The organism is Microbacterium tumbae (genome assembly GCF_054780175.1).
Map to the genome: position 1 here is coordinate 506,565 of NZ_BAAGWV010000004.1, position 57,671 is coordinate 564,235.

A 57,671-nucleotide genomic window follows, 5' to 3' on the forward strand; every position below is an offset into this window, starting at 1 on the left:
CATCGAAGCGTCAGCGGCTGCGGCATCCTCGTTGAGCTTCTCGCCGAGGGTGGGGATGAGATCGCGCAGCGTGGGCTCCCATCCTGCGTACTCCTCCGGGAAGCACGTCTTGAGGAGTCCGAGCATGATCGGGACCGCCGTCGACGCGCCGGGCGATGCGCCGAGAAGTCCAGCGATCGAGCCGTCCGCCGAGGAGACGACCTCGGTGCCGAACTGCAGGACACCGCCCTTCTTCTCGTCCTTCTTCATCACCTGGGCGCGCTGACCGGCCTGGATGAGCGTCCAGTCGTCGTCCTCAGCCGTGGGCATGAAGACGCGCAGGCTGTCGACCTTCTTGCGGTGGTTCTTGACCAGCTCGCCGAGCAGATAGGTGATGAGGTCGGGATTGGCGAGCGCCACCCGCAGCATCGGCCAGAGATTGTGCGTGCGGACCTGGCCGACGATGTCGAACCAGGAACCGGTCTTCAGGAACTTCGGGCTGAACGTGGCGAACGGGCCGAACAGCAGGGACGCCTCCCCGTCGACGACGCGTGTGTCGAGGTGCGGCACCGACATCGGGGGAGCTCCGACGGATGCCTGCGAGTAGACCTTGGCCTTGTGCTGGGCGACGATCGCGGGGTTCGTGGTCTTGAGGAACTGCCCGCCGATCGGGAAGACGCCGTAGCCCTTGATCTCCGGGATGCCGGAGCGCTGCAGCAGCTTGAGCGCCCAGCCGCCGGCGCCGACGAACACGAAGCGCGCCTTCACCTCGTTCGGCGTGCGGCCGAGCTGGGTGCGGTACTTGACGAGCCAGGTGCCGTCCTTCTGCTTCTTGAGGCCGGTGACCTCGTGGTTGGTGCGCAGCTGCACCCCGTCGGCGGTCAGGTGGTCGAAGAGCTGATGGGTGAGGGCGCCGAAGTCGACGTCGGTGCCGGCCGGCACGCGCGTGGCGGCGAACGGCTCGCCCTTGCGGCGCTTCTGCATGAGGAGAGGCGCCCACTGATTGATGACGCGGGAGTCCTCGCTGTACTCGATGCCCTCGAACAGCGGCTGCTCCTTGAGCACCTCGTAGCGCTCCTTGAGGTACTTCACGTCCTTCTCACCGCGGACGAATGTCATGTGCGGGGTCGCGTTGATGAACGTCGACGGCGCGTCGAGCACGCCCTTCGCCACGAGCGACGACCAGAACTGGCGGCTCTGCTGGAACTGCTCGTTGATCGACACCGCCTTCGCGGGGTCCAGCGGGCCGTTCGGGTTCTGCGGCATGTAGTTGAGCTCGCACAGGGCGGCGTGCCCCGTCCCCGCGTTGTTCCACGGGTTGGAGCTCTCCTGCGCCACATCGTTCAGCCGCTCGAAGGCGACGACCTTCCAGTCCGGCTGCAGCTCGTGCAGCAGCGTACCGAGGGTGGCGCTCATGATGCCGCCACCGATGAGGACGACGTCGACGGTTTCAGTCACCCGACCAGTCTAGTTCGCCCGCACCCTTCCCTTCGTGCCGTCCCCAAACTGCGACACCACGCCGAGACGTCGGCGAGTCGCCGACGTCTCGGCGTGGTGTCGCAGTCTCGCGCGCGGGATCCGCAGTCTCGCGCGCGTCTCGCGGGCGGGATCCGCAGTCTCGCGCGCGGGATCAGGCGGAGAGGCGCTCGGCGACGATCTCGGCGATCTGCACGGCGTTCAGCGCGGCGCCTTTGCGGAGGTTGTCGTTGCTGATGAAGAGCACGAGACCCTTGCCCTCCGGCGCCGACTGGTCGGCACGGATGCGGCCGACATAGCTCGGATCCTTGCCCGCGGCGTACAGCGGAGTCGGGACCTCTTCGAGCGCGACTCCCGGCGCGCCGGAGAGGACCTCGGTCGCACGGGCAGGGGTGATGTCCCTGGCGAACTCGACGTTGATCGAGAGCGAGTGCCCCGTGAACACCGGCACGCGCACGCAGGTGCCGGCGACGCGCAGGCCGGGGAGCTCGAGGATCTTGCGGCTCTCGTTGCGGAGCTTCTTCTCCTCGTCCGTCTCGTTCAGGCCGTCGTCGACGAGGTTCCCGGCGAACGGGATGACGTCGAAGGCGATCGGCGCGACGTACTTCTCGGGCTGCGGGAAGTCGACGGCGGATCCGTCGTGCACGAGACGCAGCGTGTCGCCCTGGGCGAGGACGCCCTCGACCTGCCCGAGCAGCTCCTGGGCGCCGGCGAGCCCGGAGCCGGAGACGGCCTGATAGGTGGAGACGATGAGGCGCTCGAGGCCGGCCTCGGCATCCAGCGCCTTCAGCACCGGCATCGCGGCCATCGTCGTGCAGTTCGGGTTCGCGATGATGCCCTTCGGGCGATCGTCGATCGCATGCGGGTTCACCTCGCTGACCACCAGCGGGACCTCGGGGTCGTTGCGCCAGGCGCTGGAGTTGTCGATGACCACTGCTCCGGCCTCGGCGAAGCGCGGGGCGTACGCACGGCTGGCGGTGGCCCCGGCGGAGAAGAGCGCGATCTCGATGCCGGCGGCATCCGCCGTCTCGACGTCCTCGGCGATGACCGTGACGCCGCCGAACTCGATCGCCGTGCCTGCGGAGCGCGCCGAGGAGAACAGGCGCAGTTCGCGGATCGGGAAGGCGCGCTCGGCGAGAATCTCCCGCATCACGGTGCCCACCTGGCCGGTGGCGCCGACGACGGCGACGGAGAATCCTGAGTCGGAGATGCGGGTCATGAGCTTTCCTTGATGCGTGTGCAGAGAGGCGCGCGGCGCGGCGCCGGTGTGGGCCACGCCCGGCGCCGATGTCAGGGTTTGGGTGATTCTACCGTGCCCGCGTCCCCCTCATGACATGGCGGCCACGGGTGTGACGGCTCCGCGAGACGTCCTTCGCAGGGCGAGACGTGGCCTGTGGACGCACGTCTCCCGCGGCAGAGGACGTCTCGAGGGCGAGAGGACTCGAGGACGAAGACGCGAGGAGCGGACCCTCAGCGACCGGTGCCGGCGTGGACCGTCGCCTCGATCTCGTTGTCGAGACCGTAGGCGGTGTGCACCGCCCTGGCGGCCGTGGCGAGGTCGTCGCCGCGCAGCACGACCGAGATGCGGATCTCCGAGGTGGAGATCATCTCGATGTTCACGCCCGTCGTCGACAGTGCCTCGAAGAGCTTCGCCGAGACGCCGGAGTGCGTGCGCATGCCTGCGCCGACCACGGAGAGCTTGCCGATCTGGTCGTCGTGCACGAGGCTCTCGAACTCGATGTCGCCCTGCTCGGCGGCGAGCGCCTTGAGCGCGGCCGCCGCATCCGCCTTGGGCAGCGTGAAGGAGATGTCGGTACGACCCGTCGACGCCGCGGACACGTTCTGCACGATCATGTCGACGTTGGCTCCGGACTTCGCGACGATCGTGAAGATCTCCGCAGCCTTGCCCGGCACGTCGGGGACGCCGATGATCGTGATCTTCGCCTGGGTGAGATCGGTCGCGACGCCGGCGACGATCGGTTCTTCCATGGCTTCTCCCTCGGATTCGCGGGGGTTGGTCATCCCCCGACCAAGAACATAGGTCCCCTCCGCCGATGAGAACGACGAGCGGGCGTGGATCAGGACACCGTGACGGCGCGCGTACTCGACGGCGCGGATGTAGAGCACCTTCGCGCCGTTCGCCGCCATCTCCAGCATCTCCTCGCTGGAGATGTGGTCGAGCTTGCGGGCCAGCGGCACGACGCGAGGATCGGAGGTGAAGATGCCGTCGACATCGCTGTAGATCTCGCAGACGTCCGCTCTCAGGGCCGCGGCCAGGGCCACGGCGGTCGTGTCCGAGCCGCCGCGTCCGAGGGTCGTGATGTCCTGGGTGTCGTCGTTGAGCCCCTGGAAGCCGGCGACGATGACGATCGCGCCCTCGTCCAGCGCCTCGCGGACCCGCGTCGGGTTGACCTCGACGATGCGGGCCGCACCGTACTTGTCGTCGGTGCGCATGCCCGCCTGCGGGCCGGTGTAGGAGCGCGCCTCGAAGCCCATCGAGTGGATCGCCATCGCCAGCAGCGCCATCGAGATGCGCTCCCCGCTCGACAGGAGCATGTCCATCTCACGCGGCGCGGGGATCGGTGCGACCTCCGCGGCGAGATCGAGCAGTTCATCGGTCGTGTCGCCCATCGCGCTGACGGCGACGACGACATCATGACCGGCACGGCGGGTGTCGACGATGCGCTTGGCGACGCGCTTGATGCTCTCTGCGTCGGCGACAGACGAGCCGCCGTACTTCTGCACGATGAGGGCCACGGAACACTCCCAGGTATTTCGGGCGGATCCGCCCACCGCACATTCTACTTTCGCGCCATATGCCCCGAAGCGCATGTGACGCTGGCCGGCACGCCCTCCTCGGCCACGAGAATCCGCGGCGATGACGCCGGGTCTCACGAGGGGAAGGCTTCGATCCACGAGCGGGGTCAGGGACTCGGCGCGGGCGGCGGGTCGGAGGATGCCTGCACCGCAGGGCGGAGCCGACCGCCGGTCGCGGCGAACCAGCATCCGACGATCACGAGCGGGAAGCCGATCGCGAGGCCAGGGGTGATCGGCTCCGAGAGCACGACGGCGCCCAGGAGGATCGCGACGACGGGGTTCACATAGGTGAACAGCGGCGCGCGCACAGGGCCGATCTCCCTGATCAGCGCGAAGAAGGCGAGGAACGCGATCGCGGTGCACAGGACGGAGAGCACGATCAGCGCCGCCGTGGCGTTCCACGTCGGCACCTCATGCTGGGTGGCCAGGCCGATCGGGAGGTAGATGACGCCGATCGCGAACAGCGCGAGGGTGATGCTGCCGAGCGAGGGAACGTCTCCGAGCTTGCGGGCGACGATGAAGGGCGCGATGGCGTACATGACGGCGACCAGCAGCACCTCGCCCGCGGCGAGGAGATCACCGGCGGCGAGGCCGGGACCGGCGACGACGATCGCGACGCCGAGGAATCCGACGACGAGCCCGCCGAGGCGCAGCGGCTTCAGCACGGTGCGGTCGCCTCCCCCGAGCGCGATGAGGGCGGCGAACAGCGGCACGGTCGCGACGAGCAGCCCGGTAGGACCCGAATGCAGCGTCTGCTCGGCGTGGCCGAGGAGCAGGAACGGGCCGCCCATCTCGATCAGCCCGAACGCCAGCACCCACGGCCACTTCCTGAGGGCCGGGCGAAGGGCCCCGCTGCGGATCGCGAAGGGCAGGAGCAGGAGCGCCGCGATGAGGGTGCGGCCCGCGACGACGGCGGGCGGCGAGTAGGACTCGACGGCGATCCGGATGAAGAGGTACGGCACGCCCCAGATGAGCGCCATGGCTCCGAACAGGAGCCAACCGCGGCGGCTGACCGCGTTCATCAGCGCCGGCGCCGGAAGCCGTCGGCGCGGAGGGGCGTCACGTCGCTGAGGGGCGTCACAACGTGCGCCGGCCTTCGAAGGCCCGCCCGAGGGTGACCTCGTCGGCGTACTCCAGGTCTCCGCCCACGGGAAGACCCGACGCCAGGCGCGAGACGGTGATCTGCATAGTGGTGAGGAGCCGGCTCAGATAGCTGGCGGTCGCTTCGCCCTCGAGATTCGGGTTCGTGGCGAGGATCACCTCCTGCACGGCGCCGTCGGCGAGCCTGGTCATGAGCTGCGCGATGCGCAGATCGTCCGGGCCGACGCCCGCGATCGGGCTGATCGCCCCGCCGAGCACGTGATAGAGCCCGCGGAACTCGCGCGTGCGCTCGATCGCCGCGACGTCCTTCGCATCCTCCACGACGCAGATGAGCGTCTGGTTGCGACGCGGATCACGGCAGATGGTGCAGCGGTCCTGCTCGGATACGTTGCCGCAGATCTCGCAGAACCGCACGCGCTCGCGCACCTCGGTGAGCAGCTCGGAGAGCCGGGCGACGTCGAACGACGGCGTCTGGAGGATGTGGAAGGCGATGCGCTGCGCGGACTTCGGGCCGATGCCGGGAAGCCGGCCGAACTCGTCGATGAGCTCCTGGACGATGCCGTCGTACATCAGCCGAACCTCGTCGCCGTCGGCGGTTCGAACGGCTCCTCGCGGACGAACCGCGCACCGAGCACCTGCCGGATCACGGCCTCGCCGTAGCGCTGCACCCCGTCGGGAGCCGCGGATCGCGCGGTGACGACCGGAGCAGGAGCCTGACGGACCGGCACCGCAGGCGTCTGCTGCGCCGCTGCGGAAGCCTGCGGTGCCGGCGCCACGGGGTGCTGCCGGACCGGAGGCTCGTACGTCGGCGGCTCGTAGGGGGGCTCATCCTCGTCGGGGGCCTCATCGTCGCCGGGAAGCGGCGGTTCGTCGTCGGAGACGCCTCCGTCGACGGGCGGCAGCGGAGCGGATGCCGCCGACTCCGCCTCGGCCGGCTCGTCGTCGACGGGCAGAGGCGTCTGCGGAGCCTCGGTCGCCTTCGGGATCGGCGCGACGGCCCACTCCGTCACCGGAGCGGACGACAGCGCACTGGTGCGCGGGGGCTCGGATGCCGGGCGCTCCGGCGCGACGGGCGGCGCCGCTGCGCCGCCGGCGGGCAGCGGGGCCGGCTTGTACTTCACCTTCACGCCCAGTTCCTGCTCGATCGCCGTGCGCAGGTGATCGGAGGTGCCGGTGCCGGGGGTCGCCCCCCTGAAGCGGGAGACATCCTGCTGGCTGGTGAAGCCGAGCGTCAGGACCTCGGAGTCGACGTCGAAGGCGAGCGGCTGGATCGCGGTCACCATGAGCCAGGCAGAGCGGCTGATGCCCTCGAGGCGGGTCAGAACGGCGGGCCAGGATGCTTTGATGCGATCGAAGTCCACCGGGACCGCCGGAGCTGCGGCCGATTCGGCAGGCGATTCCGGGGCGGAACCCCGTTTCGACTCGCCTTCGGCTCGCTCAACGAGCGGGGAAGAAGAAGACGGCTCACCCGCAACCGGGGAGGGGGATGTCCCGCCGTCGGCCGGAGGCGACGACTCGGCGACCGGCGGGGACGACACGGATCCCGCCCGCTCGTTGAGCGACGACGGCGAAGCCGACGGAGTCGAAACGGAGTCCGCCCCCGGGAGAGCCGCCGACGCGGCCGGGGAGACCGTCGCCTCCGGCACGGCAGCAGGTCGAGCGGGTGCGCCGGAGGCGACGGCGACCGAAGCATCCGAACCCGCCAGCACGCGGGCCACCATCAGCTCGAGGTGAAGGCGCGGCGAGGTCGCGCCGCTCATGTCGTCGAGTGCCGCGCTGACGATGTCGGCGGTGTGCGAGAGACGCGACGAGCCGAAGGCGGCCGCCTGCACCTGCATCCGCTGCATCTCGTCGGAGGCGATGCCCCGGAGCACGGCGGAGGCGCCATCGCCCACCGCGGCGATCACGATGAGGTCGCGAAGACGCTCGAGGAGGTCGTCCACGAAGCGCCGAGGATCCTGGCCGGTCTGCACGACCCTGTCGATCGCCGGGAACGCGGCCGCGGCATCCCCCGCGGCGAGCGCATCGACGATCTCGTCGAGCAGCGCGGCGTGCGTATAGCCGAGGAGCGCGACCGCCCGCTCATAGGCCACCAGGTCGCCATCGGACCCGGCGATGAGCTGATCCAGCAGCGAGAGCGTGTCGCGCGGCGAGCCTCCACCCGCGCGCACGACGAGCGGCAGCACCCCCTGCTCGACCTGGACGCCCTCTTCCGCGCACAGCTTCTCGACGTACTCGAGCATGGCGGCCGGGGGTACCAGCCGGAACGGATAGTGATGCGTGCGCGAGCGGATCGTGCCGAGCACCTTCTCGGGCTCGGTGGTCGCGAAGATGAACTTGACGTGCTCCGGCGGCTCCTCGACGAGCTTCAGCAGGGCGTTGAACCCCTGCGGCGTGACCATGTGGGCCTCGTCGAGGATGAAGATCTTGAACCGGTCGCGGCTCGGGGCGAAGGTCGCGCGCTCGCGCAGATCGCGGGCGTCGTCGACGCCGTTGTGACTGGCCGCGTCGATCTCGACGACGTCGAGGGAGCCCCCTCCGGCACGGGACAGCTCCACGCAGCTCGGGCAGGTGCCGCACGGGGTGTCCGTCGGCCCCTCCGCGCAGTTCAGGCAGCGCGCCAGGATTCGCGCCGACGTGGTCTTCCCGCAGCCGCGCGGACCGGAGAACAGATACGCGTGCCCGACCCGATCACCGCGCAGCGCCGTCATGAGCGGCTCGGTCACCTGCGACTGCCCGATCATCTCCGCGAAGTTCTCGGGCCGATAGCGGCGGTACAGGGCTGTGGTCACCCGTCCAGCCTACGGCGTGGGACGGACATCGAGGCATCCCGGTCTCCGCCCTCCGACCGCGCCTCCCCGAGACCCCGCCCCGCCCCGACGCCCCGTCGTGCGCAGGCAGCCCGAAGAGCGGAAGGGGCCGCGGCGAAACGCGAGCGGCACCCGGCCGGGACGCGCGCCCCGCAGCGCATCTTCACAAAACCGGCTCGTCCCCGTAACATCTTCGAAACCATCCAAAGTTTCACTATGTTGTGAAATCACATTTCGACACGCAGCCGGTCACCCGTCCGATGCGTGCCGACCGCAGGCATCCCTCACGATGGTGCGCCGCGATCGGGTTCTTCTTCATTTCCCCTTGCAACCGCGGCACAGCCGCTCCTCGGAGGATCACCATGAAGCACCACCGCCTTGCCCTCCCCGCCCTCGTGGCGACAGCAGCACTCGCCCTCACCGCCTGCAGCGGCGACGTCGACGCGTCCGGCGACGACGACGCGATCGCGGCGATCAGCGTCGGAGTCACCGATCCCGCGCAGATCACCCCCGGCCGCCAGACCGTCGCCTACGACATCAACATGGCGGTCTGGGCGCCCCTGACCTTCGTCGACGCCGCGGGCGAGATCTCCTACATCGCCGCGGAGTCGATCGAGACGGAGGACTCCCAGACGTACACGATCACGCTCCGCGACGGATGGACCTTCCAGGACGGCACCCCCGTGACCGCCCAGGACTACGTGGACTCCTGGAACGCCGTCGCCTACGGCCCGAACGCCTTCGAGAACTCCGGCCAGCTGGCGAAGATCGAGGGATACGCCGACGTCACCGCCGAGGATCCGGCCACCGAGATGTCCGGCCTCGCCGTCGTGGACGATCTGACCTTCACGGTGACCCTCGTCGGGCCCGACAGCCAGTTCCCGATGCAGGTCTCCCAGGCCCAGACCGCGATGTACCCCATGCCCGCGTCCGCACTCGAGGACTTCGACGCCTACAACAGGCATCCGATCGGCAACGGCGCCTTCGCCTTCACGGAGGACTACGAGGAGGGCGAGCCGATCGTCGTCACCGCCTACGAGGACTACCAGGGCGAGAAGCCGACCGTCGACCAGATCACCTTCGTGCCGTACGCCGACACCGCCACCGCGTACAACGACGTCCTGGCCGGCAACCTGGACGTCGCCAGCCTCCCGGCCTCCAAGATGACCCAGGCCGCGGACGACTTCGGCGACGACCACGTCTACGCCTTCGAGGCTCCGGGCATCTCGTACCTCGGCATCCCGCTGAGCGACGAGCGGTACCAGGACATCCGCGTCCGTCAGGCGATCTCGATGGCCATCGACCGGGAGACGATCAACGACGTCATCTACGGCGGGCTCTACGCGCCGGCCACCGCCTTCACCCCGGACATCGAGCCTGGTACCCCGACCGGCCTCTGCGGCGAGTACTGCGAGTACGACCCCGACGCCGCGAAGGCCCTGCTCGACGAGGCAGGCGGCTTCGAGGGCACGATCGAGATCTACTACCCGGGAGGGGTCGGACTCGACGACTTCTACACGGCGATCGGGAACTCGATCCGGCAGGCCCTGGACATCGAGACGGTCGCGACGCCGAGCGCCGACTGGGCCGAGTTCTACGAGACGAGGCTGAACGGCGACACCCCCGGACCGTACTTCTCCCGCTGGGGCGCGCTGTACCCGAGCCAGCAGGCCACCCTGCGCGCCATGTTCATCGAGAACGGCGGCTGCGCGGGCTGCGTCGGCGAGTACGACGCAGAGGTCGCGAGCCTCATGGATGCCGCGGACGCCGCCGTGACCGATGAGGACGTGGCCGCCGCCTACACCGCGGTCCAGGAGCGCCTCCTCGAGACGTTCCCCGTCCCGCCGCTGTTCAACGAGTCTTACGCCTACGTGACGTCCGACCGCGTCGCGGAGCTGGAGACCTCGGCCGCCGGCAACCCGAACTACTCGATGACGGTGCTGGCCGAGTGATGACGCCGCACCGCACCCCCGGATCGCTCGAGGACATCCTCGAGCGATCCGGGGGGATCCCTCCGATCGCCGACTTCCCCGGCGTCGACGACCTCCTGGCCTCCTTCGAGGAGCTCGCCCGGCGGCATCCCCGTCTCGTCGCCGGCCGGCGCATCGGGACCTCCCGCCTCGGCGAGCCGATCCCGATGTTCTCCCTCGGCTCCGGTCGGCTCTCCTACCTGCTCTTCGCAGGAGTCCATCCCAACGAGCCGATCGGCTTCCGGATGCTTCAGCACCTCGCGGCGACCCTCGTCGAGGACGACGCCCTCCGCGACTCCTTCGACGCCACGTGGCACATCATCCCCTGCATCGATCCGGACGGCACCCGGCTGAACGAGCAGTGGTACGCCGCCCCGGCGGATCGCAGCTTCTACGCGCGTCACTTCTACCGCCCCTCCCCCGACGAACAGGTCGAGTGGACGTTCCCCTTCGCCTACAAGGACGCCTGGTTCGACCGGGTGCTGCCCGAGACGCAGGCGCTCATGCGGGTGATCGACGACGTGCGTCCCGACTTCATGGTCTCGCTGCACAACGCGGAGCTCGGCGGCGTCTACTTCTACCTGAACAGGGACATCCCGGGAGCCGTCGACGCGCTGCACGCGGTGCCCGCGGCCCTCGGCCTGCCCCTGGACACCGGGGAGCCGGAGACGCCGACCGTGCGCCCCTACGGCACGGCGGTGTACAGCATGATCTCGATGCGCGAGGAGTACGACTTCCTCGCCGAGCTCGGCGCCGACCCCGCCGCGCTCATCACGAGCGGAGAGTCCTCCTCCTCGTACGCGGCGAAGCACGGCACGGTCTCGCTGGTCGCCGAGCTCCCCTACTGGTCCCACCCCGACGCCGACGACGACTCCCCCTCCGGCGAGACGTACGCGGCGGTGCTGCATCGCAAGGCCGACGCCCTCCTCGAGACGGGTGCGGCGCTGCAGACGATCCTCGCGGCGGCCGACCTCACCCTCGACACCCCGTTCCGGCGCGCGACCGAGGCCTTCGTGCCCTATCTCGGCGTCAACGGCGAGAACGAGCACCGCAGAGCCGACCGCGAGGACGCGGCGCGCATCGCCACCAGGGCCGAGGCGTTCAGCAACGCGGACGTCGTGCGCTGCTTCCGGCTGCGCTACGGCGGCATGACGCTGCGGATGCTGGACGCCGAGGTGACCGCGGGCATCGCCACGGCGCGCACCCGCCGCGCGCACGAGGAGATGTCCGCCCTGTTCGCCGGCTGGTGCGCCGAGTCCGAGGCGCAGGCCGGGCTCTCCGCCCTGCCGATCGCCGCGCTCGTCGGCGTGCAGTTCGGCGCGACGCTCGCCGTGGCGCGGACGCTGATCGAGGCGGAGCGCGCCGGATGAAGGCGACCTGGTACGTCCTGCGCCGCCTCGGCGAGCTCGCGATCGTCTTCTTCGGGGTGACGTTCATCATCTACGCCATGGTGTTCGCCCTGCCAGGCGACCCGATCGCGAGCCTGGGCGGCGATCGCCCTCTCCCCGAGTCCGTCGTCGCCCAGCTGCGCGCCGAGTACCACCTCGACCAGCCGCTCTGGCAGCAGTACCTCACCTACATCGCGAATCTGTTCCAAGGCGATCTCGGCACGAACTTCTCCGGCCAGGCCGTCTCCGGCAAGCTCGCCGACCGCTGGCCGGTGACGATCACCCTCGCCCTCACCGCCTGGGGGATCGAGGTCGTCGTCGGCGTCGCGCTCGGCCTGTGGGCGGGCGTCCGCAACGGCCGCTGGGACGACAAGCTCGTCCTCACCGGCACGATCCTCGCCAGCTCCATCCCGGTCTTCGTCCTCGCCGTCTCGGCGCAGCTGGTCTTCGGCGTGCAGCTGGGCTGGTTCCCCGTGGCGGGCGACTCGGCCGGCTGGCCGATGTCCTTCCTGCTGCCCGCCCTGTGCGTCGCGGTGTTCGGCCTGGCATCCGTCGCCAGGCTCATGCGCGGGTCGGTCGTCGACGCGCTGAACGCCGACTACGTCCGCACGCTCTGGGCGAAGGGGATGCGTCCGCGCGACGTCATCGGCGTGCACGTGATGCGCAACGCCGCGCTCCCCGTCCTCACGTTCCTCGCGATCGACCTCGGCTACCTGCTCGGGGGGACGGTCGTCATCGAGGGCGTCTTCAACCTCCCCGGCGTCGGGCAGCTGCTGTTCCAGTCGATCAGGGCGCACGAGGGGCCGACCATCATCGGCATCTCGGTCGCGCTCATCCTGGTCTTCCTGGTCGCGAACCTGATCGTCGATCTGCTGCACACCGTGCTCGACCCGAGGATCCGCCATGAGTGAGGTCACCGCGACCATGGAGTCGCACTTCAGCCGGATGCCCCGTCGGGGCGTGTGGCGGACGCTCCGGCGTCGCGCGCTGTTCTGGGTGTGCAGCGCCGTCCTGGCCGTCCTGACGCTCGTCGCCCTCTTCCCGCAGCTCTTCGCCCAGCTCAGCCCCACCTCGGACCCGAGGGCGTGCGTGCTCGCGGACTCCGCGCAGGCGCCGGGCGGGATGCACCCGTTCGGCACCGATCTGCAGGGCTGCGACATCCTCGCCAACGTCGTCTACGGCACCCGCGCATCGCTCAGCGTCGGCGTGCTGTGCACCCTGCTCTCGCTCGTCGTCGCGCTCGTGCTCGGCGTCGTCGCCGGGTATTGGGGTGGCTGGGCGGATCGGCTGATCTCCCGCCTGACGGACGTCTTCCTCGGCTTCCCGTTCCTGCTCGGCGCCGTGGTCGTGCTCACGACCCTCCAGGAGCGCACCGTGCTCACGGTCGCCCTCGTGCTCGCGCTGTTCTCCTGGCCGACGATGGCCAGGCTGGTCCGAGGATCCGTGCGCGCCATCCGCGGGGCGGACTACGTGGACGCCGCCAGGGCCATGGGCCTGTCCACTCCGCGGATCCTCGGCCGATACGTCCTGCCGAACGCGATCGGTCCGGTGCTCGCCATCGCGACGATCATGGTCGGCTCGGTCATCGTCGCGGAGGCCACGCTGACCTTCCTCGGCCTCGGCCTGCGCGCGCCGTCGATCTCCTGGGGCCTGCAGCTCGCCAGCGCCCAGGAGCGCTTCCAGACCGCCCCGCACATGCTCCTGTTCCCCTCCCTCGTCCTCACCGTCACGGTGCTCGCCATCATCACGCTCGGCGACGTCCTCCGCGACATCCTCGACCCCAAGAGCCGCTGACCGCCCTCGCCGTGAAGGAAACCGACATGACCGATCTCGCATCCGCCGCCGCCTATCTGCCGTCCCTCGTGGAGGCGCAGGTGCGCCACTATCGCGCGGTCGGCGCGCAGGTCGCCGTGCGCACCGAGGACGGGCTGATCGCCTCGTTCGCCGTCGGCGCGGCGGATGCCTCCACCGGGGAGCCGCTGCGCACCGACCACCTGTTCCGCATCGCCTCGCACTCCAAGACCTTCACCGGCACGGCGATCCTGCAGCTCGTGGAGGCGAGCCGGATCCGGCTCGACGACGCCATCGGCCTGCACGTCCCCGAGCTCGACGGCACCGGCATCGGCGCGGCGACGATCCGCGAGCTGCTGGAGCATCAGTCCGGCATCCAGCGCGACGGCGCCTCGGCGGACTTCTGGCAGCTCGAGTACCCGTTCCCCGATCGGGGCGCCCTCGTCGCCGAGATCCTCGCGCACGGCACGATCGCGGCGCGCAACGAGCACTTCCGGTACTCGAACGTCGGCTATTCGCTGCTGGGACTGGCGATCGAGAACGCCAGCGGCCAGACCTACGCCGAGTACTGCCGCACGCACATCATCGAGCCGCTCGGACTCGCCCGCACGGGCGCCGAGTACGACCCGGCCCGCGCCGCAGAGTACGCGGCCGGCCACACCGGGCTCCTGCTCGGCGAGGACGAGCGTCTGGTCATCGAGCACGTCGACACCCGCGCCATGTCCGCGGCGACCGGCTTCTACTCCACCGCGGAGGACCTCACCGTGTACGGCGCCGCGCACTGGTCCGACTCCGACGCGCTGCTCTCCGAGGACTCCAAGCGGATCATGCAGCGCACGGCATCCGTCGTCGCGCGCTACGGCGCCGAGATCGGACGCTACGGGGTGGGGATCGAGGTGTCGAAGATCCGCGACCGCGCGGTCATCGGCCACTCCGGCGGCTATCCCGGCCACATCACGCGCACGTACATCGATCCGGTCGGCAAGCTCGTCGTCAGCGTCCTGACGAACTCGCTGGACGGCATCGCCGAGCAGATCGCCCAGGCGGTCTTCGCCGTCATCGATGCGACGGAACGTCCGCTGACCGGCGCGAAGAAGAGGGAGCCTGCTGCGGACGGGCCGTCGGCGTCCTCCTTCACGGGCCGCTACGCCTCCCTGTGGGGACTGACAGACGTCGTGGAGCTCGGCGGAAGGCTCATGCTCGTCTCCCCCAGCGCCCGCGACGTCTACGCCACGATGGAGGAGCTGGAGATCGTGGACGCGGACACCCTGCGCACCTTCCTGCAGCCGAGCTTCGCCGCCTCCGGCGAGCCGGTATCGTTCACTCGCAAGGGTGATGGCGCGGTCTCGTCCATACGCGTCGGCGGCATGACCCAGTGGCCGCTCGACGACTTCCTGGCCCGCCGGGAGTCGATGACCCGCATCCTCAAGGAGCCCGTGACGTGACCGAACTGGAACTGAGCCAGGGGCAGCGTGCCTTCGTCGAGCAGTTCGCCCTGGCCTGGCAGGCCACGACGAGCAACCGGATGGAGGCGCGGATCATCGCGCTGCTGATGATCGTCGACCGCCCGCAGCTCTCCAGCAGCGAGATCGCGGCGCTGCTCACGGCGAGCGCCGGCGCCGTGTCCACGGCGACCAGGCATCTCACCGAGGTCGGGTTCATCCATCGCGTCGCCCTCCCCGGCGACCGCAGCTACTACTTCGCCGTGGAAGAAGACGTCTGGGGCGGGTTCCTCGGCTCCGAGAGGCACTATCTGCGGATGCTGTCGGCCGCGATCGAGCGGGGCATGGACGAGATCGACGCGGGAGGACTCCCGCAGCGACGCCTCCGCAACGCCCGGAACTACATGACCTGGCTCAGCGGGTACCACACCAAGATGCTGGCCGACTGGCAGGCCTACCGCGACGAGCAGGAGGCCCTGGATGAGAGACGCGCACTGGAGGATGCCGATGACCGCTGACACCCCCGTCCTGAGCGTCCGAGACCTCAGCGTCCGCTTCGAGGTCGACGGCGGGCGGCAGCCGGACGTCGAGGCCGTGACCGACCTCGGCTACGAGGTGGGTCCCGGGGAGATCCTCGCGATCGTCGGCGAGTCCGGCTCGGGCAAGTCGGTGAGCTCGATGGCGATCATGGGGCTGCTCCCCGAGAACGCCACGATCACCGGCAGCGCGAGCCTGGGCGGGACGGAGCTGCTCGGCCTCACTCGCGCAGCGCTCTCGGAACTCCGCGGCAAGCGCGTCTCCATGGTGTTCCAGGACGCCATCGGCGCGCTGGACCCGGTGTTCACGATCGGCTACCAGCTGCGAGAGGTGCTGGCGAGGCACCGACCGGACCTGGACCGCGCCGCTCGTCAGGAGCGCGCGATCGAGCTGCTGCGCATGGTGGATCTCCCCGATCCCGAGACGCGGATGCGGTTCTACCCGCACCAGTTCTCCGGCGGCCAGTGCCAGCGCATCATGATCGCGATGGCCTTGGCCTGCGATCCCGAGCTGCTCATCGCCGACGAGCCGACCACGGCCCTGGACGTCACGGTCCAGGCCGAGGTCCTCGACGTGCTGCGGCGGCTGCGCGAGCGGACGTCGGCCGCGATCATCCTGATCACCCACGATATGGGCGTCGTCGCCGACCTCGCCGATCGCGTCGTCGTGATGCGGCACGGCAGGTCGGTGGAGAGCGCCGAGGTGCACCGGCTCTTCGCCGCGCCCGAGGCGCCGTACACGCAGCAGCTGCTGTCGGCCGTTCCGCGCATCGGCGCTCCGGAGCGCCCCTCGTCGGCCCAGCCCGGTGCGGTGATGGAGGTCGACGACCTCGTCGTCGAGTACTCCTCGCGCCGACGCAGGGTGCGCGCCGTCGACGGGGTGACCCTGCGGATCGCGCCCGGCGAGCTGCTCGCCCTCGTCGGCGAGTCCGGATCGGGCAAGTCCACGCTCGGGCGCGCAGCACTCGGACTCGCGCCGATCACGTCCGGAGCGGTCCGCATCGACGGCGTCGACGTGGCCTCCGGATCCCATGCGGCGCAGCGCAGGGTCCGCGCCCGCGTCGGCGTCGTCTTCCAGAACCCGCTCGGATCGATGAACCCGCGATACACGGTGGCGCAGTCGGTCGGCGAGCCGCTGTCCGTGCACGCGGGGCTGCGCGGGGAGGCTCTGCACGCCCGCGTCACCGAGCTGCTCGAATCCGTCGAGCTGCCGGGGGCGTGGTCCGAGCGCTATCCGCACGAGCTGTCCGGCGGGCAGCGCCAGCGGGTCGCGATCGCGAGGGCCATCGCCCTGCAGCCCGACCTGCTGATCGCCGACGAGCCCACCTCGGCGCTCGACGTCTCGGTGCAGGCGACGGTGCTGGAGCTGTTCCGCCGGCTCCAGCAGGAGTTCCGCTTCGCCTGCCTGTTCGTGAGCCACGATCTCGCCGTGGTCGACGAGCTCGCCGATCGCGTCGCCGTCATGCACCGGGGGCGGATCGCCGAGATCGGCGAGCGGATCCAGGTGCTCCAGCGGCCTCAGGATCCGTACACGCGCACCCTGCTCGCCGCCGCGCCCCTTCCCGACCCCGAGCTGCAGCGCGCCCGCCGCGCATCCTGACCCGCCCGATCCGGGCCCCGGCATCCCGGCCGCGCTCCGGACGGGCCTCGGCGACGGGATGGGTCCCGGCGACGGGACGGGTCCCGGCGTCCCGGAGACAGACCGGGTCGACTCAGTCCTGCTGAGGGAAGATCACCGGGATCGCGTTCGTCACGACCGGGACGGACGCCGACATGAGCGTGCCGTCGTCGCGACGCGCGTGGGCGAAGCTCTGCAGCGTCGGGCGCCCGGGGAGGATCGGCCCCTGATCGGCGAGCGGCGCCACGGCATCCGCCCCTTCGGCGGCCGTGTACTCAACGCCGCGCACGGTGAAGGAGACGGGCTCGCCCACCCGCACGGTCGCGCGCAGCTCGTCCGCCGTGACGGTGACCTGCAGCGCCGTGCCCTGCCACTGCAAGGGGAAGGACAGGCTCGGCCAGGCGGAGGGAAGGCGCGGGTCGAAGCTCAGCTCGCCCGCGTGGTCGCGCATGCCGCCGAAGCCCGAGACGAGCGCCGTCCACACGCCGCCGGCCGAGGCGACGTGCACACCGTCCGAGACGTTGTGGTGCAGGTCGCCGAGGTCGACGAAGAGCGACTGGCGGAAGTACTCCATGGCGAGGTCCTGATAGCCGACCTCCGCGGCGAGGATCGACTGCACGACGGCGGACAGGGTCGAATCGCCGGTGGTCAGGGGATCGTAGTACTGGAAGTCGGCGAGCTTCTCCTCGGCGCTGAAGTGATTGCCCTGCAGGAAGAGGGCGAGCACGACGTCCGCCTGCTTGAGCACCTGGAAGCGGTAGATCACGAGCGGATGGAAGTGCAGCAGCAGCGGCCGCTGATCGTCCGGCGTGTTCTCGAGGTCCCAGACCTCTCGCTCCAGGAACAGCGAGTCCTGCGGGTGGATGCCGAGGCTCTCGCTGAACGGGATGAACATCGCGGAGGCGGCGAGCTCCCATCCCTCCGCCTCGCCGGCCTCGAGCCCTGTACGCGCCACGAGGGCGTCATAGGCGCGCGGATCGCTCTCGGCGAGCTCGCGCACGACCCTGGCCGCGTAGCGCAGGTTGTACCGGGCCATCACGTTCGTGAACAGGTTGTCGTTGACGACCGTGGTGTACTCGTCCGGACCGGTGACGCCGTGGATGTGGAAGGTCGCGTCGCCGTTCGTGCCGCGCCAGAACCCGAGGGTGTCCCACAGGCGGGCGGTCTCCACCGCGATGTCCACGCCCTCCCGGTGGAGGAACTCGACGTCCCCGGTCGCCCGGACGTACTTGCCCAGCGCGAAGCTGACATCGGCGTTGATGTGGTACTGCGCGGTGCCCGCCGCATAGTATGCGGACGCCTCCTCGCCGTTGATCGTGCGCCAGGGGAACAGCGCGCCCGCCTCGTTGAGCTGTGCGGCGCGCCGCCGCGCCGCCGGCAGCATGAGCACCCGCGCCCGCAGGGCGTTGCGCGCCCACTGCGGCGAGGTGTACGTAAGGAACGGAAGCACGTAGATCTCGGTGTCCCAGAAGTAGTGCCCGCTGTACCCCGAGCCCGACACGCCCTTGGCCGGGACGCCGGCGCCGTCGGCCCTGGCGGATGCCTGCGCGAGCTGGAACAGGCACCAGCGGGTGGCCTGCTGCAGGTCGTCGTGCCCCTCGATCACCACGTCGCTGCGCTCCCAGAACGCGGCCAGCCAGTCGGCCTGATTCCGGAACTGCGTCTCGACGCCCTCCACGGCGACCCGGTCGAGGGAGCGGCGGCAGCGATCGACGAGCTCCCGCGCCGGCACGCCGCGCGAGGTGTGATAGCTGACGAGCTTGGTGATCCGGATCGGGACGCCTGCCTTGGCCTGCACCCGGAACACGTTCTTGGCGATGTCCGGCTCGATGAGCTGGCGCGCGTTGTACTCGTTCTCGGTGTCGATGATGTGGTCTGCGACGACGGCGACCGTCATCCCCGACTCCGTGACCCGGTACGACAGCGCCGAGCGCAGCCCGTCCTGCCAGAACTCCGCGGGCTGCAGCACGCGCTCCGCGATCTTCTCCGCCTTGCGGGGGTCGAACCCGGCCTTCTGCGCGGCGACCGGCGTTCCGGTGTAGACCGTGCCGCCGTCCTGACGGTTCAGGATCTGGCAGCTGATGGTCACGGGGGCGTCTGCGTTCTCGACGGTGACCTCAAGCCGCAGGATCGCGAGGTGACGCTCCTCGAAGCTGACCAGCCGCTCGTCCTTCATGCGCACGCGCTTGCCCGAGGGCGTCTCCCACACCAGCTCACGGGTGAGCACGCCGGTGCGCATGTCGAGGGTCCTGGTGTACGCGCGCACATCGGCCTCGTCGAAGGAGATCGGCTCGTCGTCGACGTAGACGCGCATGACCTTGGCGTCGGGGGCGTTGACGATGGTCTGCCCGACCTCGGCGAAGCCGTAGGCCTGCTCCGCGTGCCGGATGGGCCAGGTCTCGTGCAGGCCGTTGAGGAACGTGCCGTGCTCGTGGGCCCCCCGCCCCTCGATGTGGTTGCCCCTCAGCCCCAGATAGCCGTTCCCGATCGCGAACAGCGTCTCGGAGACTCCGTCCTCGCTGTATTCCGTCTCGACGAGACGCCACGGGTCGACGGGAAAGCGGTCGTGGTCGATCACTTCGACTCCCTCTGGTCGCTCAGTACGTCGCATGGGGTCTCCGGGGTCTCGTGGAGCAGTCGGGCGAGGTCATCGACGATACAGGTGGCGCCCTGCTCCGTGAGCGCATCGGCGCCGGCGCCGCGGTCGACGCCGATCACGATCGTGTAGCCCGCGGCGGATGCGGAGGCGACTCCCGCCACCGCATCCTCGACGGCCGCGCTCGTGGCGACGTCGACGCCGAGGGCGACGGCTCCGGCCGTGAACATGTCGGGGGCGGGTTTGGAGGCGAGGTGGTCGCGCTCGGCGACGACGCCGTCGACGACGATCTCGAAGTAGTCCCGGATGCCGGCGGACCCGAGCACCTCCTCGGCGTTCTTGGAGCTCGAGACGACGCCCATCCGGACTCCGGCGACCCGCAGCTGCTCCAGGAGCGCGAGGGATCCGGGGTAGGGGGCGATCCCGTCCCGGCGCAGGGATGCCGAGAACGCCGCGTTCTTGCGATTGCCGATGCCGCAGATCGTCTCCGCGGCCGGCTCGTCGTCGACCGCGCCCCAGGGGATCTCGACGTTGCGGCTGCGCAACAGGCTCGCCACGCCGTCGTAGCGCTTCTTGCCGTCGACGTAGGCGAAGTAGTCGTCGTCGGTGTAGGCGGGGGTGATCCCCCACTGCGCGAAGACGTCGTCGAACACGACCTTCCAGGCGCGCATGTGGACCTCCGCGGTCGGCGTCAGCACGCCGTCGAGGTCGAAGAGGACGCCGGACGTCCCGCGGAGATCGGGCAGGGCATCGGACACACGGGCCTCCAGACGAGAAGGGAGAACGGGGCCGGCACCTCTGTGTGCCACTGTCAGCGTAATGCGCCGGAGGCACCGGATGCTACGCCGAGCGCGTGACTTCCCCGAGACTGCGACACCACGCCGAGAAGGCGTCGTATCGACGCTGTCTCGGCGTGGTGTCGCAGTCTCGCGTGAAGATGAGGAGCGAGGGCGAGACTCAGGCGACGCTGAGGGCCTGCCGCGCGATCTCGAGCTCCTCGTTCGTCGGGACCACGAGGACCTCCACCGCCGAGGCATCCGTGGAGATCCGCCGGATTCCGGCCGTGCGCGTCCCGTTGCGCTCGTTGTCGACCTCGATACCGAGGAATCCCAGCGTCGCGAGCGCGTCCTGCCGCACCTTCGCGGCGTTCTCCCCGACGCCGGCGGTGAAGGAGATCACGTCGACGCCGCCTAACTGGGCGATGTAGGCACCCGCATAGGCGCGCAGCCGGTGGACGTAGACCTCGTAGGCGAGCGTCGCGGCCTCCTCCCCCGCCTCCGCCCCGGCCAGGATGTCGCGCATGTCGCTGCGCCCGGCGAGCCCGAGCAGACCGCTCTGCTTGTTCAGCAGGGTGTCGAGATCGCTCGTGGTCAGATCCGCACGGCGGGCGAGATGCAGCAGCACCGCCGGGTCGATGTCGCCCGAGCGGGTGCCCATGACGAGCCCCTCCAGCGGCGTCATGCCCATGGAGGTCTCGACCGACCGGCCGCCGTCGATCGCCGTGACCGAGGCGCCGTTGCCGAGATGGAACACGATCTGCCGCAGCCCGTCGAGCGGCCTGCCGAGGAACGCCGCGGCCTGCTCGGAGACGAACTTGTGACTCGTGCCGTGGAAGCCGTAGCGGCGGATGCGATGCCGCTCGGCCACCTTGTGATCGATCGCGTAGGTGTACGCGGCGGGCGGCAGCGTCTGGTGGAACGCGGTGTCGAAGACGGCGACGTGCGGCACATCGGGGAAGGCCCTGCGCCCTGCGCGGATGCCGGAGACGGCGCCGGGGTTGTGCAGGGGAGCGAGCGCGGACAGGTCCTCGATGTTGATCTCGACGAGGTCGTCGATCACGGTGGGGGCGAAGAACCGCGCCCCGCCGTGGACGACACGGTGACCGACGGCGGCGGGAGGATGCTCCGGCAGCTGCGGGCCGTGCGCGGCGAACTGCTCGAGCATCACCGCCACGGCGGCGTCGTGATCGCCGATGGCGCGCTCTGACCGGTGCGTCTGATCGAGCAGCGCGACCGAGGCCGGCGCGTCCGCGATGTGCCGCACCGTGTGGCTGACGGTGCCGGCGTCCTGGCCGATGCGCTCGATGAGGCCTTCGCCGAGCGGGACCTCGCGCTCCATGTCGATGAGGCTGTACTTCAGCGAAGAGGAGCCGCTGTTGATGACCAGCACGACGCTCACGCGGACTCCCCCTGGGCCTGGATCGCGGTGATCGCGACGGTGTTGACGATGTCCTCGACGAGCGCGCCGCGGCTGAGGTCGTTGATGGGCTTGTTGAGCCCCTGCAGCACAGGCCCGATCGCGACGGCGCCCGCGGAGCGCTGCACGGCCTTGTAGGTGTTGTTCCCGGTGTTGAGGTCGGGGAAGACGAACACGGTCGCCCGTCCGGCGACGGCCGAGTCCGGCAGCTTCGCCTTCGCCACGGCGGCGTCCGCGGCGGCGTCGTACTGGATCGGCCCCTCCACGAGCAGCTCGGGCGCGCGCTCGCGCACGAGCGCGGTCGCCTCGCGCACCTTGTCGACGTCGGCGCCGGAGCCCGACTCCCCCGTCGAGTAGGACAGCATCGCGACGCGCGGGTCGATCCCGAACTGCCGTGCGGTCCCTGCGGAGGAGATCGCGATGTCCGCGAGCTGGACGCTGGTGGGGTCGGGGATCACCGCGCAGTCGCCGTAGACGAGCACGCGGTCGGCGAGCGCCATGAGGAACACGCTCGAGACGACGTCGACCCCCGGCCTGGTCTTGATGATCTCGAAGGACGGCCGGATGGTGTGCGCCGTGGTGTGCGCGGCCCCCGAGACCATGCCGTCCGCGAGGCCGAGGTGCACCATCATGGTCCCGAAGTACGACACGTCGGTGATCGTGTCCGCCGCCTGCGCGAGGGTGACGCCCTTGTGGGCGCGCAGGCGCGCGTACTCGGCCGCGAACCGCTCGACGTAGGAGGGGTCGGTGGGACTGATGATCTCCGCCGCCGCGATGTCCACGCCCAGCTCGGTGGCACGGGCGCGGATCGTGTCCTCGTCTCCGAGGATCGTGAGATCCGCGACCTCGCGCGCGAGCAGCGTGGAGGCGGCGCGCAGGATCCGATCGTCGCCGCCCTCCGGCAGGACGATGCGCTTGCGGTCGGCGCGGGCGCGCTCGATCAGTGCGTACTCGAACATGAGCGGAGTGACGACGGTGGACTCCGCAAGTCCAAGGAGGCGCGTGAGCTCCGAGATGTCGACGTTCGTCTGGAACAGCCCGAGCGCGGTGTCGTAGCGGCGTCCCGAGTCGGCGGAGAGACGCCCGCGAGCCCCCATGACGCGGACGGCGGTCTCGTAGGTGCCGAGATCCGTGGCGATGATCGGCACGCGGGAGGCGAGCCCGTCCAGAAGCTGCTCGATGGTGTCCGGCAGCGGGAAGGGGCCGTTCAGCACGATCCCCGCGATCGAGGGGAACGTGCCGGCGGCGTCGGCGAGCAGGGTCGCCAGCAGCACCTCGGTGCGGTCGGCGGGGATGATGACCACGGCGTCGGGGGTGAGCCGCGGGAGCACGTTCACCATCGACATCCCCGCGACGACCACGCTGAGGGCCTCGCGTGCGAGCAGCGCGTCGTCGCCCTTCACGAGACGGCCGTCGACGGCCGCGAGGATGCCGCGGATGCTGGGGGCGACGAGCGTGCGGTCCTCGGGGATCGCCCACACCGGCGTGGCCTCGGACTGGACCGCGTGCACGGCGTCGACGGCGGCGTCCGATGCATCGGGGTCTGCGCGGTTGACGATGACGGCGAAGAGCTCGGCTCTTTCCTCGCCGAGCTCGGCGAACGCGAGGGCCGCGACCTGGCCGACCTCCGCGGCGGTGCGGGCCGTGGTCGTCCCGAGCTGCTCCGCCTGGCGCTGCTGGTCGCGGCCGGAGAGCACGAGGAGCACGGGGGCGCCGAGGTTCGCGGCGATCCGCGCGTTGTAGCCGAGCTCCGCGGGGCTTCCGACATCGGTGTAGTCGCTGCCGATGACGACGACCGAGTCGCATTGCGCCTCGACGGCCTTGAAACGGGCGACGATCGTGGAGAGCGCCCTCTCCGGATCCTCTCGGACGTCGTCGTAGGTGACGCCGACGCAGTCGTCGTAGTCGAGGTGCACGCCGTCATGGGCGAGCAGCAGCTCGAGGACGTAGTCGCGCTCCTGGGAGGAGCGCGCGATGGGGCGGAACACCCCCACCCGCGGCGTCACGCGCATGAGCGCGTCGAGCACGCCCAGAGCGATGGTGGACTTGCCGGTGTGCCCCTCGGCCGAGGTGATGTAGATGCTCCGCGCCACGGTTCCAGCTTAGGCGGACCTTCCTTCGCCCGGGCACGGCGGTCCCTCAGCTCATTGCCACCATCCAGGTCGCGAACTCTGTCGCTTTCACGGCGCGAAAGCAGCAGTTTCCGCGATCCGGAACACGAGGCCGGCGCGAAAGCAGCAGTTTCCGCGACCCGGAACACGAGGCCGGCGCGAGAACGACCTCAGCGCACCGCGCACTCCGCCTGCATCGCGTCCACGATCGCCGCGGCATCCGCCTCGAAGCGCGCGTAGTGCTCCGGGTCGGTGTTGATCTGCACGCGGCTGATCGCCCGCGATGGCGTCATGTCCTGCCATCCGCTCACCCGTGCGAGCCGCTGGTAGAACAGCGCCGCGGAGGATGCGGGATCCATCCTCTCCTCGGCGCTTCCCCACCATTCCTGCTGCTGGAAGAGGCCGATGCTGCTCGTGGGCGTGCCGTCGGGGTTGCGCACGCCCGCGGTCTCCCAGTCGCCGTAGTCGATGTTGACGAGCGAGCTCTCGCCCATCGCGGTCATGACGCCGATGACCTGCCCCTCGCGGTCGAAACCGAGGCCGCGAGCAGTACGGATGATCGTGGCGGCGTTCTCGAGCTGCTCCCCTTCCCACCCTTCGATCCCGGATGCCGGGAAGGTGGTCGGATCGTCCAGGCAGACCGGCGCCTGGGCGGTGCTCAATGGCACGAGGACGGCGAGCGCCGCGGCTACGAGCACGATGCCCGTCCCGATGGCGATGCGCCGGAGCATCCGGAGCCGCCGCGCACGCCGTGCCGCACGCCGTCGCGCACCGAGGCGACGCGAGCGCCGACGGGCGGGACGCCGCCGGCCCTGGCGCCGTGGAGGTCGACGCGCACCGGCGCTCATGCCGTGGGGCGCCGGTCGCCCCGGCGCCCCACGAAGACGGCGAGCCCGCCCCCGATCGCGCCGAACAGATGTGCCTGCCAGGAGACGCCCTCCGCCGCGCCGAAGACGCCGAGGAACATCGCGCTGCCGTACAGGACGACGACGAGGACGGCGATCAGCGCATACCCGATGCGGTGAGAGACGCGCCCAGGCGCGAAGATCCGGAGGACGACGTATCCGAAATAGCCGAACACGAGCACGGAGGCCCCGACCGTGAGCGTGCCCGGCGCGTTCACGAGCCAGGTGCCCGCCCCTCCGACGACCACGACGATCGCCGTGACGATCCAGAACCGGCGGGCGCCCTCGACCGCTACGAGGCAGCCGAGCACGAGGAACGGCACGGAGTTGGCGATGAGATGACCCCAGTTCGCGTGCAGGAGAGGACCGGCGAGGAGCCCGCCGAGGCTTCCGAGGTCCCAGGAGCGCAGCCCGAACCCGGTGAAGGATCCGGGCAGGACGGCGTCTGCGAGCTGGATCGCCCACATCGCCGCGAGGAGCAGGACGGGTGAGGCGAACCGTCCGAGCGCGTTCGAGGATCGCGGAGCGTCGACAGAGCGGGTCACGGAATCGATCCTGGCAGGAAGGCCCCGGAGGATGCTGAGAGCAGGGTGCGGATCCTCAGTAGGCTCGAACAGTGCGCCGGTCGAGACGTCCATCACGGATGCGCTCCCGCGCACAGGAAGCGAGAGAGCATGCGCGCAGTGGTCATCGATGCGGTCGGCGCGACCCCCGAGGTGCGGGAGGTCCCCGCTCCGGAGGCCCCGGACGGCGGCGTGGTGGTGCGCGTGCACGCCACCGGGCTCTGCCGGAGCGACTGGCACGCCTGGGCCGGGCATGACGAGGTCGTCTTCCCGCACGTTCCAGGGCACGAGCTCGCCGGAGTGGTGTCCGCCGTCGGCGCGGGGGTCACGCGGTGGCGCGTCGGAGATCGCGTGACCTCGCCGTTCGTCTGCGGCTGCGGCCGGTGCGAATGGTGCCTGCGCGGCGACGCGCAGGTGTGCCCGGATCAGCGCCAGCCGGGTTTCACCGACTGGGGCTCGTTCGCGGAGTACGTGCCCCTGCACTCGGCGGACACCAATCTCGTCGCGATCGATGAGGCGATCTCCTTCGAGGCGGCGGCGAGCCTCGGATGCCGGTTCGCGACGGCGTATCGGGGGCTCGTCGGCCGTGCGAGGCTCCAGCCCGGAGAATGGGTCGTCGTGATCGGGGCCGGCGGGGTGGGCCTCAGCGCCGTGATGATCGCGCACGCGCTCGGCGCCAGGGTGGTGGCGGTCGACCGCAACCCCGTGGCTCTCGAGCTCGCCCAGCGCCTCGGCGCCGATCACGGCATCCAGTCGCAGGATGCCGATGTCCCCCATCTCGTGCACGAGCTGACCGGCGGCGGGAGCCACGTCTCCGTGGACGCCGTCGGGCTCGAGGCGACGGCGGCGGACGGCATCCGGAGCCTGCGCCGTCGTGGGCGTCACGTGCAGATCGGGCTGCTGCCGGCGAGCGAGGGGCATCCGCGCCTGCCGATGGATCGCGTGATCGCCTGGGAGCTGGATCTGCTGGGCAGCCACGGGATGGCCGCGGTCGACTATCCGGGGATGCTCGAGCTCATCCGCTCCGGCGCCCTGGAGCCCCAGCAGCTCATCGAGCGCGTCGTGGGCCTGGAGCAGGCGGCGGCGCTGCTTCCCGGCATGGACAGGTCCGCTCCGGCGGGGATCACGATGATCGACCCGAGTCGCTGAGACGGAAAGACCCTCCGCGCACCCAGCAGAGCCCGGTTACCCTTGCTACGTTTCCGTCCTGGGGGAATTGGCCTGGATGCCGTCACGCGGAGGGCTTGAGACAGTCTACCCGGCCACGCCACGGTGCACGAACCGAGGGCGCTCCAGGCTCGGCGTCCGGCGCCCGCTATCCCGCATCCCGCGTCAGCTCTCTCGCGCGATCTTCGGCCTGGCCCAGCGGGCGGGCAGGTCGGGGCCGTCCCAGACCTGGATCACGCCCCACAGCGCGGCGGCGATCGGGACGGCGAGGACTGCCCCGACGATGCCGCCGAGCACCGTGCCGACCGTCAGAGCGACGAGGATGACGAAGGCGTGCAGCTTCATCGACCGGCCCATCAGGAACGGCTGGAGGAAGTTGCCCTCCAGCTGGTTGACGAGCACGACCACGCCGACGACGAAGAGCGCGTTGACCCAGCCGTTCGCCACGAGGGCGACGAGCGCGGCGAGGATGCCGGCGACGGTCGCGCCGACGATGGGGATGAAGGCGAGGAGGAAGACCAGCACCGCGAGGGGGATGGCGAGAGGCACCTGGAGGATGAGCAGACCGATCAGGATGCCGACGGCGTCCACGGCCGCCACCGTCGCCGTGCCCCGGACGTACGAGCCGAGCGTGCTCACGGTCTTGTCACCGATGCGGCGAGCCCGCTCGTAGTTCTCGCCACGGAACGGCCGCAGCAGGAACTCCCACATCTGCGGGCCGTCCTTGAGGAAGAAGAACAGGATCGTCACCATCAGCACGAAGCCGGTGACGAAGTTGGCGACCGCCCCGACGCCGGCGATCGCGCCGGAGCCGAACTGCGCGCTCGTGACGAAGTCGGTCAGCGTGCCGATCCATTCGTCGATTTGCTCGGGCTGGAGGAAGTCGAAGGGGAGGGTCTGCACCCAGGCGATCAGGTGCTGGGCGCCGTCTTCCGCCTGCGTGTACAGGTCGTCCCATTGATCCCGCACCGCCCACACGATCAGCCAGCCGAGCAGGCCGAGGATGACGACGATGCCGAGCAGGGTGATCACGGTCGCGAGCACCGACGGCACCCCGCCCCGGCGCATCCAGCTCATCACCGGATGGAAGGCGCACGCGAGGATGAGCGCGATCACGAGCGGGATCGTCACGAGCGTGAGCTGCTGGATCGCGAAGACGATCCCACCGGCGACGGCGACCACGACGATGATCTGGATCGCGCGGATGCCGAGCTTGCCGAATCCGTCCGCCCATAGGCTCCACGGCGCACGCGTCGCCTTCAGCTCGACGTCCTGCGATTCGAGTCGCACACGTTGCGGGTCGCTCCAGAACAGTCCCATGCGGTCGAGGGTAACCCGAGCACGACCATTCGACGAGTGCCGCGCTCGGCGAGCGGGATCTCCTCAGGCAGGGAGACCGTATGCCCGAGGATCTCGCCGCCTCCTCAGAGAACGATGGGGCCGGGAGACGGCACTTCGTCCGGCAGACCGCCTTCGAGGATGCGTTCCACAATGCTGATGGCGCGATCCGTGAGCCCGTCGCCGGGGTAGAAGTCCTCGTAGAACTCTTCCGCCTCGCGCAGTGTTGCTACTTCGCAGAGGGCCAGGAGGTGCCGGATATCGTCCGTGTCGCGCCCCGGCCGGTTCGCGCGAAGCTTCATCGCAAGCAATGCCTCTTTCGACGCGACCTGGAGGACGATGCCGTCACGGTCGTAGATGGTCTCCCACTCGACCGCGCGTCGCCCGAACACGGGAAGCGAATCAGTGTTCTCCACTGCAAAGTTGATCCAACCGGTATCCCACCCCATTCGATCGCCCACTCTGTTCGCTGCTGCAACGACCGCATCATCAGTTCCCGGTCGGACGTGGAGAGCATCTAAGTCGTTGGTGATGCGGCGACTGAAGTATCGAAGCGCGAGGGCTGCCCCTCCGACGAGCCGGATGCCGACGACCTCGCCCGACGAGTGAAGTTCAGCGATGAGTTCCCGAAGGCCTGCCAGCAAATCGTCCCGCGTCAGTGACGTCACGGTCACACACTCGCAAGAGTATCTCGCCACACGAGCACGCCGCGGTCGAGGAATGGAGCAGGAACGTCTGTAGGTGCGGGGATCGGATCCGCAGGGTCCACATCGAGAGTGCGCACCCGCGTCAGGCGGCGAGTCGGGCTGTCCACCCAATCGGGCACAGGGAGCCCTTCTTCGCTGAGCCTCAGGTCGACGAGCGCCGCCAGGGCAGCATCCCACACAGCCTGCCCCGTTGGCTCCGGCTCAGCCAGCCCGAGAATGCCGCGGACGAGCCCCTGCTCTGCGGCAAGATCATCGCTCAACTGAATGAGTTCGCGCAATGCGCTGCGCTTGTCCCCGGAACGGAGATGCGCACGGATCGCAGCAGCGGCGGACGCCGCGTCGTCGCGGCGAGTGGGCGCGGAGTACAGCCGATGTCCTGAACCGCCGAGGAGACGCGCGACGGTGCTGAACTCCGCCTCCCTTCCGCTTTCGAGACGGGAGATACGGCCCTGATCCACCTGTACACGATCGGCAAGGGCACGCTGCGTCAGCTTGCGGCTCTTCCGTGCGGAGCGGACGAGCGCGGATGCATCGACCACAGAAGCCTCCCATATATGACTTTAGAGACATATTCTACGCCAATGTTGATCGCTGCGCCACAGGCCTCCTACACCGCACCCGTGTACGTCCGGAACCGCTCCACCGCAGCACCATTCCCGGCTCTTCGCGGTTGAGGGGGTAGGTAGGGGCGCGTCGGTGTTCGGGTGAGGGTCGAGGTCTCCCGAGGATGGAAGTTCTCACACTGCCCGCCCGATGGAAGACCTCGACGTGTCTCACGCTACCTTCGCTACCCCTGATCTGGCTCTGTTCTGCCGCCTCGACGAGCTCGGCCTCGACGCCGTCGGGCTCGACTTGCAGCACGACCGGGCGGTCATCGAGTGCCGTGTCGCGGGCTCCGACCCGTGGTGTCGCGGCTGCGGCAGCCAGGCGCTCTCGCGAGGACGATCGCTCGTCGACTCGCGCATGACCCGTTCGGGCATCGCCCCACCACGCTCCTGGCGCGTGTGCGCCGCTACCGATGCGCGACCTGCGGGATCTCGTGGCGGGAGGACACGACGCGGGCGGCGGAGCCGAAGTCGAAGCTGTCGCGCGGAGGAGCCAGATAGGCGCTCGAAGCGCTGGTGATCGACCACCTCACCGTCGCCCGGATCGCTGCGGGACTCGGCGTCGTCTGGCACACCGCCAACAGTGCCGTCCTCACCGAGGGGCATCGACGGTTGATCGACGCCCCCGCCCGATTCGACGGCGTCACCACGATCGGCGTCGACGAGCACGTCTGGCGCCACACACGCCGCGGCGACAAGTACGTCACCGTGATCATCGACCTCACCCCGATCCGCACGGAGATCGGCCCGTCGCGGCTGCTCGATATGATCGAGGGCCGCTCCAAGCAGGTGCTCGCCGGACGCCCGAAAGCCTGGCGAGACGGCGTCGACGTGGTCGCGATGGACGGGTTCACGGGCTTCAAGTCCGCCGCGGCCGAGGAGATCCCGACGGCGACGGCGGTGATGGATCCGCTCCATGTCGTCTGCCTCACCGGCACCGCGCTCGATGACTGCCGCCGTCGTGTCCAACACGACGTGTTCGGCAGACACGGCCGGAAGGGCGACCCGCTCCACTCGGCCCGCCGCACCCTCCACACGGGATCGCGGTTCCTCACCGATGGGCAGATGGATCGCCTGGAGGCGCTGTTCGCCGAGGAACAGCATGTCGAGGTCGAGGCGACCTGGGGCATCTACCAGCGCATGATCTCCGCCTACCGAGACCCGGACCGCGCCGTCGGGAAGAAGACCATGGAGACCGTGATCGACGGCGTCCCGGCCACTCTGGTCGAGCTCCGCAAGCTCGGCCGCACGCTGAAGTAGCGAGCCGCTGACGTCTTGGCCTACTTCGACCAGCCCGGCACGAGCAACGGACCGACCGAGGCCATCAACGGCCGGCTCAAACACCTCCGCGGCTCCGCACTCGGCTTCCGCAACCTCGCCAACTACATCGCAAGGAGCCTCCTCGAAACCGGCGGCTTCAGACCCTACTTACACCCCTGAATGCGAAGAGCCGGTTAACAGCCCCCACAACAGTTAACAAGACCTAACTAAGTACTACTAGTTCGACGCAAGTCATTCCCTGGATATCAGAAATTCGGCTTCGCTCGATAGAAATGCGCTCCATCGATCGTAGATCGCATCAGTACCGGTTCTACCGTCTGGGGAGGGCATGTATCGAACCATGCCAGATATGGAAGGCGGGTACCCGAATTCGGAGTAAAGCGACTCAACCTGAGAGATCGGGTCGGCTAGATCTTCCCGATCTTCAAAGATTGAGACCATCTCTAAGTACGTCCATTTTCGCATTGAGGAAGTATGCCCAGATGGCCATATGCCTTCATTCAGAGACTGCATCAGGTCACCATCGTCGAACCGATCCGCTAAGACCTCATACTCATCTCTTGAGCCTGATGCAGAGCAGATCTGGATTGCTTGGTCCCGGTCAATCGCCCCAATCGCAACTCCCACAAGTAAATCTTGCGTTCCTAACGCGATCCCAGCGTGTTGGACAAAGGCGAGACTGAGCTTCTTCATTAGGGAACCACCTGATTCGGGACGCCAGTAACGCTGCCGCCCGGGATAAACCTCTGATGAGTTACGACCGCAGACGGGCCACTGCGGTCAATTATCCACTCAAAGATACCAGACTTCCCGTTGAGTTCACCCTTCAGTTGGTACAGATCTCTCACCGCTCCGTCGTTACCAGTGATCGAAAACTGTTGAGCTAGTGGATTATCGGTGCCCCAAGTGACCGAACGGTGAAACACGTCACTCTTGGTTAACGCTGTACCAGTGCGTTCCAATTGCGAGGCGACACCGGTACCAGACCTTATTGCCACTCTGCTTGCAGTCGGACTACCTCGAAGCACTGCCAGAATAACTACGACCTTTGTCGCCTCGAAAACCGCAGCATTCAGCTCGTTATTGACCTCAGCGTAGTCGGGCCCGCAGGGTACGCCTATCGTAGGATACTTTGCGCAACTCGAGTATTGCAAGGCATCGCCGAGATTTTCGAGCTGCGCCTCGGTGAACTGAACTTTAGGCTTTCCGGGCTGATAAATATAGGGCTTACCTGGCCCCCACGGAACTTTGTAGTCCCCTCCGACTTTGCCACCACCCGATGCATCTGGTGCCGCGATGGCGAATTTGAGTCCGGTCGGGTCGCTGTACGTGACGGGGTTGTTCCCGGAGTACGCATACCCCGTGTTCTGCTGCGGCAGGCCGGTATCGATCACCGGATCCACCGACAAGAACTTCCCCAACACCGGGTCATACGTCCGCGCCCCCACCACCGTCAACCCCACCGACACCGCGACCGGCTTATCCAAGAACCCCTTCCCATCCGCCCACCCCGGCCCCGTCCCCGCCAACGGGCCACCGAACGAAAACCCTTTACTCCCCAAACGCCCCGGGCATCCCGCAAGGATCATCCGATACCTCACCCGAAGGATAGACATACTTCCCCTCCGCCAGATCGCTGGCATCGAACTCGATGTCCTGTTCAATACGAATATCTTCGGCTGCGATCTTGATAAATACGCCCGACTTGCCGGTTAATTCTGTTACGGAGAAGGCATCCTCATCGCCACGGTGCAAACCACCCAGCTCTTCCCCGGCGGTGATCGGAACTCTCGCAGGAATCGTTGCAGTTTTGCCACTTGCACCCGCATCTGCTGATATAAGCATCCATATCGGACCGTCATCTACGCTCTCGTCCTGCGCCACCATACCAATCGCATCTGCATCTATAGTGGACATTGCACACTGAACGAATGCTAGCTGATCATCCACGACCGTAAGAGAAACTGGTCCCGAAAAATCCGGACGTGAGGGAAAGCACGCTGTGCACCCGACAAGAAGAACCACCCCGAGACCGGTCAAGAACGAGATTCGAGATCGACTCACCTTATTATTGACATCCCGCACTGTATCCTCCTTCCAGCATCCCGGCATCGTGCTCGAAGAAGTTCCCGCATCCGACATCCCCCGTCGTGATCTGAGAAAGCAACATCTCCCCCGAATACGCAAGCGCAAACGAGACATTCCCATACCCCGCCCACTGAGACGCATGCCGACCTTCATGAGCCAATAGTGCTTCGTTGTCCGACCCGCCGCTGAGAATTTCAGCAATCTCTCTATCACCACCAGTAGTCAGGAACACGCTTCCTATTGTTGTTCCGCCTCGTTGCGCGAAGGCACTCCCCGAGCACACCTGGATGCCAGCGGTCTCGCTGTAACCGCACTTCCCTTCACCAAGCGCGACCGTCAACAACGCCAGCCCTGTGGCCGGTAGGTTTGCCAAATCCCGCGCCCAATAGTTCTGACCCATGAAATCAGTCACGAGAGTACCGAGACGCGCATACCACTCGAGACCAGGCCTGACGAGTTCATCCCTGACTTCACACTTCTTCGGATTAAAGGCACGACACGGATCCACCTGACCATTCACGATCCCATCATGCGCGCTCCTAGACGACGCACCTCGACAATTCGGCGACCCCCACTTGCAACCAGGAAGCTGAGTAAACTTCCGCGGCTCCGACTTCGGCTTCTGCCCACTCGCTTCGGCGTTGGCGATGGCGAATTTGAGTCCGCTCGGGTCGCTGTAGGTGATGGGGTTGTTCCCGGAGTACGCATACCCCGTGTTCTGCTGCGGCAGGCCGGTATCGATCACCGGATCCACCGACAAGAACTTCCCCAACACCGGGTCATACGTCCGCGCCCCCACCACCGTCAACCCCACCGACACCGCGACCGGCTTATCCAAGAACCCCTTCCCATCCGCCCACCCCGGCCCCGTCCCCGCCAACGGGCCACCGAACGGATCCCGATACTGCTGCGTCGTCGCCCCACTCGTCGCATTCGACCGCACATCCACCGTGCCCTGCTCATCCGAGAACAACCACGCCACCGTCGAACCCGACACCCCCGACACCGCAGAACGCTGCGCCACCGGCCGCCCACCCGCACCCGCATACGTCCGGAACCCCTCCACAGCAGCAACACCAGACCCCTGAGAAAGAGTCGTCTCCCCCAAGAACAACGACGCACCAGAGGAAGAACTGTCCGACAACAACAGATTCCCATCCGCATCAAACACCTGCGTCAACGTCTCCGACCCCTCAGACACCTCCACCACCTTCCCCACCGCATCGAAGGTCACCGACTGCCCCGGACGAGACGTCTGATTGCCCGCGTCATCGTAAGAGTATTCCCCCGTGCCGAGAGCGGCATCACCGGTGACCTCGGTCACCGCATGGGGACGAGGGTCCCCGGCATCCGCGTACGCATACTCCGCCGTCAGATCCCCAGACGCCGCATGCACCGTCGTGCTCGTCCGATTCCCCGACGCCATGTCATACGCATAGTCGACCCAATACGGCGACGCACCTCCCAGGCCCGCCACCGACGGAGCCGTCGAACACGACGTCGAACCAGCCGGCGTCCACGCCCGCGTGAGCTGCCGCAGGCCATCGTACGAGTAGCACGTCTTCTGCGTCACCGCCGTCGGATGAGTAGCGCTGAACACCTCGGACGTGACGTTGCCCGCCTTGTCACGCGTGTAAGAGCGCTGCGCGACATAGTGGCCCGACCCGTCGAACACGGCGTTGTCGACGATCGATGCAATCTGACCGGTTGCCGGGTCGTACCCGTACGTGGAGTACGCCGTGCGACCCACACCGTTCGGGCGTGTGAACTCCGCCAGCTGGCCGATAGGTGTGTAGATCGTGCTACCGAGGACGATCGACGCTCCTCGGATTCCGCTGAGCCGCCCCCACGAATCGTACGAGTATCGGATCGTCTCGCTGGGAAGGCCGCCGACGGCAGGAACCACTTTCGCAAGGAGCGTGCTATCCGGGTGATAGTAGTTCGTCGTCGTGTAGGACGTCCCGGCGAACGCCGGCGCTCCTGACGGGATGGAGACCGTGCTGTCCAGCGGATTCCCCGCAGCATCGTACTTCGACGTGCTCGTCGTGTAGGCGAGCCCCGGTGCGCTCGCGGTGGACCCCGTGTATGAAGTGGAGCTGGCCGGATAGCCCTTGCCGAGCGTCGCCGTGTCATAGGTCCACGATGCGAGAAGGGGGCCGGACGAGCTGCCGGAGCGGACTGCTGTCCTCCGGTTCAGCGCGTCGTACGCCGTAGCCACCGTCACACCGCGTGCATCTGTCGTGGAGGTCTTGTTCCCCACCAGGTCATATGTCGCGCTGCTCGCGCCGGAGTCGGGGTCATCCTGTCCGGCGCGATTGCCGAGAAGGTCGTATGTCCAGGTCCAGTCGTTGCCCGCCGGGTCGGTCATGGCCGTCATCCGCCCGCCGCCGTCGTAGACGTATGTGGTCTCCTGCCCCGAACCGCTGATCGTGCCTCCCAGGTACTGGACGAGCTTCATCTGCTGCCCCAGGCTGTTGGTGATCACCCTCGTCGGCGTCCCGCCTGCCGGTGGAGTCGTGTCCACGCGATCGGCACCCCCATAGGTCGTCACCGTCTGGGAATGCACCGCCCCGGAGCTGTTCAAGGTGGAGGTCAGCGTGCGCCCGACCGCGTCGTAGGCCGTGATCACCTGAGATGGGATGTTGTTCTCGCTGTCAGGGGTGAAGAACGCTGTCCCCGGCGAGATCGAAGCAGTCCAGTACTCGTTGTCCACGAAATAGACGCGTCCCTGATCGTCGTAGTTGGTCGTCTTGACGACCGCGCCGCCACCCACCGCCGAACTCTGCGTCTGCACGTTTCGGCCGAGTCCGTCGAACAGCTCGAACGTCGAGACGGTCCCTCCACCGGTGACGGTGCTGCTCTTGACCGCGTTGGGCGTCGTCTGCGAGAGCGTGTACTCGAACGACAGCGAAGGAGAGTCAGGGTTCGCCGCCTTCGTCCGCAGCGGCAGCCACACCTTGCTGGCGCGCCCCAGCGCATCCACGGCGATCGTCGTCGTCGATCCGTTCGGATCGACGGTCTGCGAAACGGAACCCGTGGTCGGCTCGTACGTCGTCTGCACCGCCCAGCTGAAAGGCGCGGGATTCGTCACCGTGGTACTCAGCAAAGGGACGGCAGCCGCAGGAGAGTATGCGGTGCTACTGGTCCGGCCCAGGGCATCCGTCGTCGTGAGCACGCGACCCAGCGTGTCGTACGTGACGGTACCGATCGTCGACCAGTGCGGCGTCGAACCGTCGTAACGGTCCACCGCCTGCGTCGACGTCGGCAGACCCCGCGTCGCAGCCGCGTCCCACGCAAGGCCGTCATAGACGGTCTTGCTATCGCCGAGCAGATCGTCCGGATACGACGCCGACGCGATCGTGGCGCAGGTCTTCTCGACGGTCGTGACTCTGCTGGGCAGACCGATGATCCACTTCGTCGTGTTCGCCGAAGCGTAGTCCGTCGTGACGCATGTGCCCGCAGCGTCCGAGGGTGCCGTAGAGACGGTCAGAGGATATCCGTACGTCGCGTCGAACGTCGTCTGCGTCGTGAGCGTACGACTGCCCCCCGTCGACACAGGCTCCGTCACGACCGTCTTCTGCACAGCGGTCATGCGCGCTGCGCGAGATCCGTCGTTCGAAGTGACCGCTGACGCCCACGGCGTGTACACCTCACTCGAGATGACCGCGCCACCGACACCTACCAACGTCTGCTGCCGGTAGAGTTGACCGCCGAACCAGCGCTGGTCCGCGATGCTGGTCCCGGCGACGTTCACTGTCTTCGTGCCGCCCGAGTCGGATGCCCGATCACCGTTCATGCCCTGGTAGTACGTGTACTTCGACACTTTCAGCGCAGAGGGCGTAGCCGGGTTTCCCTCACGCACCTCGACGGTATCGACGCCGGCGAACACGTTCCACGTGCGCGAGTTCGCCACCGTCAACGGGGAGTCGTTGTATCGCCAGCGTGGCGTGCCATAGGAGTAGTCCGTCTGCTGAACCTTGCTGAGCGGCCCACCGTTGACGGGGTCCATGACGATCGATTTCACCGGGTATTTGTGGAACAGATCTTGACGCCCGCCCAGCGGGATGGTCGACTCTGGAACCCACCAGGAGGGAAAGCACCACTTCGTATTATTCGGCAGATCCGCCAAGATCGCCGACGCCTGCGCCGGCGTGCACTGCGCGGCTTGATAGTTCACGCTGATGATGGCCCCGAGACTGGTCTTGATCGAGCTCAGCCGCCATTTATCGAGCGGAGCGAGTCCGTCCGTCACCCACACCCTGTTCTGCATCGTCGTGCCGCTGAACACCGTCGCCGGCTCATTGATGGCGCTCTGACCTGCGGCCGTACCGGTCCGCTGCACCTGCGTGAGCCACAGCGCTGGGGATGTGCCATCACCGGGAGCCGGATAGGAGTGGGAGAGCGTCCAAGTGTCGACCGTCGAATACGAACTCGAAACGAGCGCCTGGGACTTCACCGTGGCCAGCCGTGCGTTCGTGAAGAAGGAGGGGACGATCTGCGACGCACTGCATGACGTTCCCGTGCACAGTTGGTCGAAGGGGACGTCCGGATATGCGGACGGGTGCGCAGGCATCGTCGCCGCATCCAGCGCAGCCGTGGTGCAGGTCGAGCCCGTGCCGTTGCAGCGCCCCTTGCTGTCGTAGGTGAAGAGAACACGGTAGCCTGCGGCGTTCGCACCGTAGACGTTGCTCGCACGAAGACCATACTCGATCTTCGACAGCACGCCGCCGCGCTGATAGACGGTGGCGCCGGTGCCGTTCTTCGCGTACTTGTTAGTCTCCGCCGTGTAGTAGAGTGCCTGCGCGTTGCCGTGAACGTCGACGATATAGTCCAGATTCCACCGCCAGGCCTGCATGCAAGACGAAGCGGCGAACGTCGACGCATGACACGGCTCTCCGGCATCGTTGCCGAACACCGGCACAGTCCAGGTCGAGTTCGTCACCGCCTTACCCGTGCTCCAACCCGGCAGCCTGTTGAGGCCGAAAAAGTACTGGGTGCCATCGGTGGTCGTCATCTTCCAGCAGTCGGTAGAGGCAGTCCCGTTGGCGGCGCACCCGGCAGCCGTGCCGGAAAGATGCTCGAACCGCGTGCCGTCATCGTTCTGAAGACGCCACTTGCCGGATGTCGTGTCCTTGATCAGCGCGCCCGAGTGCCCGCCGAACGAGATCGTGGCGTTGTCCGTACGCCAGCAAAGGTCACCCGACGTCGCCACGGCGCCGCTCGCGCCGTCGTCCTTCGCGCATGGGACGTAGCTGCGCTCGATGAAACCGGATCCCGTGATGTCCCAGCCCTCGCCGACGGCAGAGGGCTGATTGTTCGTCGAGGCTGTAGCTCCATCGACCGCCTGCGAGTTGTAGGCGAGGCTCACGGAGGGGACCGGACCGATGCCAGGACCGGGAACCGGCATGTCATACGACCAGGTGAATGCGCCGGTCTGCTCGGCGACATCCCACGTGGACGAGGACTTCAGCGGAGTCGCCGCATACGAACCCGTGCCATCCGTGGAGGTGGCGCCGGCGAGCGCTGTCACCATCGTCGGGGCTGAGGACACCGCGGGCGTGAGCACGACGGAGTCTTTCATCGACGCGGTTGCGATCGGCGTGGCATCCTCGAGGAGAGGCTTGCCGTCCGCGATCGGCACCTGCACCCATTGCACGCGCGACTCGAAATCCGCGCCGAATGTGCCCTCGAGCAGATCGACGGGGACGCTCACACCCACGGGCGCCACGTCATCTTCCTCACCCTCCAGAGCAAGCGAGACCACGGGTCCGACGAGCCTGAGCTCGTCGGCCTCCGCATCGCTGAGCAGGCTCACCGTGAGCGCTTCCGGGCTGCGGTCCTCATCGGCGGTCTCCGCGGATGCTACCGCCACGCCGCTGTTGCCGACCTCCTGCCATTCGCCGATGACGACAGCGGGGTCTGTCTTGTCGGAGCCCTCCGTCTGCACGACATCGACATCGCCTACTGGAACGTCAATGAGCTCCGGTGCGACGCCATCGATCACAGGCTGCTGCTCGGCCTTCACCGACCGCGATGAGCTCGGCAATCCTGCTTTGCTCTTGGCTCCGAGCACATCGCCGGGGATCGGGTCGCCGGCGTCGTACTGTCCTGTCAGCGGAATCTCGTCAACATCGGCCAACGCCGCCGTGGGCACCCCGATGAACATGCCGCCCAGCACCGCCACCACCGTCGCGATCGCCGTGGCCGCCCGGCGCGAGGCTCTTCCCATACTCATGGTTCTCTCCGATCAGCTGAACGGCAGGACGAAGCCCGCAATCTGGGCGAGCTGGTCACGGTCGATGACACCCGGGACGACGACAGGGTCGGCGAGTAGGCCCCAATACCGGTTGGTGTCGGGAGCCGGGGCGAACTCGAGCTGCCCGCCGGTCGGCCATGTTCCGCCTCCCGTGACATGCCCCCGAATGGCCACCGGTGTGATCGAGTTCCCGAGCAGCAGCCGGATCTGCTTGTTCCCGGCATCCCAGATTCCGGTGACCAGTTGCCAGGAGCCGACCGTGACCGTTCCCCCGGTCGCGCACTCGATCGTCGTATGCCCCACGCAGAATGCGTACTGTCCGGACGGGGTCACCTTCAGTTCATAGCTGCCTACTGCGGTTGAGCCGCCCTGGACTGCGATGGGCTGATCCACTGGAGGCAGCTGTGGAACCTTGAGCCAGAGGCTGAAGCTGAAGCTCGCTCCGACATTCACCGGCGCGCTGTCGGTCGCGATCGACATCCATGCCTCAGGGACTGTTCCGCCGCTCAGGACGGGATATTCGAAGGGCGGGTCGATCAGGTCCGTAACCGTCGCCCACGACCCCACCGGGATGGTCAGATCGATCGCGTTCGATCCGGCCCACGGGTTGGAGTCCGGTATCACCTCGGGCAAAGGCGATGAGAGGCTCGTGACCTGCCATGCATGGCCACCGTCGATGTTCGCGGCGGCCGCAGGCGTCGCAACGTTCCCGTCGGGATAGAGCGGAAACCCGCTTGCCGCAGACTGATTCCCTGCCTTGTCGTATGCCGAGACCCAGAGCGTGGACAGCGAATCGACCGGGGCTACGCTTATCGATACCGCTGTCGTTCCGTTGGCGCACGCGAGGCGGACGTTCTGCAGGACGACGTCGCTGCATACGGGCGGCGCGGCGGTCGGAGACACCGTGCCGCCGACCGGGATGGCAGGAGATGGGGCGACCAGCGCTCCTGGCGCCACCCAGTAGACATACCCGGCGACATCGCTGGCAGCACCGGACACCGCCACCTCGACAGGTGAGCCAACGGCGAAGGAGGTTGCAGCGCTGCTCATCGCGGGGACCGAGGGCTTCGTCGTGTCGATGTAGAAGTAGCACCACGAGCTGTACCCGGGACTCGTGAGCCGCAAGTCGGACGCCTGTGCGCGCCAGGCGTAGGTCGTCCCCTCCTCCAGACCCGAGATCGTCATCGACTGATTGCCCTGCGCCATCATCGGGGTGGTGACCTTCTGCACGGTGGTGCCCAGCGCCCCAGCCTCAGCCAGGTAGAAGTGCGTCCTGACGTTTCCGGCATCCGGATCCGTCGTCTTCGCGCGCACGGTCACGCTGGTCGCCGACACCCCGACGGCCGTCGCAGCGGTCGTCGCGCAGGTCCGCGACGGAGCCGTCATGGTCGGAGCGGTGGGCGTGTTCGGCCGCGTGTTGTAGTTCACGACCAGCGTCGCGTCACGGCTGAAGTGCCGCCGCGACGGCACCGTCGTGTTGGCCGGCTTGAATCCGAACTGGATCGAAGACGCCCCCAGCTTGCTCTGCACACCGGCCGTGACCGTCCAGCCGACGGTCTTGGCGGCCGTCCCGCAATCTCCGTCGTTGCGACTCTGCAGCGCGGTGGACCCCCACGTGCCCGATGCGAAGCTCTGCTCCTGGTTCCAGGTGAAACCAGCCGTCTTCGGTCCGAACGAGTAGACGCCGAGCGCCTGCGCACCGCACGCCGCGACCTTCACCTGCTTCGTGTTCAGCTTCGCCGAGATGATCTCCTTGCCCGACATCGCACTCAGCGGGAACTGGAAGAACATGCGCGACTTGAATTCCTGATAGTTCCCGACCCGCAGCACGCTCGTCCCGCTCGGGCTCAGGTAGGACTGGCTCGGGAACGCGGCGTCCGTGTACCAGGAGGCCGTCTCGCCCGAACTCCAATCCGGATCGATGAACAGCGGATACGTGACGTCCTCCCCAGTGCGATCCTCCTCGACGTCGATCGACGCGGCGACGTCCATCGACACCCGGTCAGCGCCGATCACGTGCTCGACGGGCAGCACCGGCAGCTCCCCGCCCGGCTCCCGGAAGGTGCCGCCGTCGGAGGCGTCCCACCACAGCGGCTGCCCGGCGATCAGCTCTGCGCCCTCGTCCGTCTCCGCCCGCGCCATCCCGGATTCGGCCTCCTCGACGTCCGCGCCCTCGACGAGCACGTGCAGATCGGCGAGCTCGGGACTCGACGCGGCGGCGGCGGTCTTGACGACGTACACCGAGGCGAGGCCCGTCTTCGTGGCGGTCAGCTTGAGATCGACGTCCGGCAGGACCTCCGCGTACGTCGCCGTGTCGCCGTCGATCGTCGGCGCCGGGAGAGTGCCGTGCGGCCACACTTCCGTCACCCACTCGCCGCTCTCGGCCTGCACCTCGCTCAGGACGTCCGAGCCTCCCGCCGAGAAGCGCACGGGCGTCACGAAAGCCGCCGGCGCGTACCAGTCGCCGTCGCGCTCCAGATCGGTGTCGATCGGCACCCACTCGCCGTCCTGCTCGACCCGGACCGGCAGCGTCGCGGCCTCGTACTGCATCGTCCCGTCGGGCAGCGCCGTCGTCAGCTCCGTCGGAGTCGTCAGGCTCTCGACCGGTACCGGCTCACCCGTGCTCACAGCCCGCTGCTGCGCCGCCTGGACGAGAGTCCCGATACTCGGAGGCGCCACGGCACCCACGGCGCCCGATACCGGCGACGCCCCGGCAGGACCGGCGCCATAGGCGGGAACACTGCTCGTCAGAGCGAGGACGATCGCACCGGACACCGCTGTCACCACGCGCGCGCGGCCGGTCATGGAGTTATGGGGCACAGCCGGAATCTATGGGCTCGCTGAGAGTTCGGACAAGAGAGAAATCCGAGAAAACGGGTTTTGTCAGGAACTCCTCGTTCGCGCAATGGGAGGGCTCCCAGCGCGGCGTCCGATGCTCAGAGGGCCTGATTCAGCCGGGTGCCGAGCTCCTTGCGGAGCTTCTTCCTCGCGCGGCTCAGGATCGCATGGATCGCGTCCTCCGTCTTGCCCTCCTCACGCGCGATCTCCTTGCCGGACAGCCCGTTCGTGTAGTGCGCCTCGATGACGCGCGCCTCCACGTTGGAGAGGTTCAGGAGCGCGCGCCGCAACGCCATCCTCTCGAACGTGTCCGGTGCCAGCGGATGAGGGCCGGTCGTCAGCGGAACCCTCTCCCCGAGCATCCGCTCCTCCGTGTCCCGCCGACGCTGCGCATCGGCGATCTTGTTCCGCGCCGTGTTGCGCAGCCAGACCGAGGTGAAGGGCCGACGCGGGTCGAACTTCCGCCAGGCCAGTGCGAAGACCTCCTGTACGAAGACCTCCGCCTCCCCGTCGCAGTCCACGAACGTCTCGACGTAACGGAGAAGCCGGACGTAGTGCTCGTAGAACATCCGATTGAACGCGGCCTCCCGTGCCGGGTCGTCCTGGGTCGGGTCAGTATCGTTGAACACGATCGCTCGCATCTCGCGACCGCCGCCGCCCATGGCGCTCCCTGCCGCAGAGCCCCCCGAAAGTCATGATGCGCTGATTCTTGCACAGCCGCGCCGGTGCCGGACGCCCGGGTTACGATCGGTTCACCACCCGACGAAGGCGAGAGGGAACGAATGCACGAGGACGCAACCCGGATCACCGCCGAGCGGTTCGCAGAGCAGACCTCCGCCATCCTGGCCTCGGTCGGCCAGGTCATCGACGGCAAGGCGGATGCCGTCCGCAGTGCGCTGGTGTGCTTCCTCGCCGAGGGGCATCTGCTCATCGAGGACGTTCCCGGCGTCGGCAAGACGATGCTCGCGCGGGCTCTCGCGGCGAGCGTCGACGCGACCGTGCGCCGCATCCAGTTCACCCCCGACCTCCTCCCCGGCGACGTCACGGGCGTGAGCGTCTACAACCCCGTGGAGCACGAGTTCGAGTTCAAGCAGGGCGCGATCTTCGCGCACATCGTGATCGCCGACGAGATCAACCGCTCCTCACCCAAGACGCAGTCCGCGCTCCTGGAGGCGATGGAGGAGAAGCAGGTCACGGTCGACGGCCGCACGCACACGCTGCCCGAGCCGTTCCTCGTCGTCGCCACGCAGAACCCCCTCGAGATGGAGGGCACCTACGCCCTCCCCGAGGCCCAGCGCGACCGGTTCATGATGCGCATCTCGATGGGGTATCCGGACGCTGCGGCGGAGGCGCTCATGCTCCGCCAGCGCGACACCGTCAACCCGCTGGCGGGGATCACCTCCGTCCTCGGCGCCGGCGAGGTCAGCGCGCTGATCGCCTGGGCGCGCGCCGTGCACGTGGCCCCGAGCATCGAGGAGTACGCCGTCGCCCTCGCGCAGGCGACGCGCACCGATCCGAGCCTGCACCTCGGCGCGAGCCCGAGGGCTACTCTGCAGCTCGTGCGCGCCGCGAAGGTGTGGGCGGCCCTGGACGGACGCGAGTTCGTCATCCCCGACGACCTCACCGATCTCCTCATCCCGGTCTTCGCGCACCGGCTGCTCCCCGCCCGCGGCGTGCACCGGGCCGGAGCCCAGCCCGTCGAGGCCGCGCTCGCGCAGATCGTCGAGCGGGTGCGCGTGCCCGTCGCCACCCGCGCCTGAGCATGTCCGCCCGCCGTCGCCGTCCGCTGACCGCCCGTGGGGCGGGAGCGCTCGTGCTCGGCGTGCTCCTCGTGATCGCGGCGAACATCGTGGCGGCGCCGATCCTGCTGTACGTCGCCGTGCTGCTGTTCCTGCTCACCCTCCTGTCCGCGATCGTCGTGCACGCACCCCGGCGCAGCGGAACGGTCGCTCGCCAGATCTCCACCGATCTGCTCACCGTCGGCGAGGAGTCCCGCGTCACTGTGCGATTCGCGCTCCGCTCGCTGCGCGTGCCGCACGGCGTCTGGCGTGACATGCTCCCCGATGCCGTCACCGGCGACGCCTCAGGGGAGTACCCGCCGGAGCGGGAGATGCTGCGCTATCCGATCACCGGGATGCGCCGGGGCGTCTGGCCGGTGGGACCGCTCCTGCTGTACACCGTGGACCCCTTCGGGCTCGCCCAGCGGGAACAGGCCTTCGGCGAGACCCGCACGGTCACCGTCGTGCCCGAGATCGTGCCCCTCGCCCCGCTCACGGTCCGCCTGGGCGCGGCCGGCGGCACCGCTCACCTCTCCTCGAGCAGGCTCGGCCCCGGCAGCGACAACCTGTCCCCGCGTCACTACGTCTCCGGGGACTCGATGCGCCGCATCCACTGGCGGGCGACGGCCCATCGCGGGGAGCTCATGGTCCGCCAGGAGGAAGAGGAGTCCAGTCCGGACGCGCTCGTCGTGATCGACAGGGCGGCGCAGAGCTGGGCGCGCCCGGGCGGCGAGCCCGACCCCGCCTTCGAGGCCGCCGTGTCCGCATGCGCCTCCGCCGCGCTGCATCTGGCCGGGGAAGGGTACGGCGTGGACGTCCTCGACAGCGCCGGCACGGTGCTGGGCGCGCTGCGCGGGCACGAGGACGACCGTGACGAGCTGCTGGTCGCCCTGGCTACGCTGACGCCGCGCGGAGCGACCCGCGATATCGCCGAGCTCGTCGGCGGCGCGTCGGCGGGTCCGCTCGTCGTGATCACCGGACGGCTCTCCGCCGACCGCGCCGAGCAGCTGCGGCACGGCGGAGCGGCCGTGCCGATGCTCCTCGTCACCGATCCGGAAGAGAACGCTCTCGCCGCGGCATCCGCCCACGGCTGGTCGACCGGACGGCTGACGGACGACATCGCAGCATCCTGGGAGGACGCCCTGCCGGAGCGCGTGACGACGGGAGGCGGCCATGTCCCCCGCTGACGCGTCGTCCGCCGCAGTCCGGCGCGACATGGCGTCGCGCCGCGAGCCGGTCGTCGGCGCCGCCGTCCTCGCCCTGCTGGCGGGCATCGTCGCCCTCTGGCCCTACGTTCCGGTGATCGCCGCCGGCCCCTGGACCTTCGTCGTGATGACCGCGATCCTGGGCGTCGCGGCGACGGGAGCGGTGACCCGCGCGCTGCTGCACCGCAAGCGGGCGGGAGTCCGCGCCGTCGTCGCGCTCGCCGTCCAGATCGCCGTCGCGCTGTTCGTGCTCACGGCGGTCCTGCTCCCTCAGACCGCCGTCCTCGGCTTCATCCCCACCCTCTCGACCCTGGCGGTCTTCGGGCAGTACGGGGTCCAGGCCGCTTCCGAGATCTACAACGGCAACGCGCCGATCGCGGACACCGTCGCCCTGCGTGCCGTGCTCGGCGCCGCGTTCGCCGTAGTGGCGATCCTCATCGACCAGCTCGTGGCCCTCCGCCGGCCATTGCTGACCGCGATCCTGGTCACCGTCGTCGGCGCCCTGCCGATGATCATCACGCTGGGCGACCCCGACGTCGTCTGGTTCATCGCCCTCGCCATCGTGGTGCTGGTGCTGCTGCGGCGCGCCGCGCGCGGCGATCGCCGGTCGCCGCGCCGCTCATCCGCTCTGACCGCGGTCGGCACCGGGGCCGTCGCCGTCCTCGTCGCCGTGATCGTCGCGCCGGCGCTCCCCGTCTCGGCGAACTGGCTGATGACCGGAGCCGGGGTGTCGATCGATGCGACGCTGCGGCTCGGCGACGACCTGCGCCGCCCCGACCCGATCCAGGTCATGACGCTCGCGACCACGGCGGAGACGGCGCCGTACCTGCGGATCGCGACGCTCTCCCGGTTCAACGGGGACGTGTGGCGTCCGGACCGCGGCGACACCGCGCCTCTGACGGAGGGCTTCGGCGATCCGGACTGGTCCGAGGATGTCGAGGGCACCGCACGGTCGACCTCGATCCGGATCCTCGGCCTGTCGAGCTCCCGACTTCCGCTGCCCTATCCGGCGCAGCGCGTCGTCGGGCTCCCCGGCGGCTGGGAGGCCATGCCGGAGAACCGCACCCTCGTCTCGGAGCGGGCCGACGCCTCGGGCAGCGACTACACCGTGACCTCGGCGCTCGTGCAGCCGACGCTCGAGCAGATCACCGCCGCGCGGGTCTCGGATGCCGGACGGACGCCGCCGCTTCCCGACGACCTGCCGCCGCTCATCGCGCAGACCGCACGGGAGGTCACCGCCGACGCGGACACGGACTACGACCGGCTGATCGCCCTGCAGGACTGGTTCCGGAACCAGTTCGAGTACTCGATCGACACGCCGGTGGACGAAGGCTTCGACGGCACGGGTGCCGACGCGGTCGCCACCTTCCTCGAGGTGCGCTCCGGGTACTGCATCCACTTCGCCGGCGCCTTCGCGCTCATGGCCAAGACGCTCGACATGCCGGTGCGCATCGTCGTCGGCTACCTGCCGGGCCGGCTCACCGACGAGAAGCGCGGCGACGAGTTCGTCTACTCGGTGATGAGCGACCAGCTGCACGCCTGGCCCGAGGTGCACTTCGAGGGCATCGGCTGGGTGCCGTTCGAGCCGACCGCGACGCTCGGCGTCGCCACCTCCTTCGCCCCTGCCGAGACCGAGGGCGGCGCCGGGGCCGATCCCGACGCCCCCGAGGCGCCGAGCGCAGCCCCGACGACCGCTCCGACGACCGCTCCGACCATCGCCCCCGAAGACCGGCCGGGCGCAGAGGCCGGCGGGACCGACACGCTGCGCCGCCTCGACCCGACGCCCGTGATGCTCATCGTCCTCGGCGTCCTCCTCGTCCTGCTCCTCCCGGCCCTGATCCGCCAAGGACTTCGGATGCTGCGGATGCGCCGCGCGTCGGGCGGCGATGCGACCGCCGCCTGGACGGAGCTGCGCGACACGATGCTGGACCTCGGCCTGAGCCCGTCCGAAGCCGACACTCCACGGGTGCGCGCCGCCGAGCTGCAGTCCGCCCGCCGGGCGGATCCGGAGGCGCTGCGCGTCCTCGTCGCGGCGATCGAGCAGGTCAGCTACGCGCGTTCGCCGCAGGATGCCGGGGATCTCGCCACGCCGCTTCACACCGTCCTCGCCGATCTGCGCGCCGCGGTCGATCCGCGCAGCCGGTTCGCGGCGCGCCTGCTGCCGCGCTCGCTCTTCGCTCAGCGCCCCTCCCGCCGGAGCGCGCTCGTCTGAGTCGCGCCCGCTCAGCCGTGCGCGGCGCAGGCGACGGCATCGCACGCCGCGCAGACGACCTGCTGGACACGGCAGCCGGCGTCGGGGCAGTTCGCGGTGCGCTTGGTCGCACTCCCGCATCCCGCGCATTCCCCGATCACCGCCGCATGATCGGAGAAGTCCACCGAGCCTCGTCCGTCGAAGACGTACAGCGAGCCGTCCCAGAGGCCGTCGTCTCCGTATTCCTCGCCGTACCGGACGATGCCGCCCTCGAGCTGATAGACCTCGCCGAAACCGCGGGACGTCATGAGGCTCGACAGCACCTCGCAGCGGATCCCTCCGGTGCAGTAGGTGACGATCGGCTTGTCCTTCAGATCGTCGTACGCGCCGGAGTCGAGCAGTCCGACGAAGTCCCTCGTGGTCTCGGCGTCGGGGACGATCGCACCGCGGAACCGGCCGATCTGCGCCTCCAGTGCGTTGCGCCCGTCGAAGAAGACGACGTCGTCGCGCGTTCCGACCAGCTCGTGCAGCGCCTCGGGGCTCAGCCGCCGCCCTCCTCCCACGACCCCGTGCTCGTCGACGCGCAGCTCCCCCGGCGCGCCGAAGGAAACGATCTCCTCTCGGACCCTGACGCTCAGCTTGGGGAAGTCCGTGCTGTAGCCGTCGGCGTCGATCGCCGTGCCCTCGCTCCAGGCGATGTCCGCATCCGCGAACGGCGCATAGGAGCGGAGCGATCTGGCCCATTTCTTCAGGGCGGGCAGATCGCCTCCGAGCGTGCCGTTCACGCCGTCCTTCGAGATGATCAGGCGTCCGCGGAGCCGCAGCGCCGCGCCGAGGTCGCGCTGCCACACCCGGATCGCCTCAGGGTCGGCGAGCGGGGTGAAGACGTAGAAGAGCACGATCTTGGGAGTTGCCACTCTGAGATCCTAAGCGCGTCGCCCACGGAGCCTTCCCGAGCACATGCGATAGGGTGCCGATACGAGCTTCGACGCCGAGGGGCAACCGGGGGAACGGCGGCGGCTGCGTGCACGCACGCACTCTGGACTGGACACTTTCGACCGAGGAAGACGGCATGACCGACGCGCCCGATGCCCCCGACGTCGAGGCTGCGTCCGAGGCCGCACGGGTCGCCGAGGTCATCCGGGAGCGCATCTTCGAAGGCGCCCTCGCGCCAGGACAGCGCCTGGTGCAGCAGGCTCTCGCCGAGGAGCTGGGGGTGAGCAGGCTCCCGATCCGCACGGCGCTCGGCGCGCTCGCGCTGGAGGGCCTCGTCGAGACCCGAGAGCGCCGCGGAACCATCGTCCGCGTCTTCACCGCACGGGATCTCGCCGATCTCGTGGAGGTGCAGGAATGCCTCGATCTGCTCGCCATCCGCCTCGCGGCGGAGCGGGCGACGCCCGAGGACATCGGAGGGATGCGCGAGGTCGCCGCACGTGCGGCCGCAGCCGACGACGCCGCAGCGGCTCGCGATCTCCTGCAGGAGATGCGCGCGCTCGTCGTCGGCGCCGCGCGCAATCAGGTCCTGGCCCAGGCCTCGGCCGTGATCGACCAGCGCGTCCGGCATCTGCTGGCCCTGATCTCGGATGCGGGGACGCTGGCGGAGACGACCGGCCTGATCGCGAGCGGAGTGGGCTCGCGAGACGGATCGGTCGCGGAGCAGCTCTTGGGAACGGCGATGCTGTCGTCGCGGCGAGAGCATCGCGTGCGCCTGATGAGCTCGCTCGGCACTCACGACCCGTTCGACGACGAGGACATCGACGCCGACCCCGTCGAGCCGATGGGCGCCGCCTCCGCGGCGTTCCACCGCGAGCAGCTGAGACTCGGGGTGGAGACCGAGCGAGTGCTCTCCGCCCTCCGCGGCCAGATCCTGGATCGGACCAGGCCCCCGGGCAGCCGCCTCTCGGAACGCGCGCTGGCCGAGGAGCTCGGTGCGGGCAGGATCCCCACCCGCCGCGCCATCGAGACGCTCATCGGCGAAGGCCTGGCGGTGCCGGGCGGACCGCGTTCGGCAGCGCGTGTGCATCAGCCCACCACGGATGACGTCGTCGACATGCTGCAGGTCTCGGAACGCCTCTCGTCGCTCATGCTGCGGATCGCCTCTCAGCGGATCGGCCGCGTGGATCTGCGCAGGCTGCTCGGCATCGTCCGCGAGATCGAGGCCTTCGCGGAGGCGGGCGACGCCCAGGGAACGCAGGAGGCGATGGAGCGGTTCCGGATCCACCTGCTCGACGTCGCGGAGAACGACGCGCTCACCGCCGTGGATCTCGTGGTCCGCTGGCGGCTGCGCAGCTACCTCACGACCATGCAGGATCTCGACCGCGGAGCCCGGTTCTGCCGCGTGCTCTACGACGCTCTGGCTTTCCGCGACCCCGACGGGGCGGAGGAGTCCATCCGCGTCGTCTACGGCTATGCGATCGACTTCCGCCGCGCGGGAGGCCACCGGTCTTCCTGACCGCAGGCTCTCGCATCCGGTCGGGAGATTCTCCGGGAGGGGGCCCGTCTCCCCCCGGAAACGGACCCCCTTTTTGGGGAGGTGCTCGAGGATGCTTCCCAGAATCGAACCCGAGCATTGGAAGACTATCCTTTGGGATGCCAGATCTCAAGATGACGCTTCTTGATCCTGCACATCTGAGCGCGACAGTGCAATATACCGGTCTGATTGGGATTCCAGAATCTTCGAGGCATCCGGCCCTGTCCTGCGACCCTCCGGGGATCGGATAAGATAGACAGGTTGTTCCTTGGTGACGTGTCCGAGCGGCCGAAGGAGCACGCTTGGAAAGCGTGTGTTGTGCAAGCAACCGCGGGTTCGAATCCCGCCGTCACCGCCAGAAGGCTCAGGGTCCCGCATCGCGGGCCCTGAGCCTTTCTCGTTCCGATGCCTTCGTGCGCGAGGGGCTCCCTCTGGCCGCATCCTCGCGCGAGAGGCGGCCACGCGGACCACCTCCGGCAGCCGAGGCGACCCCGCGGGCCACCTCCCCGGGCGGCCCCGCCTCAGGCCTCGAAGCGGATGCCGTACAGGACGGTGCCTTCCGGGCTGGGGAGGCGATGCATGCCGACCCTGTCGTAGAACGCGCCGGCTCCGGTGTTGTCCGGGCTCATGCCCAGGTGCAGCCCCGGCGCTCCCCTTCGCGTCAGCTCCGCGAACAACGTCTCGATCAGGCGTCGCCCGAGTCCCTGCCCCTGGGTCTCCGGCAGCAGGTCGATGTGCAGATGCGCGGGATACGCGGCCGCGTTCGGCTCCCGACCGGGCCCCCGTCCGTAGGCGTATGCGAGAAGTCGCTCCTCCCGCGTCTGCGGATCCACGGGCTCGGGGAATCGCTCGGCGAACGGCGGCCACCACTCCGTGCGGAACCACTGCTCGAAGGCATCCGTGTCATCGGTGGCGACGATGTATCCGACGACACGTCCGTCCTCGGCCTCGACGACCCAGCACAGATCCGGGTGGCGCTGCGCGTACGGCACCGCGAACAGCAGGCCCCAGAGCTCATCGTCGGAGAGGATGCCCGTGGCATCGGCGCCGATGTCCGCCGTCTTCACGCAGACCTCGAAAAGCGCGGCGCGGTCCTCGGGACGGTAAGGGCGGATCTTCGGCACGGCGGACTCCTCGACGGACGGGGCGACGGATCTCACGGGAACGCGGGCGCGGCCTCGCACCCAGGGCAGCAGCACGGCGGCCACGAGAAGCCCTGCGGCTGCTCCGACCAGCGCCCCGCCCAGCGTATCGGTGAGCCAGTGCACCGACAGCACGGTGCGCGAGCCCGCCATCGCGACGACCCACACCACGCCGAGACCGATGGTCCAGACGCGGGGGAAGAGCACGCAGAGCACGACGGCGATCGTGGCCGCATTCGCCGTATGCCCGGAGGGGAAGGAGCCGAAGTCGCTGGCGACGAGCATGTCCTCCGGCCGAGCCCTGCCGAAGATCTGCTTCAGCAGCTGCACCAGCAGCGCACTGGCGGCGAACGCGACGACGGCGTACACCGCCGCCCGCCACCGCCGGGCCAGCAGCAGCGCGCCCGCGATGCCGAGCGGAACGGCGTACACGGCGATCCAGCCTCCGCCAATCCGATTCATCACGTGTGAGAAGCCGATCAACGCCTCGGGCCGCAGCTCGACCATCAGGCCGTGCCACCAGACGTCGAGGCGCGACGGAGCGTCCACGCCCTGTGCGGTGAGCACGGCGCCGAGCACGAGCGCGGCGAGCAGCGCACCGCTCCCCCACGCCGTCAGCCTCGCCCTCATCCGACCATTCTGCCGCGCCGCCCGCCGCTTCCCGGCATCCCGCTCAGGGGTTCAGCATCTCGACGGAACGCGGACGAACGATGAGCCACAGCGAGAGGACGCCGACGGCGGCGCATCCGACCATCACACCGGCCATGGTGGTCGCCGTGATGCCCGCACCGCCCGCGATCAGCGAGACCACGGGAGAGATGATCGCCGCGACGCCGTTGTTCGTCGCCCCGAGCACGGAAGCCGCGGTGCCGGCCGCCTTGCCATGCCGGTCGAGGGCGAGGACCTGCGCGCAGGGGAAGGTGAACCCGCAGCAGGTCATGAAGAAGAACAGCGGGATCACCGTGCCCCACAGCCCGAGCCCGAGCTGATCCGTGACGATGATGGCCACGCCGGACAGGAGCAGGCCCGCCGTCGAGAAGGCCATCACCCACTGCGGACCGAAGCGGGCGGCGAGGCGAGCCGCGACCTGCACTCCCAGGACGACGCCGAGGGAGTTCGCCGCGAACAGCCAGCCGTACTCCTGCGCGTTCAGGCCATGCGTCTGCTGGAACAGGAAAGACGATGCGGAGAGGTAGGAGAACAATCCGGAGAAGGTCATGCCGCCGATGATGAGCACGCCGACGAACACACGGTCGGAGAACACCATCCGGTATCGCTCCCAGACGGTGGACGATCCGCGATCCTGGCGGCGCTCCTTCGGCAGCGTCTCGGGGATGAGGAAGAGACCCGAGACCAGCATGACCGCGCCGTACAGCGCGAGCACGATGAAGATGCCCTCCCACGGCATGACGGCCAGGAGCGCTGAGCCGGCGAGGGGCGCGACGACGGGCGCGACGCCCGAGACCAGAGCCAGCCGGGAGAGCATGACGACCAGACGCTGCCCGCCGAAAAGATCACGCACGATCGCCATCGCGACCACGCCGCCGGCTGCGGCTCCGATGCCCATCAGCACGCGCGCCCCTCCCAGCAGCAGCAGATTGGGAGCGAGGGCCGCGGCGACGCTGGCGAGCACGTGCAGCGCCGTCACGGAGATCAGCGGCACGCGGCGTCCGACCTTGTCGCTGAGGGGCCCGACGACCAGCTGCCCGATCGCGAAGCCGATCATCGTGCCGGTCAGGGTCAGCTGGATGGCCGTCGCCGTCGTCGCGAAGTCCTCCTCCAGCAGCGGGAACGCCGGGAGGTAGAGGTCGATCGTGAAGGGGCCGAGCGCGGTGAGCGCACCGAGCAGGATGATGTAGACGGTCCGGCGCCCGGAAGAGATCGCGTCTCCGGGATGGAGCATGATCGGGGCCGTCGCCGGGTTCGCGCCGAGAGTGCGGATGGCGCCGGTCTCGGTCGGGATCCGGATGCTGCCGGTCACGGTGCGGATGCTTCCCGTGACGGTGCGGATGCTGCCGCTCGGCGTGCGGTCGGCGGGGAGCTCGTCAGGTCGGTTCGTGTCGTCGGTGGTTTCGGGCAGGGATGAGTCGGTCAAGAGAGCTTCCGGGATGCGCAGCGGTCGAATCGATTCGAACGAATCAATCCGACCATGCTACTCCCCTGAGGCGATCGACACGGATGTCGGCTCGGAACACGGATGTCGGCGGATCCGGCCGATCCTGACCGACAGGCGTGTTCTCGATCGACGGCTGTCCGGGAATCTCGGGACGTGCCCGAGGAGGTCAGCGCGCGATGCGCGCGAGGGCCTGCTCGAGATCGGCGATGAGGTCGGAGACCCCCTCGATGCCGACGGACAGCCGCACCACGTTCTCCGGAACGGCGAGCGCCGTGCCCCGCACGGAGGCGTGCGTCATGTCCGGCGGGTAGCCGATCAGCGACTCGACGCCGCCGAGCGACTCGGCGAGCTGGAAGAGCTCCGTCGACTCGGCGAAGGTGCGAGCGGCATCCGGTCCCGCGGCGAGCGCGAGGGACAGCATCCCGCCGAACCCGCTCATCTGACGGGTCGCGATCTCATGGCCGGGGTGCGAGGCGAGGCCGGGATAGAACACGGTCTCGAACTCAGGACGGGAAGCCGCCCACTCGGCGATCGCCGAGGCGTTCTCGGAGTGCTGACGCACGCGGACGGCGAGGGTCTTGATGCCGCGCGTGGTGAGCCAGGCGTCCAGGGGCGCGGAGACCGCGCCGACGGCGAACTGCTGGAACTTGATCGGCTCGAAGAAGCGATCGTCGCCGAGCACGATGGCGCCGCCGAGGACGTCGGAATGCCCGCCGAGGTACTTCGTGGTCGAGTGCACGACGAGGTCGGCGCCCAGCGCCAGCGGCTGCTGGAGCGCGGGCGAGGCGAAGGTGTTGTCGACGACGAGGACGACGCCGGCCGCGTGGGCGATCTCTGCGATCGCGGAGACGTCGACGATCTTCAGCAGGGGGTTGCTGGGCGTCTCCAGCCAGACGATCTTCGTCTCGGGACGGATCGCGGCGCGGACGGCATCCGCATCCGAGAGCTCGACCGTCGTGGTCTCGATGCCCCAGGGCGCGAGCACGCGGGTGAGCAGCCGGTAGGTGCCGCCGTAGACGTCGTTGCCGAGCACCACGTGATCCCCCGGCCGGAGGATGCCACGCAGCAGCGCGTCCTCGGCCGCAAGACCCGAGGCGAACGACAGCGCGCTGGTCCCGCCCTCCAGCGCGGCGAGCTGCACCTCGAGCGAGGAGCGCGTCGGGTTGCCGGCACGGTTGTACTCGTACCCCTCCCGGAATCCGCCGATGCCGTCCTGCACGTGCGTGGAGGCCTGGTAGATCGGCGGGATGATCGCGCCGGTGAGGGGGTCGGGGGCCTGACCTGCATGGATGGCGCGCGTGGCGAAGGAGGGAGCGGACATGGCATCAAGCCTACGTCCGCTCCCTCCTCCTGGGCCGCGCGTGTTACGCCGCGCTACCCCTTGGTCGAGCCCGCCAGGAGCCCACGGACGAAGTAGCGCTGCAGGGCGAAGAACACGATCAGCGGGACGATGATCGACACGAACGCGCCCGCGGTCAGCAGGTACCAGCCCTCGCCGCGTCCGGTGATCTCCGCCAGCACCTTCGTGATCGGCGCAGCCGGCCCGTCCGCGAAGACGAGGGCGACGAGCAGGTCGTTCCACACCCACAGGAACTGGAAGATCGCCACCGAGGCGATCGCCGGCATGGTCAGCGGAAGGACGACGCGGAAGAAGATCTGCCCGCGGGACGCCCCGTCCACCCGCGCCGCCTCGATGATCTCGCCGGGGATCTCCGACATGAAGTTGTGCAGCAGGTAGATCGCCAGCGGGAGCGCGAACATCGAGTGCGCGATCCACACCTGCGCATACCCCTGCGAGGCGTCGAGGCCGAGCGTGACCTGCAGGCCGAAGAGGTTGATGCCCCGCGAGAACGACGTCAGCAGCGGGACGAGCGCCATCTGGATCGGGACGATCTGCAGCGCGAACACGAAGATGAACAGCGCGTTGCGCCCCTTGAAGTCGATCCACGCGAAGGCGTACGCCGCCATCGCGGCGATCATCAAGGGGATGATCGTCGCCGGGATCGTGATCGCGATCGAGTTCACGAACGATTCCAGGATCGTCAGCTGCGTGGTGCCCGACTGCAGCACCTCGGCGTAGTTCTCGAACGTGAACTGCGGGTTGACGAAGAACTCCCACCACCCCGAGGTGTTGATCGCATCCCTGTCGCGGAACGACGAGATGAACAGCCCGAGCGTCGGAATCGTCCACAGGAACGCGATGACGATCGAGGCGATCGACGCCCACGGTCTGCTCAGCTTCTTCCGCGTGCGGGCCGCCGAGGCGTCCAGGCCTCCCCCCGTCGTGATCGCGCGGGTGCTCTGGCTCTCGGTCTTCACGGTGCCGCTCATCGGATCTCCCGCTGCTTCTTGATCTGGCGCGCGTTGTAGATGACGATCGGCAGCACCAGGATGAACAGGATGACGGACAGCGCAGCGCTGCGCCCCGCCTCGAACTTGGAGAACTGCGTGTACATCTCGTTGGCGAGCACGCTGGTCCCGTAGTTTCCGGCCGTCATCGTGCGGACGATGTCGAACACCTTCAGCGAGGCGATCGAGATCGTGGTGAGCACGACGATCAGCGCCGGACGGATCGCGGGGACGGTCACCGACCAGAACCGCTGCCAGGCGTTCGCGCCGTCGAGCTCGGCCGCCTCCAGCAGTTCGGCCGGGACGCCCTTGATGGATGCGGACAGCACCACCATCGCGAAGCCGGTCTGCACCCAGATGAGCACGACGATCAGCGCCAGGTTGTTCCACGGCTCGTTCAGCAGGAACTGCTGCGGCGTGCCGCCGAACCAGACGATGATCTGGTTGAGCAGGCCGATCTGCTCGAACTCCGGGCCGCGGTACTCGTACATGAAACGCCAGATGATGCTGGCGCCGACGAACGAGATCGCCATCGGCATGAAGACGAGGACCTTGTAGATCCGCTCGCCGCGGGTGCGGTCGATGAAGACCGCGTAGGCGAGGCCGACGAGCGTCGACACGGTCGGGACGAGCAGCACCCAGATGATCGTGTTCACGACCGAGGTGATGCCGTCCGACTGCGTGAAGATCCAGACGTAGTTGGCGAAGCCGATGAACTCGTTCCCGTTCGAGTTCCAGAACGAGGCGTACACCGTCTGGATCGAGGGCAGGATGAGCCCGACGAGCAGGAGCAGGAACGCCGGAGCCATGAAGGCCACCAGCTGGATCAGGTACCCGGCGCCGTCACGGGAGCGGTAGTCCAGGAAGAAGAACAGCGCTCCCACGGCGACCGCCACGCCCATCGCCCAGTAATAGGAGTTGAAGAACCACATCACCGCGAGCGGGATGAGAAGGCACATGGCCAGGCGGATGCCGGTGTAGAGCGCCCCCTTGCGCGGGGCGACGTCGACGAGCAGCAGGATGAGAGCCACCACGACGGCGAAGGCGATGACGACCGCCACCGCCTGCAGGACCGGCGGCAGCGAGCCGATCCAATCGAAGAAAACAGTCGCGTTCACGGATTCCCCTTCATGACGCGGAGTGCGGACGACGCGTGCCTCGTTGCACGCGCCGGGGTAGAGGAGGGCCGCCCCGCCCACGGCGGGGCGGCCCTCCCGGAACGGATCAGCTGGACGGCCAGCCGGTCTCGATCTGCGTCAGGACCTCATCGGTCGAGCTGCCGTTGATCCAGGCGACCATGCCCTTCCAGAACGTCCCGGCGCCGACCGCACCCGGCATCAGGTCGCTTCCGTCGAAGCGGAACGTGGTCTCCGGGTCCTGCAGGATCTTGATGGTCTCCTGAAGGATCGGGTCCTGGGCGTTGTTCGGGTCGAGGCCGTTGTTCGCCGAGGTCACGCCGCCCAGGCTCACGCGGGCGTTCGCCCAGTCGGGGCTGGAGAGGTACTCGAGCACCTGCTGCGTGGCCTCGGAATCGCTGAACGCGCCGACGATCTCGCCGCCACCGGTCACCGTCGTCTCGCCGGCGGTCTCACCCGGGAGGATGAAGGCCCAGACGTCGCCGTCCTCGGCGACGTTCGTGCCCTCGGGGTAGAAGCCCGACAGGAACGAGGCCTGGTGGGTCAGCGCGCAGTCGCCGCTCGCGAGAGCGGGCGCCACATCGCCGAAGGCCGTCGAGTTGATCGAGCGGACGTCTCCGAACCCGGCGTTGACGTAGTCCGGGTTCAGGAGGATCTCGCCGACCGAGTCGAACGCGCCCTTGATCGCATCGTCGGTGAACGGCACGTCGCCGGTCACCCACTGGTCGTAGACGTCCGTGCCCGCCTGGCGGAGCACGTAGTCCTCGATCCAGTCGGTGCCGGGCCAGCCCGTCGCGGTGCCGGACTCGAAGCCGGCGCACCACGGCGCCGTGCCCGTGGTCGACTGAATGGTCGCGGTGAGCTCGTTCAGCTCATCGAGAGTGGTCGGGACTTCGACGCCCCATTCCTCGAACTTCGCCGGCGAGTACCAGATCCAGCCCTTGACGCTGGCCATCAGCGGAGCGCCGTAGAAGGTGCCGTCGACCGTGCCGTAGTTCACCCAGTCCTCGGTCCAGTACTCGTTGGCGTTGGCCTCGACGGGCTCGGGGGCGGGCTTGAGGAAGTCGCGCGAGGCGAAGTCCGCGAGAAGACCCGGCTGGGGGAAGATCGCGATGTCCGGCGGGTTGCCGCCCTGCGCGCGGGTGCCGAGCTGCGTCTCGAAGTCCTGGCTGCCCTCGTACTTGATGTCGATGCCGGTCTCCTCCTCGAAGTCCGCCCAGGACTCCTGCAGGAGCTCCGCCTCGGCGTCCACGATCGTGCCGTAGATCGTCACGGTCTCGCCCTCGACGTCCCCACCGCCGCCACCGCCCGACGGAGCGCCGGGCGCGCCGCACCCCGCGAGGGCGACGCCGGCCGCGCCGAGAAGGACCAGTGGTGCGAGTCGACGCCTGTGCTGTGAAAGACCCATGTGATTTCTCCTCTTCGAGTTTCACGTCCCCAGCGAACTCCGGCCGTCTCGTCAGCGGCCGTATCGGGAACCGATTCCAGGCCAACCTACTGGCCCGAGCATGCCTCGCACAATGGGGAATCATCACAAGCGCGCAACCTTTGGCCTCTTTCCCGCGTGATCATGGGAGCGCTCCCTCGGTCCCGGACTGGAACCGGTTCCCTTTCTGCGCCGATCCGACTACGCTGTGCTCCGTGCGCATTGACGCGCGCGACGCCGAGGAGGACGCATGAGCACGATCGCGGATGTCGCCGCGCG

41 protein-coding genes, 1 tRNA gene, 1 other RNA gene and 1 pseudogene (2 of these 44 cut by a window edge) are annotated in these 57,671 nt (G+C 68.6%); 15 read left to right on the plus strand and 29 right to left on the minus strand.

The window, feature by feature from the left end; translation table 11 throughout:
* From ACYVGQ_RS17395 to ACYVGQ_RS17420, 6 genes are all read right to left on the minus strand, one after another.
* Window positions 1-1,437, minus strand: partial view of a malate:quinone oxidoreductase gene (locus ACYVGQ_RS17395; protein WP_460785940.1) — the 5' portion only. Its footprint begins 36 nt before the window's first position; only the first 1,437 of its 1,473 coding nucleotides appear in the window; the start codon lies at window positions 1,435-1,437; the stop codon falls past the left edge of the window.
* A 172-nt stretch (window positions 1,438-1,609) separates the two neighbouring features.
* Window positions 1,610-2,674, minus strand: a complete 1,065-nt coding sequence (locus ACYVGQ_RS17400; RefSeq protein WP_460785941.1) for an aspartate-semialdehyde dehydrogenase — start codon at window positions 2,672-2,674, stop codon at window positions 1,610-1,612.
* A gap of 251 nt (window positions 2,675-2,925) precedes the next feature.
* Window positions 2,926-4,212: an aspartate kinase gene (locus tag ACYVGQ_RS17405; protein WP_460785942.1), complete on the minus strand. Its 1,287-nt coding sequence runs from the start codon at window positions 4,210-4,212 to the stop codon at window positions 2,926-2,928.
* A 167-nt stretch (window positions 4,213-4,379) separates the two neighbouring features.
* Complete coding sequence (locus ACYVGQ_RS17410) at window positions 4,380-5,294, minus strand: DMT family transporter (protein ID WP_460785943.1); 915 nt, start codon at window positions 5,292-5,294, stop codon at window positions 4,380-4,382.
* 55 nt (window positions 5,295-5,349) lie between these two features.
* Window positions 5,350-5,943 (minus strand): recombination mediator RecR, encoded by a 594-nt coding sequence (gene recR / locus ACYVGQ_RS17415; RefSeq protein ID WP_460785944.1) that lies wholly within the window; start codon window positions 5,941-5,943, stop codon window positions 5,350-5,352.
* A complete protein-coding gene (locus ACYVGQ_RS17420) occupies window positions 5,943-8,165 on the minus strand; it encodes a DNA polymerase III subunit gamma and tau (RefSeq protein WP_460785945.1) in 2,223 nt (740 codons plus the stop codon). The genes recR and ACYVGQ_RS17420 overlap by 1 nt, the downstream gene beginning before the upstream one ends.
* 380 nt (window positions 8,166-8,545) lie before the next feature.
* Here ACYVGQ_RS17420 and ACYVGQ_RS17425 point away from each other — a divergent pair, with 380 nt between their 5' ends.
* The 7 genes from ACYVGQ_RS17425 to ACYVGQ_RS17455 are packed head-to-tail and all read left to right on the plus strand — an operon-like array spanning window position 8,546 to window position 16,910.
* Window positions 8,546-10,135, plus strand: coding sequence for a peptide ABC transporter substrate-binding protein (locus ACYVGQ_RS17425; protein WP_460785946.1), 1,590 nt, complete (start codon window positions 8,546-8,548; stop codon window positions 10,133-10,135).
* Window positions 10,135-11,523, plus strand: coding sequence for a M14 family zinc carboxypeptidase (locus ACYVGQ_RS17430; protein WP_460785947.1), 1,389 nt, complete (start codon window positions 10,135-10,137; stop codon window positions 11,521-11,523). Before ACYVGQ_RS17425 ends, ACYVGQ_RS17430 begins: the two co-directional genes overlap by 1 nt.
* Window positions 11,520-12,452, plus strand: coding sequence for an ABC transporter permease (locus tag ACYVGQ_RS17435; RefSeq protein ID WP_460785948.1), 933 nt, complete (start codon window positions 11,520-11,522; stop codon window positions 12,450-12,452). Before ACYVGQ_RS17430 ends, ACYVGQ_RS17435 begins: the two co-directional genes overlap by 4 nt.
* A complete protein-coding gene (locus ACYVGQ_RS17440; RefSeq protein ID WP_460785949.1) occupies window positions 12,445-13,335 on the plus strand; it encodes an ABC transporter permease in 891 nt (296 codons plus the stop codon). Before ACYVGQ_RS17435 ends, ACYVGQ_RS17440 begins: the two co-directional genes overlap by 8 nt.
* Window positions 13,336-13,361: 26 nt before the next feature.
* A complete protein-coding gene (locus tag ACYVGQ_RS17445) occupies window positions 13,362-14,777 on the plus strand; it encodes a serine hydrolase domain-containing protein (RefSeq protein WP_460785950.1) in 1,416 nt (471 codons plus the stop codon).
* Complete coding sequence (locus tag ACYVGQ_RS17450) at window positions 14,774-15,292, plus strand: GbsR/MarR family transcriptional regulator (RefSeq protein ID WP_460785951.1); 519 nt, start codon at window positions 14,774-14,776, stop codon at window positions 15,290-15,292. Before ACYVGQ_RS17445 ends, ACYVGQ_RS17450 begins: the two co-directional genes overlap by 4 nt.
* Window positions 15,282-16,910, plus strand: a complete 1,629-nt coding sequence (locus ACYVGQ_RS17455; RefSeq protein ID WP_460785952.1) for a dipeptide ABC transporter ATP-binding protein — start codon at window positions 15,282-15,284, stop codon at window positions 16,908-16,910. Before ACYVGQ_RS17450 ends, ACYVGQ_RS17455 begins: the two co-directional genes overlap by 11 nt.
* Window positions 16,911-17,022: 112 nt before the next feature.
* Here ACYVGQ_RS17455 and ACYVGQ_RS17460 read toward each other — a convergent pair whose 3' ends face one another.
* The 6 genes from ACYVGQ_RS17460 to ACYVGQ_RS17485 form a co-directional block, all read right to left on the minus strand.
* Window positions 17,023-19,506 (minus strand): glycoside hydrolase family 65 protein, encoded by a 2,484-nt coding sequence (locus ACYVGQ_RS17460; RefSeq protein ID WP_460785953.1) that lies wholly within the window; start codon window positions 19,504-19,506, stop codon window positions 17,023-17,025.
* Window positions 19,503-20,282, minus strand: a complete 780-nt coding sequence (locus ACYVGQ_RS17465; protein ID WP_460785954.1) for an HAD-IA family hydrolase — start codon at window positions 20,280-20,282, stop codon at window positions 19,503-19,505. The genes ACYVGQ_RS17460 and ACYVGQ_RS17465 overlap by 4 nt, the downstream gene beginning before the upstream one ends.
* Window positions 20,283-20,481: 199 nt before the next feature.
* The gene (locus ACYVGQ_RS17470) at window positions 20,482-21,702 is read right to left on the minus strand and encodes an acetate/propionate family kinase (protein ID WP_460785955.1); all 1,221 of its coding nucleotides are present in this window, start codon (window positions 21,700-21,702) and stop codon (window positions 20,482-20,484) included.
* Window positions 21,699-23,813 (minus strand): phosphate acetyltransferase, encoded by a 2,115-nt coding sequence (gene pta, locus ACYVGQ_RS17475; protein ID WP_460785956.1) that lies wholly within the window; start codon window positions 23,811-23,813, stop codon window positions 21,699-21,701. Before pta ends, ACYVGQ_RS17470 begins: the two co-directional genes overlap by 4 nt.
* Window positions 23,814-24,001: 188 nt before the next feature.
* Window positions 24,002-24,562 carry a hypothetical protein gene (locus ACYVGQ_RS17480; protein WP_460785957.1) on the minus strand — a complete coding sequence of 187 codons (561 nt, stop codon included), beginning with the start codon at window positions 24,560-24,562 and terminating at the stop codon, window positions 24,002-24,004.
* Window positions 24,563-24,675: 113 nt separating this feature from the next.
* Entirely contained in the window at window positions 24,676-25,281 is a 606-nt protein-coding gene (locus ACYVGQ_RS17485; protein WP_460785958.1) for a rhomboid family intramembrane serine protease, read from the minus strand.
* 129 nt (window positions 25,282-25,410) lie between these two features.
* Here ACYVGQ_RS17485 and ACYVGQ_RS17490 point away from each other — a divergent pair, with 129 nt between their 5' ends.
* Window positions 25,411-26,448, plus strand: a complete 1,038-nt coding sequence (locus ACYVGQ_RS17490; protein WP_460785959.1) for a zinc-dependent alcohol dehydrogenase family protein — start codon at window positions 25,411-25,413, stop codon at window positions 26,446-26,448.
* Here ACYVGQ_RS17490 and ffs read toward each other — a convergent pair.
* The 4 genes from ffs to ACYVGQ_RS17510 form a co-directional block, all read right to left on the minus strand.
* Window positions 26,449-26,548: signal recognition particle sRNA small type (gene ffs, locus ACYVGQ_RS17495), an RNA gene on the minus strand.
* Window positions 26,549-26,631: 83 nt separating this feature from the next.
* A complete protein-coding gene (locus tag ACYVGQ_RS17500; protein ID WP_460785960.1) occupies window positions 26,632-27,786 on the minus strand; it encodes an AI-2E family transporter in 1,155 nt (384 codons plus the stop codon).
* A gap of 104 nt (window positions 27,787-27,890) precedes the next feature.
* A complete protein-coding gene (locus ACYVGQ_RS17505) occupies window positions 27,891-28,472 on the minus strand; it encodes a DUF6036 family nucleotidyltransferase (RefSeq protein WP_460785961.1) in 582 nt (193 codons plus the stop codon).
* Window positions 28,473-28,474: 2 nt separating this feature from the next.
* Entirely contained in the window at window positions 28,475-29,050 is a 576-nt protein-coding gene (locus ACYVGQ_RS17510) for a helix-turn-helix domain-containing protein (protein WP_460785962.1), read from the minus strand.
* 229 nt (window positions 29,051-29,279) lie between these two features.
* On the opposite strand from ACYVGQ_RS17510, the pseudogene ACYVGQ_RS17515 reads away from it, so the two are divergent.
* Window positions 29,280-30,556 (plus strand): annotated as a pseudogene (locus ACYVGQ_RS17515) (ISL3 family transposase).
* A 72-nt stretch (window positions 30,557-30,628) separates the two neighbouring features.
* Here the strand turns inward: ACYVGQ_RS17515 and ACYVGQ_RS17520 are convergent.
* From ACYVGQ_RS17520 to ACYVGQ_RS17545, 6 genes are all read right to left on the minus strand, one after another.
* Window positions 30,629-31,090: a DUF2247 family protein gene (locus tag ACYVGQ_RS17520; RefSeq protein ID WP_460785963.1), complete on the minus strand. Its 462-nt coding sequence runs from the start codon at window positions 31,088-31,090 to the stop codon at window positions 30,629-30,631.
* A complete protein-coding gene (locus ACYVGQ_RS17525; protein WP_460785964.1) occupies window positions 31,090-31,884 on the minus strand; it encodes an RHS repeat-associated core domain-containing protein in 795 nt (264 codons plus the stop codon). The genes ACYVGQ_RS17520 and ACYVGQ_RS17525 overlap by 1 nt, the downstream gene beginning before the upstream one ends.
* Before the next feature lie 64 nt (window positions 31,885-31,948).
* Window positions 31,949-32,314, minus strand: coding sequence for a hypothetical protein (locus ACYVGQ_RS17530; protein ID WP_460785965.1), 366 nt, complete (start codon window positions 32,312-32,314; stop codon window positions 31,949-31,951).
* Window positions 32,315-32,465: 151 nt separating this feature from the next.
* Window positions 32,466-38,714 (minus strand): RHS repeat domain-containing protein, encoded by a 6,249-nt coding sequence (locus tag ACYVGQ_RS17535; protein WP_460785966.1) that lies wholly within the window; start codon window positions 38,712-38,714, stop codon window positions 32,466-32,468.
* A gap of 18 nt (window positions 38,715-38,732) precedes the next feature.
* Complete coding sequence (locus tag ACYVGQ_RS17540) at window positions 38,733-41,561, minus strand: LamG-like jellyroll fold domain-containing protein (RefSeq protein ID WP_460785967.1); 2,829 nt, start codon at window positions 41,559-41,561, stop codon at window positions 38,733-38,735.
* Window positions 41,562-41,677: 116 nt separating this feature from the next.
* Entirely contained in the window at window positions 41,678-42,208 is a 531-nt protein-coding gene (locus ACYVGQ_RS17545) for an RNA polymerase sigma factor (RefSeq protein ID WP_460785968.1), read from the minus strand.
* A 153-nt stretch (window positions 42,209-42,361) separates the two neighbouring features.
* Between ACYVGQ_RS17545 and ACYVGQ_RS17550 the strand changes: the two genes are divergently transcribed.
* From ACYVGQ_RS17550 to ACYVGQ_RS17560, 3 genes are read left to right on the plus strand one after another with little or no spacing between them, the layout of a single operon-like run.
* Window positions 42,362-43,339: an AAA family ATPase gene (locus ACYVGQ_RS17550; protein ID WP_460785969.1), complete on the plus strand. Its 978-nt coding sequence runs from the start codon at window positions 42,362-42,364 to the stop codon at window positions 43,337-43,339.
* 2 nt (window positions 43,340-43,341) lie between these two features.
* Window positions 43,342-44,544: a DUF58 domain-containing protein gene (locus tag ACYVGQ_RS17555; protein ID WP_460785970.1), complete on the plus strand. Its 1,203-nt coding sequence runs from the start codon at window positions 43,342-43,344 to the stop codon at window positions 44,542-44,544.
* Complete coding sequence (locus ACYVGQ_RS17560) at window positions 44,531-46,774, plus strand: transglutaminase family protein (RefSeq protein ID WP_460785971.1); 2,244 nt, start codon at window positions 44,531-44,533, stop codon at window positions 46,772-46,774. The genes ACYVGQ_RS17555 and ACYVGQ_RS17560 overlap by 14 nt, the downstream gene beginning before the upstream one ends.
* A gap of 11 nt (window positions 46,775-46,785) precedes the next feature.
* Here ACYVGQ_RS17560 and trhO read toward each other — a convergent pair whose 3' ends face one another.
* Window positions 46,786-47,670 (minus strand): oxygen-dependent tRNA uridine(34) hydroxylase TrhO, encoded by an 885-nt coding sequence (trhO, locus tag ACYVGQ_RS17565; RefSeq protein ID WP_460785972.1) that lies wholly within the window; start codon window positions 47,668-47,670, stop codon window positions 46,786-46,788.
* A 155-nt stretch (window positions 47,671-47,825) separates the two neighbouring features.
* On the opposite strand from trhO, the gene ACYVGQ_RS17570 reads away from it, so the two are divergent.
* The gene (locus tag ACYVGQ_RS17570; RefSeq protein WP_460785973.1) at window positions 47,826-49,205 is read left to right on the plus strand and encodes a GntR family transcriptional regulator; all 1,380 of its coding nucleotides are present in this window, start codon (window positions 47,826-47,828) and stop codon (window positions 49,203-49,205) included.
* Between the two features lie 288 nt (window positions 49,206-49,493).
* Window positions 49,494-49,581 (plus strand) — tRNA-Ser (locus tag ACYVGQ_RS17575).
* Window positions 49,582-49,744: 163 nt separating this feature from the next.
* On the opposite strand, the gene ACYVGQ_RS17580 is transcribed toward ACYVGQ_RS17575, so the two are convergent.
* The 6 genes from ACYVGQ_RS17580 to ACYVGQ_RS17605 all read right to left on the minus strand — a co-directional run bounded on the left by ACYVGQ_RS17580 (window position 49,745) and on the right by ACYVGQ_RS17605 (window position 57,374).
* A complete protein-coding gene (locus tag ACYVGQ_RS17580; protein WP_460785974.1) occupies window positions 49,745-50,995 on the minus strand; it encodes a GNAT family N-acetyltransferase in 1,251 nt (416 codons plus the stop codon).
* Between the two features lie 43 nt (window positions 50,996-51,038).
* Window positions 51,039-52,268 carry a multidrug effflux MFS transporter gene (locus ACYVGQ_RS17585; RefSeq protein WP_460785995.1) on the minus strand — a complete coding sequence of 410 codons (1,230 nt, stop codon included), beginning with the start codon at window positions 52,266-52,268 and terminating at the stop codon, window positions 51,039-51,041.
* Between the two features lie 379 nt (window positions 52,269-52,647).
* Window positions 52,648-53,802, minus strand: a complete 1,155-nt coding sequence (locus ACYVGQ_RS17590) for a cystathionine gamma-synthase (RefSeq protein ID WP_460785975.1) — start codon at window positions 53,800-53,802, stop codon at window positions 52,648-52,650.
* A gap of 53 nt (window positions 53,803-53,855) precedes the next feature.
* A complete protein-coding gene (locus ACYVGQ_RS17595; RefSeq protein ID WP_460785976.1) occupies window positions 53,856-54,812 on the minus strand; it encodes a carbohydrate ABC transporter permease in 957 nt (318 codons plus the stop codon).
* Window positions 54,809-55,948 carry a carbohydrate ABC transporter permease gene (locus ACYVGQ_RS17600; RefSeq protein WP_460785977.1) on the minus strand — a complete coding sequence of 380 codons (1,140 nt, stop codon included), beginning with the start codon at window positions 55,946-55,948 and terminating at the stop codon, window positions 54,809-54,811. The genes ACYVGQ_RS17595 and ACYVGQ_RS17600 overlap by 4 nt, the downstream gene beginning before the upstream one ends.
* A 106-nt stretch (window positions 55,949-56,054) precedes the next feature.
* Window positions 56,055-57,374, minus strand: coding sequence for an ABC transporter substrate-binding protein (locus ACYVGQ_RS17605; protein ID WP_460785978.1), 1,320 nt, complete (start codon window positions 57,372-57,374; stop codon window positions 56,055-56,057).
* A 268-nt stretch (window positions 57,375-57,642) separates the two neighbouring features.
* Here ACYVGQ_RS17605 and ACYVGQ_RS17610 point away from each other — a divergent pair, with 268 nt between their 5' ends.
* Window positions 57,643-57,671, plus strand: the start of a protein-coding gene (locus ACYVGQ_RS17610; protein WP_460785979.1) for a LacI family DNA-binding transcriptional regulator. 973 nt of this gene lie beyond the right edge of the window; 29 of the gene's 1,002 nt are visible here — the first part of the coding sequence; the start codon lies at window positions 57,643-57,645; its stop codon lies beyond the right edge, outside the window.

What these genes read in the sequence shown, in the direction of transcription:
- ACYVGQ_RS17400 (WP_460785941.1), bottom strand. Translation starts at nt 2,674, where the DNA reads ATGACCCGCATCTCCGACTCAGGATTCTCCGTCGCCGTCGTCGGCGCC.
- ACYVGQ_RS17425 (WP_460785946.1), top strand. Translation starts at nt 8,546, where the DNA reads ATGAAGCACCACCGCCTTGCCCTCCCCGCCCTCGTGGCGACAGCAGCA.
- ACYVGQ_RS17560 (WP_460785971.1), top strand. Translation starts at nt 44,531, where the DNA reads ATGTCCCCCGCTGACGCGTCGTCCGCCGCAGTCCGGCGCGACATGGCG.
- ACYVGQ_RS17480 (WP_460785957.1), bottom strand. Translation starts at nt 24,562, where the DNA reads ATGCTCCGGCGCATCGCCATCGGGACGGGCATCGTGCTCGTAGCCGCG.
- ACYVGQ_RS17605 (WP_460785978.1), bottom strand. Translation starts at nt 57,374, where the DNA reads ATGGGTCTTTCACAGCACAGGCGTCGACTCGCACCACTGGTCCTTCTC.
- ACYVGQ_RS17570 (WP_460785973.1), top strand. Translation starts at nt 47,826, where the DNA reads ATGACCGACGCGCCCGATGCCCCCGACGTCGAGGCTGCGTCCGAGGCC.
- ACYVGQ_RS17500 (WP_460785960.1), bottom strand. Translation starts at nt 27,786, where the DNA reads ATGGGACTGTTCTGGAGCGACCCGCAACGTGTGCGACTCGAATCGCAG.
- ACYVGQ_RS17590 (WP_460785975.1), bottom strand. Translation starts at nt 53,802, where the DNA reads ATGTCCGCTCCCTCCTTCGCCACGCGCGCCATCCATGCAGGTCAGGCC.
- ACYVGQ_RS17455 (WP_460785952.1), top strand. Translation starts at nt 15,282, where the DNA reads ATGACCGCTGACACCCCCGTCCTGAGCGTCCGAGACCTCAGCGTCCGC.
- recR (WP_460785944.1), bottom strand. Translation starts at nt 5,943, where the DNA reads ATGTACGACGGCATCGTCCAGGAGCTCATCGACGAGTTCGGCCGGCTT.
- ACYVGQ_RS17585 (WP_460785995.1), bottom strand. Translation starts at nt 52,268, where the DNA reads ATGCTCCATCCCGGAGACGCGATCTCTTCCGGGCGCCGGACCGTCTAC.
- ACYVGQ_RS17445 (WP_460785950.1), top strand. Translation starts at nt 13,362, where the DNA reads ATGACCGATCTCGCATCCGCCGCCGCCTATCTGCCGTCCCTCGTGGAG.
- ACYVGQ_RS17555 (WP_460785970.1), top strand. Translation starts at nt 43,342, where the DNA reads ATGTCCGCCCGCCGTCGCCGTCCGCTGACCGCCCGTGGGGCGGGAGCG.
- ACYVGQ_RS17530 (WP_460785965.1), bottom strand. Translation starts at nt 32,314, where the DNA reads ATGTCCACTATAGATGCAGATGCGATTGGTATGGTGGCGCAGGACGAG.
- ACYVGQ_RS17440 (WP_460785949.1), top strand. Translation starts at nt 12,445, where the DNA reads ATGAGTGAGGTCACCGCGACCATGGAGTCGCACTTCAGCCGGATGCCC.
- ACYVGQ_RS17550 (WP_460785969.1), top strand. Translation starts at nt 42,362, where the DNA reads ATGCACGAGGACGCAACCCGGATCACCGCCGAGCGGTTCGCAGAGCAG.
- ACYVGQ_RS17535 (WP_460785966.1), bottom strand. Translation starts at nt 38,714, where the DNA reads ATGGGAAGAGCCTCGCGCCGGGCGGCCACGGCGATCGCGACGGTGGTG.
- ACYVGQ_RS17580 (WP_460785974.1), bottom strand. Translation starts at nt 50,995, where the DNA reads ATGAGGGCGAGGCTGACGGCGTGGGGGAGCGGTGCGCTGCTCGCCGCG.
- ACYVGQ_RS17435 (WP_460785948.1), top strand. Translation starts at nt 11,520, where the DNA reads ATGAAGGCGACCTGGTACGTCCTGCGCCGCCTCGGCGAGCTCGCGATC.
- ACYVGQ_RS17595 (WP_460785976.1), bottom strand. Translation starts at nt 54,812, where the DNA reads ATGAGCGGCACCGTGAAGACCGAGAGCCAGAGCACCCGCGCGATCACG.
- ACYVGQ_RS17430 (WP_460785947.1), top strand. Translation starts at nt 10,135, where the DNA reads ATGACGCCGCACCGCACCCCCGGATCGCTCGAGGACATCCTCGAGCGA.
- ACYVGQ_RS17490 (WP_460785959.1), top strand. Translation starts at nt 25,411, where the DNA reads ATGCGCGCAGTGGTCATCGATGCGGTCGGCGCGACCCCCGAGGTGCGG.
- ACYVGQ_RS17520 (WP_460785963.1), bottom strand. Translation starts at nt 31,090, where the DNA reads ATGAAGAAGCTCAGTCTCGCCTTTGTCCAACACGCTGGGATCGCGTTA.
- ACYVGQ_RS17410 (WP_460785943.1), bottom strand. Translation starts at nt 5,294, where the DNA reads ATGAACGCGGTCAGCCGCCGCGGTTGGCTCCTGTTCGGAGCCATGGCG.